Genomic DNA, 56,775 nt, shown 5'->3' with positions numbered 1-56,775 from the left:
CCTGCATGCATCACTTCGCGTACATCGTGCCCGAATCGCACGACATCTTCACCGCGTGCGACCTCGCGGGCATCTACGGCCACGCGCATGAAGTGGAGCGCGGACCGGGCCGCCACGGCCCCGGCGGCATGCTGTTCGTCTATCTGCGCGACCCGGATGGTCACCGCGTCGAACTGTGCGACGGTCATTACCAGACCATCGACATCGAAATCGAGCCGGTCCGCTGGGATGCCGCTTCGCTAAGCACCAGCGTGCGCTGGGGTCTGCCGGCGGAGCACCGCTGGTACTTCGAGGCCTCGCGGTTCGAAGGAGCCGAACTGATCGAAACAGCCAACAAGCCGCGTCCCACGACGCTCGAAACCTACATTCAGAACCGGCTTGCAAAAAGCTGATAGCGCAAGGAATAACCACTATGGCACGCGTCAAATACCTTCAGCGTTCGGACCTCGCAGGCGTCGACGACGCCCTCTTCGACCGGCTCGAACAGGAGCGGAAAGTACCCACGGCGAACATCTTCTGCGCGCTCGCGCACGCACCGCGGATTCTCGATCAGTTCCTTTCCTACGCGAACGCGATCCGCGCGTCGTCGATCAGCCCGAAGTTGCGCGAACTCGCGATTCTGACCGTCGGACACTGCACCGGCTCCCAATACGAAATCGCGCATCACCAGTCGCATGGGCTGAAGGCGGGCATCAGTGCCGGGCAACTGAACGCGATCCCCGACTTCGAAACCTCGCCCCTGTTCACCGAGGAAGAACGTGCGGTGATGGCGGTCGCGAAAGAGTCGACGCTGAAGGTCGACGTCAGCGACAAGACCTGGAACCGGATCGTGCCGTTCCTGAACGATCAGCAACGCGTCGAGCTCGCATTGAACATCGCCTGGTACAACTCCGGCGTGCGCATCATGGGCGCACTCGCGATCGAACTCGAGGAGAGCTATCGCTGATAGAAAGCCCGGCCCGGATCGACAAACAGACCGGCTGCACCGAACCGGCCGCTGTCCAAAGCAATGCGTGGTACTTCCGCACGGAATGGCGGATACCGCGGAAGTCTTCACAGAGAAAGAGGAACGTATGGAACGAACGATGGTTGCAGCGCGGCTGCATGCTCTTCACACTCCGATGACGCTCGATACCATTCCGGTGCCGAAACCGAGACCCACCGATGTTCTCGTGCGAGTCAAGGCATGCGGAATCGTGCCGAACATGGGCAACGTCATCAATAACTGGCCGAGCTGGTTTCCGCATCAGCCGCTGCCGAAGTTTCCCGCTATCTTCGGTCTGGACCCTGCCGGGGTCGTCGAAGAGGTCGGCGAAGCGGTGCTCAACGTCAAGCCGGGCGATCGCGTCTATGTGAGCCCGTTGCGTTCATGCGGATCGTGCAAGGCATGCCGCGCCGGCCGGCGCAGCGAATGCCGGTACTACACGTTGAACGGCTACTTCAGCACGAGCCGCGACGGTCAACGCATTTTCGATCTTTACCCGTATGGCGGCTTCAGCGAATACATGACCGCGCCCGAATATGCGATCGTCAACCTCCCCGATAACATGAGCTTCGAGCAGGCCGGCCGGTTCGGCTATCTGGGCACCTCGTACGGTGCGCTGAAAAACGCCGCCGCGGGTCCGGGCCAGGTCGCCCTCATAGACGGCATCACGGGCACGCTCGGCGTGGCCGCAACGGTGCTGGGCCTCGCCATGGGCTTGTCGCGCATTCTCGGCACGGGCCGTGACGCAGCGCTGCTCGAACGTGTGAAGGCGCTCGCGCCGGAGCGCATCGAGGTGACGCAGCTCGGCGAAGGCTCGACGGGCGAATGGGCCAGGTCGCTGACGGGCGGTGAAGGCGTGGACTTCGTGATCAGTGCGCTCGGCGCCAAGGCGCCCGCGGCCACCATGCTCGATTCCATGAAGGGCGTTCGGCGCGGCGGCAGGGTGGTGAATGTGGGCGGCGTGGCCGACGACCTGCCGATCGACGTGAAGTGGCTGATGGACGAGCAGGTGCAGATCATCGGATCGAACTGGTTCACGACCGCACAGGGTCAGGAAATGGCCGACATGGTGAGCACCGGCGCAATCGACCTGTCGTATCTCGAACATCGTCGGTTCCCGCTCGAACGCGTCAACGAGGCGATCTCCGGTCTGAAGGATCGCGACGGCGGCTTCAGCAACTATGTCGTCCTTCCCTGACTAGCTTCACTGCGTGACCGGAAGTGCGACTGCGCCCGCGGTCGCACACCGGCTCGCGCAAGTTTCGATCCGCTTCCTACCCGGTAAAAACCCATGAAAATCGCGCGATATTCGATTGATGGCAATGAGCATTACGGCATCCTCGGCAGCGACGGAAATATTCAGCGACTGAAGCGCTCGCCGCTCGAAGGACTGCATCCTTCCGGTCATGTCGACACGCTCGAATCGGTTCGCGTGTTGAGCCCGTTTCACCGCCCTCGCGTTTTCGGTCTCGGCTACAACTACCGCGCGCATTCGCAGGAAGTCGGCAAAAGCACGCCCACGGTTCCGGTGCTGTTCATGAAACCCAGCACCACGGTGATCGGCCCGGACGAAGCCATCGTCTATCCGCCCGACGGCGAGAACATTCATTTCGAGGGGGAGCTGACGGTCATCATCGGCAAGGAAGCGCGCCATGTTTCCGAAAGCGAGGCACTGCGTTACGTCTTCGGCTACACATGCGGCAACGACGTCAGCGACCGGGTGTTGCAGCGCCGCGAGAGCGAGTACGGCTGTCTGCTCATGGGTAAAGGCTACGACACGTTCGCGCCCATCGGTCCCGTGGTCGAGACGGATATCGATCCGTCGAACCTTCGTCTGCTCACCCGCGTCAACGGCGAGGTGCGCCAGAACGGCAACACCGCCGATCTCGTGTATGGCGTGCCCGCATTGATCGCCTACCTCAGCAAGTACATGACGCTCCTTCCCGGCGACCACATCATGACGGGAACGCCGGCGGGAGTCGGCCCCATCAAGCCCGGCGACACGATCGAGGTGGAGATCGAGGGCATCGGCGTGCTGCGCAACCGTGTGATCGCCTCGATCAGCGCGGCTTCCTGAACGAAACCAGGCTCCGAAAACGAAAAACCCTCGAAGCATCGCTGCATCGAGGGTTCAAAAAATTCCAGCAATCGGACGGAGTTCTACCTGGTGCCGGGGACCGGACTCGAACCGGCAAGCCGTGAAGCGGCGGATTTTAAGTCCGCTATGTTTACCAATTTCATCACCCCGGCAGGGTGCGATCGCGTGGACGCGAATTCTACCATTGCCGGGCGAGCGCACCAAACCGGCGGAAGTCGACCGCCGTCCGTTTCACTCGCCGCGTGGCGACGATAAAAATCGCAGTCATCCGCGAGTCACAAACCTTTCCGATAATCCGCTCACGAAAACGTTTACATCCGAGTGGATAGCCATGACCCCGACGATCAAAGATGTCGCCGCCCACGCCGGCTTCTCCATCGCCACTGTCTCGCGTGCGATCAATGCGCCGCATACGGTGAACCCCGTCACGCTGGATACCGTGCGCCGATCCATCGACGCCCTCGACTTCCGCCCAAGCGCGTTGGGCCGCCAATTGCGCGGCGAGCGCACGCGCCTGATCGGCGTGATCCTGCCGACGCTCGCCAATCCCGTGTTCGCCGAATGCCTGCAAGGCATCGACGAACTCGCGGCGGCGCAAGGCTACCGGCTCATGCTGATGACGACGCAGTACGACACCGAGCGCGAGCGTCACGCGATCGAAACGTTGCGCGAACACCGCGTGGAAGGCCTGATCCTGACCGTGGCCGACGCCGACACGCACCCGCTGCTCGACGAACTCGACCGCGCCGGCCTGCTCTACGTGCTGATGCATAACGACACGGTGCGGCGTCCGTCCGTCTCGGTCGACAACCGGCTCGCCGCGTACGAGGGCGTGCGCATGCTGATCGCCCACGGTCACCGCCGCATCCTGATGCTCGCCGGCACGCTGGCCGCCTCCGACCGCGCGCGCCAGCGTCACCTCGGCTACGCACAAGCGATGCAGCAGGCCGGCCTCGCGCCCGCGCCGGCGCTCGAAGTCGATTTCAATGCCGACGAACTGTCGCCGTCGGTGCTCGCGCATTTGACCCGCGGCGCGAACCGGCCCACCGCCCTCTTTTGCAGCAACGACCTGCTCGCGATGGTGGTCATGCGCGGCCTGCGCCGCGCGCGTCTGCAAATTCCGCGCGACATGTCGATTCTCGGCTTCGACGGCCTCGCGATGGGTGAACTGCTGTCGCCGCCGCTGGCGAGCGTCTGCGCGCCGAATCGCGAGATCGGCTGCGCCGCGTGGCAGCGCTTGCTGGCCCGCGTCACCGGCGGGTACGAGACATTCGCGGAGACGCCGCTCGCGCTGACGCTGCCGCACAGCTTGCGCGAAGGCGCCACCATCGCGGCGATTTCGAATCGCAACGAAACAACGCCGGCGCGGATTTCCGTGCGCGCATAACGGCGTCTCACCCATTTCAACCCTGAACCACCCGCTCTCGTCCTCTCCAGGAGACTCGCAGTGATCCGCTCTTCCACACGCTCTTCGTTGCTCAAACCGCTCTGGCGTCGCGTCGCGCGCGCCACGACCGCGGCGTTCTCGGCGGGCATGGTCGTCACCGCCGCGCTCGCCACGCTCGCCCCACAAGCGGCCCACGCCGACGAAACCGCGATCTGCTACAACTGCCCGCCCGAATGGGCCGACTGGGCGAGCCAGATCAAGGCGATCCAGCAAAAGACCGGCATTCGCGTGCCGTTCGACAACAAGAACTCCGGCCAGTCGATCGCCCAACTGATGGCCGAACAGAAGAGCCCGGTCGCCGACGTGGTGTACCTCGGCGTCTCGTCGGCATTCCAGGCGAAGGACAAGGGCGTGATCCAGACGTACAAGCCCGCGCACTGGGACGACATTCCCGCCAACATGAAGGACCCGCAAGGCTACTGGTTCACGATCCACTCGGGCACGCTGGGCTTTTTCGTCAACAAGGACGCGCTCGAAGGCAAGCCGGTGCCGCGCTCGTGGGCCGACCTGCTCAAGCCCGAATACAAAGGCATGATCGGCTACCTCGATCCGTCGAGCGCGTTCGTCGGCTATGCGGGTGCGGTCGCGGTGAACCAGGCGCTCGGCGGCACGCTCGACAACTTCGAGCCGGGCCTCGACTGGTTCCGCAAGCTGAAGGCCAACGCGCCGATCGTGCCGAAGCAAACCGCCTACGCACGCGTGATGTCGGGCGAAATTCCGATCCTGCTCGACTACGATTTCGACGCCTATCGCGCGAAGTACAAGGATCACGCGAACGTGGAGTTCGTGATCCCGAAGGAAGGCACGATCTCGGTGCCGTATGTGATGAGCCTCGTGAAGGGCGCGCCGCACGAAGCGAACGGCAGAAAGGTGCTCGATTTCGTGCTCTCCGACGAAGGCCAGAAGCTGTGGGCCGATGCGTATCTGCGCCCGGTGCGCGCGAACGCGATGAGCGCGGAAACCGCCGCGAAATTCCTGCCCGCGAGCGAGTATGCGCGCGCGAAACCGGTCGACTTCGGCAAGATGGCGGAGAAGCAGTCGAGCTTCGGCGAGCGTTATCTACAGGTGATGCATTGAACGACATCACGTTCCCGCTGCGCTGGCGCATTGCGTTGATCGCGCCGGCGCTGGCGGTTTTCATCGCGTTCTGGTTGCTGCCGATGGTCGCGCTCGCGCAGTTGAGCGGCGACGGCCACGCGTTCGCCACCTATCGCGCGATGCTGACGAATCCGCGCTACATGTCGAGCCTGGGCGCGACGGTGCTGCTCTCCGCGGCCGTGACGGCGGCGACGCTGGTGCTCTCGGTGATCGCCGGCTTGCTGCTGGCGCGCCGTGAGTTTCCCTTGAAACGCACGCTGCTCGCGCTGCTGACCTTTCCGCTGGCGTTTCCCGGCGTCGTGGTCGGCTTCATGGTCATCATGCTGGCGGGACGTCAGGGGCTGATCGGCGCGCTCTCGCTGAAACTCACCGGCGACCGCTGGGTGTTCGCGTACTCGATGAGCGGCCTCTTTCTCGGCTATCTGTACTTCTCGATTCCGCGCGTGATCGTCACGGTGATGGCGTCGGCGACCAAGCTCGATGCGTCGCTCGAGGAAGCGGCGCGCTCGCTCGGCGCGTCGCCGTGGCGCATCACACGCGACATCGTGTTGCCCGCGCTGTCGCCGGGATTGATCGCGGCGGGCGCGGTGTGCTTCGCGACCGCGATGGGCGCGTTCGGCACGGCCTTCACGCTCGCCACCGACATCGACGTGCTGCCGATGACCATCTACACCGAGTTCACCCTCAACGCGAACATGGTGACGGCCGCGGGCCTCTCCATCGTGCTCGGCATCGTCACGTGGGCCGTGCTGGCGTTCGCGCGCAGCGTGACCGGCTCGGCGGTCGCGGCCAGCGCATGAGCGGCGTTCTCGAACCCGACGACAAGACTTCGATGAACTCCATCCCCGCTCCTCTGCCACGCGCCGCGAAGCCGCATTCGAGACTCAGGTGGCCAGGCTCGCGCACGTGGCTCGCGGCCGGCCAATGGCTCGTCACGCTGCTGCTGTGCGCCTTCCTGATCGTGCCGGTCGTGATGTCGATCGTGGCCGGCCTGACCGTCAACTACTTCAAGGGCGTATCGAGCGGACTGACGCTGCGCTGGCTCGGCGAAGTGTGGACGCAGTATCACGGCTCGGTTTTTCTCTCGCTCGAAGTGGCGGCGGCGACGCTGCTGATCACGCTGGTCACCGGCGTGCCGGCGGGCTACGTGCTCGCGCGCAGCAAGACGCGGCTCTCGCGCATCATCGAAGAGTTTCTGGTGCTGCCGATCGCGTTGCCGGGGCTTGCGTCCGCCCTCGCCTTGCTGGTGGTCTATGGCGGCTTCACGATGTTCCGCATGAGCGTCGCGTTCATTGTGGTGGGGCATGTGGTGTTCACGCTGCCCTTCATGGTGCGCGCGGTCGCCGCGGTGTGCGCGAGCAGCGATCTGCGCACGCTCGAGGAAGGCGCGGCGAGCCTCGGCGCGAGTTTCTTTCAGCGCTTCACCACGATCGTGCTGCCGAATGCGCGGCCGGGCATCGTCGCCGGCGCGCTCGCGGTGCTGACGCTTTCGATCGGCGAATTCAATCTCACGTGGATGCTGCACACGCCCGACACCAAGACGCTGCCGGTCGGTCTCGCGGATACCTATGCGTCGTTGCGCATCGAGATCGGCAGCGCCTACACGATTCTGTTTTTCATCATGACGATGCCCCTGCTCGTCGCGATGCAATGGCTCGGCGTCGATGCAACCGGCCAGCGCAGCGCGGCGAGGAAACGCGTCGCTGTCTCACCTTCATCTTCAACGACCACGCCATGAAACTCGCTTCCGTTCCCATCGCGCTGACGCAATGCGCGAAAACGTTTCGCGGCACACGCGTGCTCGAACCGCTCGACCTGCGCATCGGCGCGGGCGAAACGCTGGTGTTGCTCGGCCCCTCCGGTTGCGGCAAGACCACGACGCTGCGCATGATCGCGGGTCTGGAGACGCCCGACGCGGGCGGACGCATCGCGTTCGGCGACGACGACGTCACCGCGCTGCCGATCGAAAAGCGCCAGGTCGGCATGGTGTTTCAAAGCTATGCGCTGTTTCCGAACCTGACCGTGCGCGGCAACATCGGCTACGGTCTCAGGATCAAACGCGTACCGGCCGACACCGCGCGGCAACGGGTCGACGAATTGCTCGCGATGATGCGCCTCACCGCGCACGCGGATAAACCGATCGACCAGCTTTCCGGCGGCCAGCGTCAGCGTGTTGCGCTCGCACGCGCGCTTGCCGTGCAACCGCGCGTGCTGCTGCTCGACGAACCGCTGACCGCTCTCGATGCGCGTTTGCGCGACACGTTGCGCGGCGAGATGAACACGCTATTGCGCGAACTGGGCATCACGACGGTCTACGTGACGCACGATCAGGCCGAAGCGATGGAACTGGGCGACCGCATCGTCGTGATGAGCGCCGGGCGTATCGAGCAGATCGGTTCGCCGCGCGACATTTACTATCGTCCGGCGAATCGCACGGTCGCGCAGTTCGTCGGCACCATCAACCGGCTGGCGGGCGAACGGCGCGACGGCATGCTGAGCACGACCGGCGGCGCCGTGCCGCTTCCGTCGGGCGCGACGCATGCCAGCTCGGCGCACGAAATTTTCTTTCGCCCCGAGGATGCGTATCTCGCCGACCCGGCCCATGCGCAGTTGCGCGGCAACGTCGAAAGCACCGCGTTTCTCGGCGAACGCACCCGCCTGACGATCGGCGGCGCCGCGCCGGACGCTTTGCTGATCGACGTCGCGGGCCGCGTCGAGTTGGCGCGCGGCACGCCCGTCGGCATCTCGATCGTGCAGGACGCGCTGATCGCGCTATCGTAATGAAGCCGCGCTGCGCTCGTGGCAGCGCGCATCGATCACAAGGACATCCCCATGCTGCTGGCTCAAATTAGCGATCTGCATATCAAGCGGCCCGGCGCGCTGGCTTATCGCCGTGTCGACACCGGCGCCGCGCTCGCGCGCTGCGTCGCCGCGCTCAACGCGCTCGAACCGCGTCCCGACGCCGTGATCATGACCGGCGATCTCGTCGACCAGGGCGACCCCGAGCAGTACGCGCATCTCAAGCATCTGCTCGCGCCGCTGGAGATTCCCTACTTCCTGCTCGTGGGCAATCACGACGAACGTGCCGCATTGCGCGCGGCGTTTCCTGAGCGCGTGGAGTTGCACAGCGGCGGCGAGTTCGTGCACTACGCGGTCGATGTCGGACCGCTGCGCGTGATCGCGCTCGATTCGTTGGTGCCGGGTCGAAGCGCGGGCACGCTGTGCGACGCGCGGCTCGCCTGGCTCGCGACGCAACTCGATGCGGCCCGAGGCAAGCCGACGGTGGTCGCGCTGCATCATCCGCCGTTTGCTTGCGGCATCGGACACATGGATGCGCTGCGCCTCGACCAGGCCGCGGCCGATCGACTCGCCGCGCTGGTCGCGCGTCATCCGAACGTGGAGCGGGTGATTTGCGGGCATGTGCATCGGCCGATGTTCGTGCGCTTCGGCGGCACGATCGCCTCCGCCGTGCCGGCGCCCGCGCATCAGGTCAGGCTCGATCTGCGCGAGGATGCGCCGTCGGCATTCGTCATGGAAGCGCCCGCGTATGCGCTGCATCGCTACGATCCGGCGACCGGCATCGTCACGCATCACGCGTATGTCGATCAGGCGGATGGCCCGTATCCGTTCTACGAGCCCGAAGGCGCGTTGATCGATTGAACGTAAAACCGGTCACAACCCGTCAGGCGTTGACGAAGGTCTCACGAACGCGCCGGGACAGCCTGAAATACGGTATCCCGAGCGCGGCTGCGATGACGGCCTGAACGAAACCGTCGAGTGGAATCGCGATGGCGATGCCGATCACGTGCGTCATGTAATCGCCGAGCAGATAAGCGCCCGTGCGCATGACGACGATGGCAAGCAGCCACGCCTGCACCTGCACCGCAAAGCGCGCCGATTTGCGCCACACGAGAAGCGTCAGCCAACCGGCGCCCGCGACGATGAACGCGCCGATCATCACGTCGCAGCCGACCATCGTCATCACCGCGCGATACCAGCCGTGCGTTTCGCTGCGCGCGAACACGGCCAGCAGTTCCCATTCGAGCATCAGCTTGAGTGGATCGCGCAGCGCGATCGCGGTGGTCAGCGCCCATGCGGCGAGGCAGAGCAAGGCAATCAGCAGACAGCCGCCGATTCGCCGCGGTTCGGTTTTTGTGCTTGTAGTCATGAAGTCGGGTCACGTGGGGGGATTTATCGCGCGCGCCGATTCTACGAACGACCGCCGAAGCGGCGTCTCATTTTTGTCCGACGGACGTTTTTCAATTGCCTTACTTCGCGCGCGTCACGCGCGAGCCGCAGCCGAACATGAACGGCTCGCACGGCCGCGACCGTCAGCACGATCCATCGTGCTCCGGTATGATCGGCACGCTTGAGGACCGCGCATGGGCCGGTCCGTCGATCGCCCCTCTCATGTCCACTTCCGACGCTTCCACTTCCGCTTCCGACAGGTCGTTGCGCGGCTTGCTGCTACTGCTCGCGACCATCGCGGGCGTGGCGGTCGCGAACATCTATTACAACCAGCCGCTGCTCGACAACTTCCGTGAGTCTTTTCCCACTAGCGCGTCATGGGTCGGCGCGGTGCCGGCCGTCACGCAACTCGGCTACGCGGCCGGCATGCTGTTGCTCGCGCCGCTCGGCGACCGCTTCGACCGGCGCCGCCTGATCCTGTTGCAGATCGTGGGCATGTGCGTCGCGTTGGTGACGGCCGCTACGGCGCCGACGTTGCCCGTGCTGATCGTCGCGAGCCTCGCGATCGGCGTGCTTGCCACCATCGCGCAGCAGGCGGTGCCGTTCGCCGCCGAACTCGCGCCGCCGGCTCAGCGCGGTCATGCGGTGGGCACGGTGATGAGCGGTTTGCTGCTGGGGATTTTGCTGGCGCGGACGGCCGCTGGCGTCATTGCCCAGTATCTCGGCTGGCGCGCGGTGTTCGGCGCGTCGGTCGTCGCGTTGCTGGCATTGGCGGTCGTGATCGTCATGAGACTGCCGAAGAGTCAGCCGACCTCGACGCTGTCCTACGGCAAGCTTCTGATTTCGATGTGGCATCTGGTGGTCGAGCATCGCGCGCTGCGCGAAGCGTCGCTGACCGGTGCGGCGATGTTCGCCGCGTTCAGCATTTTCTGGTCGGTGCTGGCGTTGTTGCTGGCGGGCGCGCCGTTTCATCTGGGACCGCAGGCGGCCGGGCTATTCGGCATCGTCGGCGCGGCAGGGGCGATGGCCGCGCCGCTGGCCGGCAAGTTTTCCGATCGACGCGGGCCGCGCGCGATCATCACCGTGTCGATTGGGCTCGTGGCGCTTTCGTTTGTTGTGTTTGGGTTGTCGGCGGCCAGTATCGCGGGGTTGGTGGTCGGTGTGATCGTTCTCGATGTCGGGGTGCAGGCTGCGCAGATTTCGAATCAGTCACGGATCTATGCGCTCAAGCCTGATGCGCGTAGTCGGGTCAATACCGTTTATATGGTGGCTTATTTTATTGGCGGTGCGGTTGGGTCTGGGGTCGGGGCCGTGGTTTGGGCGGGTTTTGGATGGGGTGGGGTTTGTGTGGCGGGGGTTGGGTTTGCCGGGCTGGCGGCCTGGAATCATTTGAGGCTTTCCGGCAAGGGGTGATTGGTTCTGGTTTTGTTGCCTGCTTGGGCGGTTGTTTGGATGCTGTTTTTTTTGGGGTGTTGGGCTTTCCTTGATTTGTTAGTGGTCTATTGGCGTTGCCCCTGTGCGGGGCGGCACCTACTTTTCTTTGCCGGCCGCAAAGAAAAGTAGGCAAAAGAAAGCGGCTCACACCGCTAGCTTTTAAGCGGGTCCCCTGGCGTGGAGGAGGTAGTGGTGCATCTGGAATCCGTGTTCTCGCACACTCCGCGTTCGTGACACAGCAGTCATTCTTCCGGCGGCGCTGCGCGCGCCGTCGCGGTGCTTCGTCGGGGCGAGCCGTTGGGGGTTCGATTTGGTGGGAGCGAAACATGTTAATCGGAAACTATCCGTGTATTCGCCCCCGGCGCGCCTGGAGCATTGAAGCCATGAATGCCGCCGCCGCGCCCGCACGCTATTCAACGCGACGTCACCCTGCCCCGTTCGCTCACCACCTCGCCGCGCTGCAAGACATACGCGAGACGCTCGCCTTGTCCCGTGAGCACGCCGATATCCTTGAGCGGGTCGCCGTCCACCACCAGCACGTCGGCAATCGCGCCGGCTTTCACGACACCGAGCTGGCCGCTCGGATCGACGATCTCCGCGGCGATCGTGGTGGCCGAGCGCAACGCTTCCAGATTGCCGAGCACCTCCGCGCGAATCCGCAGTTCGTCGCTTTGGAACATATGCATCTCGCCGAGCAGGTCCGAACCGAAACCCATCGGCACGCCGGCCTTCGCATAGATCTGCAAGGAGTCGCGCCCCGCTTGCCGCACGGTTTCGACCTTGGCGATGGAGTCGGCGGGCAAGCCATAGTCGGCGCCATGTTTGGCCAATGCGTCGTAAGTGACCAGCGTGGGCACCACGAACGCGCCGTGCTCGCGCATCAGTCGAGCGGCGGCTTCGTCGACCAGGTTGCCGTGTTCGATCGTGCGCACGCCGCAGCGAATCGCCCGCGAAATCGCGCGGCCGGTGTACGCATGCGCCATCACGTAAGTATTCGCCGCTTGCGCTTCGGCGACGATCGCGCGGATTTCATCCTCGGAATACTGGGTGTTGCCGATCGGATCGGTGGGCGAAGCGACGCCGCCCGATGCCATGATCTTGATCTGCGTCGCGCCCTTCTGAATCTCCTCGCGCACGGCGAGCCGCACCGCATCCACACCGTCGACCACGCGCGCGATCGCCCCGGCGCGAAAGCAACATGAACAGGGTTCGAGCATGTCGCCGCGTGCGCGAAAGTCGCCGTGGCCGCCGGTTTGCGACAGCGCCTTGCCCGACGGAAAAATGCGCGGCCCCGGAATCAGGCCGCTTTCCAGCGCTTGCGTCAAACCCCAATCCGCGCCGCCCGCATCGCGCACGCTCGTAAAGCCGCGGGCGAGCATCGCCTTCAGAATCGGCAGCGCACGAATCGCGGTGAGGATGTTCGGTTGCGTTGCATTCGTGCCGAGATTCGCGCGCGAAGCCAATACATGTACGTGACAATCGATCAATCCTGGCATCACCGTCTTGTCGCGCGCGTCGATCACGCGCGCGTTCGGCAGATCGACAGGGCGATCGGTGACTTCGACGATGTGGCCGCTTTCGATCACCACATGATGATGCTCGAGCCATGCGCCCTGGACCAGATCGAGTACATTGCCGCCGCTGATTACCGTCATGCTCATTGCTATCTTCCTGACTTGATGAGGGAATCCGTCCGGCCTCTTTCCGTCCCGGCCGGACACGCCGCTTCAGGCGCGGCCGTGGCGCTTGTCGTCCATGCCGCGCACGAAGAACGTGCCGGTCAGGCTGATGGCCGCCGCGATCATCACGTAGATCGCGGGCGCCATGTTGCTGCCGGTCGAGGCGATCAGCCACGTGATGAAGAACGGCGCGAAGCCGCCGAAAATCGTCACCGCGAAGTTGTAGGCGACGGAGAGCCCCGTGGACAACACCTTGGTCGGAAACAGTTCGGAGAACGCCGCGAGAATCGGTCCGGTGTAAGCGGCGATCAGCAAGCCGAACACGCCCTGAAACACCAGCAGCGAAGCGAGGCCGGGCGCGCTGTTGATGTACGCGAACATCGGCCATGCGAGCAGCAGGATGGATACGGCGGCGCCCGAGAGAAAAACGCGGCGACCGAAGCGGTCGGCCAGTTTGCCGACAACCGGCGAGAAACACATGATCATCAGGCCGCCGAACATGCCGGCGGAAAAACCGGTGGATTGCGGCAGGTGCAACGTCCGCACCGAATACGTCGGCATGTAGAACAGCAGCACATAGGTGCACACGGTCCACAGAATCACCATCGAAAAGCTCGCGAAGGTTTCGCGCGGAAAGCGGCAAAATACTTCCGCGAGCGGTGAATCGCTTTTGGCTTCTTCGGCGACCGCGCTGAATGCCGGCGTTTCATCCATGCGGCTGCGAATGAAATAGCCGACGGGGCCGATCAGAATGCCGATCAAAAACGGCATTCTCCAGCCCCACGAGTGCAGCGCATCGGCGCTCAGACTGGAGGTCACGAACGTGCCGACCGCGGCGCCCAGCAGCACGGCGAAACCGATGCTCGACTGAATCCAGCTCGAATAGAAAGCACGCTTGTGCGCCGGCGCGTACTCGGTGAGAAAGGCGGTGGCGCTGCCCATTTCGCCGCCCGCCGAGAAGCCCTGCAGCAGCCGCGCGATTACGATGAGGACCGGCGCCCACACGCCGATCTTTTCGTAGGTCGGCGCGATGCCGATGAGCGCGGTGCCGCCCGCCATCAACAGAATGGTGAGCGAGAGCGCGGCCTTTCTTCCGACTTTATCGGCATACACGCCGAGCACGATACCGCCCACCGGCCGCATGAAAAAGCCCACGCCGAAGGTGGCGACGGCAAGCAGCAGCGAGCTCAGTTCATTGCCGGTCGGGAAGAACAGCCTGGCGATGATGACCGCGAAAAAACTGTACACCGTGAAGTCGAACCACTCCAGCCCGTTGCCGAGCACGGTGGCGATAATGGCGCGGCGCCGCTGCCGCGCGAGCGCGTCAACGGGTAATGCGACGTTGGATGAAAGCGTTCCTTGCATGGTCTCTGTCCTCATGTGGCTGCCTGTCGGGCGGTGATGCCGGCAACGCGCCACGGCGTGACCGAGCGGCGCTTTCGCATGCATCACGCCGATCGTAGAGAGACCTGATTTGTTTTCGAAACGAAAGATTCGCATGCATGCATGCGTGTAGCGCATGCGAAGCGGGTTCAGGCCGCGGCCCTGCCCTTCTGCTCCTCGGCCTGCTCGAACAACCAGCGCGTAAACCGGCGCGCCGCCTGGTTCTGCGAGCGGTCGTTCGGCGACACCACGTAGTAGCCGCCGCCGTGGCTCGCCGAAGCATGCGTCGCGCGCACCAATAGTCCTTCATCCAGACAGGCGTCGATCATATGACGCCAGCCGAGCACGACGCCTTGGCCGAGAATCGCCATCTGCACGAGTTGCGGATAGTGGTTGACGACGACCGCCCGCGGTGAAGCGGGCATCTGCACGTCGTTGAGGCGAAACCATTCGGACCACGCCATCCATTGGCGCTGACCGTCCTCCTGCATCAGCAGCGTTTCGCGCGCGAGGTCGGCGGGTTGCAGCGCGCGGCCGGCAAGATAGCCGGGCGAACAGACCGGATACACCTCTTCGTCGAAGATCCGGCGCGCGGTGAAGTGCGGTTCGGCGCGCTGGCGAATGTAGTACAGGCCCACATCGAACTCGGCGGGCGACAGCGACGCGAGCCCGTCGCGCACGATCATTCTGATCTTGACGTTCGGATGAGCGGCGCGAAACGCGCCCAGTCGCGGCGTGAGCCACAACACGGCGACCCCGGATGAACATGCGATCGTCAATTCCTGATCGCCGTAGCGCTTCATGACGTCGAGCGTGGCTTCGGAGCAGGTGGCGAGCAACCACTGCACGTGCTTCGCATAGCCCTCGCCAGCGATCGTCAGACGTAACGAGCGATGCTCGCGCACGAACAGCGAGCGGCCGAGAAAGTCTTCCAGTTGCGCGATCTGCCGGCTGATCGCGCTTTGCGTCAGATGCAGTTCGGCGGCGGCTTTGGTGAAACTGGCATGCCGTACCGCAGATTCGAACGCGACGAGGCATTGGAGCGGAGGTAGAGGGGTAATGCGCATGATGACCACACCCGAGTGACGATCGCACCATCATAGCGGGTCGAAACATGCGTCAAATCATGAGTTCGGGGAAGAGCCTCACTCCCAACATCCGTTCCGCAAGGCTTGTCACTCGCTACGCGGAACCGCCGATTTCTTCAAACGCTGCACGGCTTCATCGACGTCGGAATCGCTGTCGGTGTCGTAATCGATCGTGATCTTGCCTTCGCGCGTTCTCGTCACCCGAGTCCCAATCGCGCGCTCGACGTTGCGTTCGATGACCCCTGGGGTGTCGATCCGCGCCTGCGCCACGCGTGAAAGCCAGAACGGCCCGCGGTGCCGGGTATCGTCGAAGCCGAGGTCTTCCGCGCACGTGCCGCACGGCCGCATCGTGCCGCCAAGCAGTTGGGGATCGACGGCCGCACTGAAATTGTCCTGCACGTGGTGCTTGATCCGGCGCTCCGCGTGCAGATCGACGGTCTCGCCGCGATGGGTGAACTTTCGATCGGACACCTGGAGCCCGCCGTTCGACATCATCTTGTCCAGCACCTCTCCCGGCGTGCCGGGCAGCATGTTCGCGGAACCGATGCGAAGCGCCGCACGCAACTTTTCCACATGCCGCCGCTCCCTGCCGGCAAGCGGCGTATCGCTTCGGGCCAACGCTTCGGCCATTTCGCTCACATTGCCGCGCCCGAGTTGGTTCGCCAATTCTGTGTTCATCACGTTCAGGTTGGAGGAGACCACGAGTGTTTTTGCCGGCGCGTGGTAGTAGGACTGAATCTCTTTCGAGTCCGGAAATCTGGCCTTCAGAAGCGTCGATTGCCAGCGCAGCATTTGCCTTGCTCTGTCCGCTTCGTAGGAGCGCGGCTCGCTAATCTGCTCGGGATTATTCGCAAAGACCTTTTCGAGCCGGTTCGCTCGCCTCGCCTCCGAGTCCTCGCTCGTGGACCGGACGATCAAGACCTTGGCCGGCATCTTTCCCCGGGGCGGCAATGTCATCGTCTTCATGGCGGACTCCGCCACGGCGCTTACCGGCTCGCCGAGCGAAGCCGCGTGTAAGCGGTCGAGCTGTTTCTCGATGCCCGCCCTCAGGTATCCCTCGAAGTGCGTCAGCAACGCATGGACCGCCGCGCGTTCGCGCACGATTCCGCCTTCGCCGATCACCGCCGTGAACGTTTCGGGATGCAGGTTCGACTCGATCGCCGCGTCCCGGGGCGACATGGTCGGGTTGCCTCGCAGCGCGTTCATTGCCGCAACGATGCGGTCCAGATCGTCGCGCAAGACTGCCAGGAACTGCTCGGCGTCGACGAGCGGCAGCGGCAGCGCGGCGGCCTGCGTATGCAAACCGCGCGCGGCGAGCGCGGCGGCGAGCGCTTCGCGGTTCTGCCCATAGCCGGGCAAGCGCTGAACCGCGCCGACATCGCGAAGGCTGCCGTCGGCGGGCACGATATGCAGCGCCAGGCACGACGCGCCGACGCCGACGGCAGGGCCGATCTTCCATAGCTGCACCTTGCCCTCCGCGGGAATGGCGCGCAGCGCATCGGCGAGCAGCGCCGCCGTCATTTGCTGTATGGCGCCCTCGCCGGAGACAGGCAGGCTGTCCGCCGTCTGCACGTCGCCCAGATCCCTGAAGAGCTGTTGCAAGTCGTTCTGCACGTCGGCATAGTCGGCAAGGCGCGCCACCGCGGCAGCCGGCTTTTTCAACGCGCCGTCCACCACCGACAGCCAGCCCGCGATCGTGCTTTCCTTATGGCCGGTTCTCCGCGCGACGGTGCCGAGCGCGCCGGCGTTCTGGCCGCGCGTCGCGCCTCGCCTCACCCCGAGATCGACCAGCGTCTGGAGCATCGCTTTCAGCGCGTGCGCGTCCATTGCCCGCCGCCCGGCGCACGGCTGCGGCAGATCCTTCGTCGTGAAGCCGAGCGAGCGCGCGAGGACGTTGAGCCTGTCGCGAAACAACGGATAGTCCGGCATCTTGGCGAGGCGGTCCGGCAAGTTCCGGTACTGCCAAAAATTCGGATTCCGCCAGGACGTGACCGTTCCTTTCGGAAATGAATGCGCGTCGAGCGTGTCCTTGAGCGCGGCGCCTCTAGCCCGGTCCGACAGAATCGTGTAGACCATTGCCGCGGTCGCGCTTTGCCGCGATCGGCCAGCGGGTGCGGCGACCGCAGCGGCGTCCTGATGGTTTGCCGCCGGCATCGCACTCGCTAGCGCGACGTCCAGGGACGATGCAGCGGCTTGTTCACTTGTTCCACGAGGCAACGGCGTGGCCGGCAGATCCGCCCAACGCCAGTTCGCACCCCCGCGGCCCGCCTCGGCGCCCTCACCCGTTCGCGTTCGTTTGCCCGTGCGTTGCCACCCCGGCGACGGTTCATTCAACGCAGCGGACGACGGCGACGAATCGGGCGGCCTGCTCGCCGCGGCACGGCCACCGGTTTGCGACGACGACCCCTGCGCGAGCGATCGAGCGCGCCGCGCAGGCAGTGGGGCGAGCAATGGCGTACGCGCCGGCTCGGCACGCCGCGCCCTGCTGGACGAAGCGATCTTCTCCGGCCGCTCGTCGCTGGTCGTTGCGGCGGCTTTATTTGCGGGGGTGTTTCCGATACGCATGCCGAGACTCCGGAAAAACGGCCTCGGATGATGATTCATGAGCCGTGCCGGTCTATCTTCCGGGCCGCTGATCGGGCGGGTTTGCGCGGCGGCGAATTCTCAGCGCCGCCGGCGAACCACGGCGTGCCTGCTTGCGATCCTGATGGCGACGCGCGCGCCGCCCATCACACGGAGTTCACGGCACGAGCAGCCCAAGCACGACACGCGCGCCCATGCCCACGGCAACCACGACCGGCGGCCGGAACGTGTCGACGCCGCCCTGGTCGACGAGACGCGGCTGCGTGATATTGGCGGGCGTTGTCGTGGCGCCCCGAAGCGGCGCGTTGAGCCACGGAATCAGCCGATTCTGGCGGACCGTCGCGCCCAGCCCCCGGTTGGCGCGAAACAGATCGATATAGCTCTGGCGGTAACCGCTCGCGAACAGCAGATCGGCCACCGCTTTCGACAGGTCCGCCGCGCCGGCCGCGTAATGGCCGGAGGCGAACGCATGCGGAACGGCGGCAAGGTCGGCCAGCATGAACGGGCCCGCGCCGATCACCGCCGCCGCCCTCATGGCCTGCTCCTGCACGCGCATCACCGGCGAAGGCTTGCGAATCCGGCTGCCGTCGGGCAGCGTCGATGGATAAATCACCGCCTCACGATCGCCGAGGCCCTGCAACCACTGCACGAGCGCGGAACGGTCCGCGTTGCCGCGATAGAAGCCGCGCATGCGCGCGCCCTCCGCCTGGACTTCGTGATCGCGATCGAACCGCGCGCCGCGCGCGCCGAGCAGGTGCGCGGCCAGCGCGCTGCCGTTGTTGCCCCAGTGCACGGGAATGAAAGCCGCGGTCGCGAGATTCGAAAACGTCCGGCTCGCGTTCGACACGTTCAGAAGGCCGGCTTGCGGATCGAGCCAGATATTGGCGAAGACGCGCGGCCCAGCGGCATCGTTGATGCCGTAACTGGCGAGTCGCAGCACTTCGAGCGCGCGGCCGAGCGGACTCGTCAGCGCGAGCATCTGGTCCGACGCGCTTTCCAGTCGCCGGAACGCCTCGCCGTCCTCGGGATTGACGCGCAGCAGCTCGCTCGCAAAAGCGAGTTCGTCGCGCGCGCTTCGCGTCAGGCCGCGGCTGACGCCGCGCCACCCGCTGACCTGCCGCTGCACGACGTCGAGCGCCGCTCCGGTGGGCTCCTCGCTCGCGCGTTGCACGCGCACGGCGAGGCGGCTTTGCGCGATATCCGTCGCGCCGCCGACGGCTGCCCGATAGCCGAACATCGCGAGCGCCGCCTTGATCAGCACCGCCTGGCTCGCGAGGTAGCCGCCGTCCATGACGCCCCAGCGCAGGCTCGCGTACGTGCCGGTCGCGCCCGCGACGATCACGCCCGCGCTCTTGTACGCCGCGCGCCGGAGCTCTTTGCCGCTCATGCCGGTCAGCGTCGGATTGCCGTGGATTTCGCCGGGCTGCACGTCATAGCGCGCGTCGCGATTGACGGCGGTCTCATGAAACAGGCCGCCCTGAGGATTGATCACGGGGACGCCGCCCGACAGCATCTCCGTTGGAATGTGGCCGTTGCCGATGGCGGCGCGAAGCATGCGGGCAGGCGCGACGATGCGATATAGCACGGGCAGGCCGGGCGCGTTCCCGTCATCGGCGCGTTGAGCGAATTCTTCGTTGAAAAGCCGGGTGGCTTCGCCGCGCGCGCCCGTGATATCCGCCCAGATGCGCGTGTTGCCGGCAAGGCTCAAGCCCGCGCCGTGCGGGCCCAGGCTTTGCTGAAGCGGCACATCCGACGAAGCGAACGCGACCACGTCACGCCGCGGTCCGCTCCAGAAGCCGCCGTCGTCACTGCGCACAAGGCGTATGCGCTCACGCAGCGGCGTGCGCGGCGGCATGTAGCGCGGGCCGGCCTGGGTCAGGAAAAACCATTGCGCCTCCTCCACTTCGGTAATCCGATGCGGGCGCCTGCCGGTGCCGCCGCGCGCGAGCCGCAGCGCGCGATCCATCAGATCCTCCAGTTCCTCGGCCGTTGCCGGCCCGCTCGGCTCGGGCCGCGTCAGGTCCGCCGCCGCAGGGACGGTTTCGACGAGCCCGCGCTCGCCGCCCGCCACGGCGATCTCGGTGACCGGTGCGGACTCCGCGCCGGCGTTCGCACTGCGCGCGGCATCGGCGGCCGCCTGAGCGGCGGGCTGCGAGCGCACGAACAGTTCACGCAGACTCGCGTCCTGCGCCGCGGACAGCCCCTCGGGAAGACGCAGCAACTCGCGGCTGCGCGCGTTGCCAAAGAACCCGTCGTGGCCGGGAGGCTGGCTCGCGTAATGCGTTTGCAGCGCGGCGCGGCGCAGGGCGAACTCATCGGCGATTTCATCGGTTTCGAGCGGCACCTGGATCGTGTTCGCCGGATCGAGCGGGACCATGTCTCTGAGCGCGTACCACCCTTCCTCCACGGCTTCGACGACGGGTGGCGCGTTGCCGCCATGCGTCGCGGCGAATGCGCGCGCGGCCTCGTGAGCGATCCGGCTGGCCTTGTCGTGCGCGGGATGGATGCGTGGATCCGTCGAGGTCGTCAGGATCGCCGCATATTCGTGGTTCGCCAGTTTCTCCTCGAGCAGCTCGTTGATTTTCCGGCGATCCCACGAGGCCTTGATTCCGTAATCGACCGTGTTGCGTGCGACGCGAAACGGATTGAAATCAGGGTTGTCCATCACCGTCACGGTCAGGTTGGTGCTATTGCCGCCTAGTTCTTTCCAGAAACCCACCGTCTCTTTCACGCGGATGCGTCCATAGGCTTGCGGATCGGTTTCCTCCTTCCCGGTCGCGTCGTATTTCGGCTCGGGAATGCCCTTGCTCGACAGGCTGAACATGGTGCCGCCGTTGCCCTTCGTCAGATACACGACGTCGACGTGAATGCCCTGCGCCAGCAGCCGTCTGAGCGAGCCGGAAAACAGCGACTCGTCATCGGGATGCGCGAGGACGACCAGCACCCGCTTCGGGTCCGGGCGTTCTTCCGGCGACGGCAGGCGCGCACTCTCCGCGGTTGCGGCAGGGTGGTCACTCGCCGCTTGAGCGCCGGCTTGCGCGCGATGAGGCAATACATTCGGGAGAGCCGCCGGTCGCGATGCGCGGGGCGGCGGCGCATCGCTGTCGTTGTCGTTGTTGCTGTTTTGCCGGAAGCGCACGGTCGCGGAACGTTGCGCGTGCGCGTCGGAAAAATACGGCGCGAGAAACTCGTGCGCGGCGCGGGTCGGGCGTGGAATGGGCACCGCGGGCGGATCGAAAGAAGAAGAAGAAGAAGAAGAAGAAGGTTCCGTGCCGGCGGGAACGGACGGTTGAGCGTCGGGGCCGCGAACAGTCGACATATCGGTCCTCGCAAGGTTCGCGGACGACGCCTGTCGAAGCCGCGCGGCAGGCTCGCACGGCGTGGATGTCGCCCGCCGCATGAACGGGATTCAGCGTGTTGCCCTGGTTCCGTCTCCACCATTGCGCTCGGGGCTGTCGTGGCTGCCCTGAATTCGCGCGGTCCGCGCAACACTCTATGCTCCGAGCGTATCGAGTGGATGGCGCGATACCGCGTTGCGACCGAAGGCATCGATGTGCATGCGAACGTCGCCAGAATTCAGAGCAACGCCCAATCCGCCGTGTCAGCTCGATCCGCGTTTTAGCCGGCTCAATCGCTCTCGTAACGTCGGAACAGGCGTGATCGCGGATGGACGCGGCGCATGCGCTGAAGAGGGGGCAGCCTTAGCCGGCTTGACGTCGGGTTTTGCGCCTGAATTCGCCGAATCGTTATCGGGCAGTGCGTCGAGTTGCGGCGATGCGCTTCGCGCGGTAGGCGTCACCTGCCCGCCTGCGGTGCCGGAATCCCCGTCTCTTTTCTTCGCGTCTTTCGCGACTGCGTCAACGTATTGCATCGCGGGCAGCATGCTCGTCAGTTTGTGCGGTATCCAACTCATCTCGTGACCTCTCCTGTTTTCGTATCGGGACGCCTATGGAACCCGAAAACGGGAACCGCGGCTGACGCTGAACGAAGACGTCGTCGATCGAACGAAGAACAGGCGAGGCCCGACGTCGCAATGGGAGACACCGCGCTCGCAAGAGCACTGGGGACGATTCATGGGCTGTGCCGGCCTATCTTCCCGCCCGCTGATCGGGCGGGTTTGCGCGGCGGCGAATTCTCAGCGCCGCCAGCGAACCACGGCATGCTTGCAATGCGTTCTCTTACACCAACGCCTTGCTGGATTCCGCGTCAGCCGCCGAGTTCTTTCGCTGAAAAAAAGCGGGGATTTTATGACCCAATGCGATGCACGGCTTCTCAAGCAAAAACCACGATAGAACCGCAAGAAGAAGCGCGCATACAAACGTCATCGCCTGATTGCCATGTATTCCCGACTTCGGAAATAGATTGGCGAAAGTATTCTGGATCGGCCATCCGAATACGTAGACGCCGTATGAGAAATCACCAGGCAGCCGAATCGCTTTCACGACGCGAAGCGACATGACCCATAGGGCTGTCATGAGAAAGGCGAGGCAGAACGCGTATTCGAACGCGGGACCATGTCTCACCGCGAACGCGATGAGCGCGACGCCGATGCAAAGCCGCCCGTCTATCCGCACGCGATCCTTGTAGAGTGCGAGCAGCGCGCCAAATGCAAAAAATGCCGGGAGGCGTCCACCCGCATTGACGTTGGACAAACCTATCGCGGTGATGCTTTCCGGCCGGATCAGGCAGACGGCGATCACCGTCACAAGCACTGCGGCGGCTATCGGCTTATAGCGAAACAGGCCGCACATGCCGGCGCCGAGCAGTAGCGCGTACAGCATCAGTTCGTATTTGATGGTCCAGATCGAACCGTTTGCATGCGGATATAACGCGTGATCGAACACGCCCGGCAACAGGTATTCGTTGTAGGGATGCAAGAGCACATGGACGAGTTCGGCCCGGTGATGGAAGTAATCCGACGTCGACAGCGACGTGAGCGCCGGCCCCATCACGACGATCGTCGCCACGGACGCGGCGATCAACAGCGGGAAAATACGGAAAATGCGGGCCGAGGCGAAACGAATTGCACTCGGCTTTGAAAGCCAGCTATTGGTAACGAGGATGCCGCTCAGAAAGAAAAAGAACTTGACCGCGAGCGAGCCGGAATAATCGAAGCCCAGCAGATTTTGAATGGGATCGTCGACGCCCGGAACGGGAACCAGCCTGTATCCGTGGCCCCAGATGACGGCGGCCGCGGCGATCAATCGAAGCAGGTCGGCGTTGTTATTGCCACGGCGAAGCAATTGGTCAAGCGTCATGATCCGTATCTTCCCGGTGCCGACCGCACGTTAGCGCGTTGAAAAGAAAAACGGGCCAGGAGGCCCGTTTTCATTGATGTGATGTCCTGGCGGAGAGACGGGGATTCGAACCCCGGATAGGCTATTAACCTATACACGCTTTCCAGGCGTGCGACTTAAACCGCTCATCCATCTCTCCGGCGGGGAGCCGAATTATAGCAAACTTCACGCCCCGCGCCACGCCTCTCCGGAAAGCCGGTCAAGGATGCCGGATGTAATCCACCAGCGCCCGCGTATACGCATCCGGTTTCCGATCCACCAGACTCACGCCGATCGCCACCAGGAAGCCAGCCGGCACGCCGAACACGCCCGAACTGATCGGCTCGATGCCGAACCATCGCGCGCCCGCGAAACCCGTCAACTGCGTGAAGAACGGGTACGTCGAGACGATGTAATAGATGCACACCACCAGCCCCGCCACCATGCCCGCCACCGCGCCAAGCCGCGTGGTGCGCTTCCAGAAGACCCCCAGCACCAGCACCGGAAAGAGGCTCGAGGCCGCCAGCGAAAACGCCGCGCCCACCAGAAACAGAATGTTCCCCGTATTGAGCGACGCCACATACGACGCGAACAGCGCCACCCCCAACAGCAGAATCTTTGAAATCGTCACGCGCCGCTGACTCGATGCGCCAGGATCGACCATGTGGTAATACACGTCGTGCGATAGCGCATTGGCGATCGTCAGCAGCAAGCCGTCCGCGGTCGAGAGCGCCGCGGCCAGCGCGCCCGCGGCGATCAGCCCGGACATCACATACGGCAGCCCCGCGATTTCAGGCGCGGCGAGCACGACCATATCCGGCTGCATCTGAATCTCGCTCCAGCGCACGATGCCGTCGCCGTTCGTATCGGCGAGACTGATCAGGCTCGGCTCGACCTTGCGCCATTGCGTGACCCACTGCGGCAGATCGGCAAAGTGATGGCCGACCAGGTTGGTCAATATCTCGTACTTGATCAGCACGGCCAGCACGGGCACGGTCAGGTAAAACAGCGCGACGAAGAACAGCGTCCAGCCGACCGAGCGTCGCGCGGACGCCACCGAGGTCGTCGTGTTGTAGCGCGTGAGGATATGCGGGAGGCTCGCCGTGCCGAGCGACAGGCACAGCAGCAGCGAAAGAAAATTGCGCTCGTGCGTGCGCCGCTCGTCGGCGCTCGCGCTGGGAAACGGTTCATGCATCGGCACCGGCGCGGCCGCGCGCATCAGCATTTCGTCGCGGCGCTGACTCCACACGACCTGCGCGGCGGCGGCATCGCGGGGAAAACGTTCGAGCGCCCTTTCGCGCTCCTTGATCTCGCGCAGCGGACCGTTGCGGCGGCGCAAGTCCGCGACTTCCTGCACGAGACGCTGCTTCTCGTCGACGAACGATTGCGGCAAGGTATCGAGCCGCACCTGCATCAGCGCGGCGCGCCGCCGGTAATCGTCGCGTACGGTCTGTTCGAGCGGCGCGTCGCGCACCTGTTTCTCGAGACCTTCCACGCGCTGCATCAAGTGTCCGTAGTTGAATTGCGGGAACCAGCCGAGGCCCTCCTTGTGCGCGATCATCGACACGGGAATCAGGATCGCCGCGATCAGGATGATGTATTGTGCGACCTGGGTCCACGTCACCGCCCGCATGCCGCCGAGAAACGAGCACACCAGAATGCCGGCGAGTCCACAGAAAATGCCGACTGTGAAATCCACGCCGATAAAGCGCGTCGCGATCAATCCGACGCCCTGGAGCTGCGCGACCAGATAGACGAACGAGCACAGGATCGCCGCCAACGCGGCGAGGCCGCGCACCGCGTTGCTCGAAAAGCGCGTGCCGAGGAAATCGGGAATCGTGTAGCGCGCGAGCTTGCGCACGTACGGCGCGAGCAGGAACGCGACGAGGCAATAGCCGCCGGTCCAGCCCATCACATACGCGAGACCGTCGTAGCCGGTCGCATAGATCGAACCGGCGAGACCGATGAACGAGGCGGCCGAGAGCCAGTCGGCGGCCGTCGCCATGCCGTTGAAGGCGGACGGCACGCGCCGCCCCGCGACGTAGTATTCGACGAGGTCGGACGTGCGCGACAGCAAGCCGATCACCGCGTACACCGCGATCGGCACGAACAGGAACACATAGCCGATCCACACGCCGGGGCCGGTGCTGCGCTCGATGCGCCACATCACATAGATGAATAGCAGGAAGCCGAGCGTATAGAACGCGTAGGAGCGGATCAGCCGGTTCGCGAGCTTCATCGGCTCGGTATCCGGGCGTCGGCGCCGGGACGAACGTCGGCATCGGCGCTGGCACGAACATCCGCGTCGAATGCGCGTTGCAGACGGCGGTCGGCACGCTGCATCAGCACGATATACACGCCGATGAGCGCCAGGTAGATCAGAATCGCCCCTTGCGCGCCGAAGTAAAAAGGCAGCCTGAAGCCATCGACGCGCAGATGCGCCAACGCCGGCGCAACCAGCGGCAACACGAACGACACCGTGAAGCCCAGCGTCATCAATGTCGCAATCAACGCGAGATTGAAGCGCCAATAGCTTTGATGCGCGCGCGCCATCACCGCCGAGACCGTGGGCGGTTCGGGCGCGGGATTCAGCGGAACATGAGAGGAGTGGTGCGGCGCGGCCATGCGCCTATGTATCAAAAAGCCACCGGGCAGGCAATCGGGATTGTCCGCGCGGTGGCTTTAACGGCCTGATTCAAGCGGTCGGCGCCTGGGGCAAGAGCAAGGGCGCTTAGTCCTGTACGCCCTCGCCCGAAGCCCCGGCAAACCCAAGCTCAGAGCGACTCGCCGAGCTGATCGAGAATCGCCGGGTTCTCCAGCGTGGACACATCCTGGGTGATGGCCTCGCCTTTCGCAAGCGAGCGCAGCAGGCGGCGCATGATCTTGCCCGAACGCGTCTTCGGCAGATTCTCGCCGAAGCGGATGTCCTTGGGCTTGGCGATCGGACCGATCTCCTTGCCGACCCAGTTGCGCAGTTCGTTGGCGAGCTTCACCGCTTCCTCGCCTTCCGGACGTGCGCGCTTGAGCACGACGAATGCGCACACGGCTTCGCCGGTCGTCGCATCGGGACGGCCCACCACGGCCGCTTCAGCCACCAGCGGATTGGACACCAGCGCCGATTCGATCTCCATCGTGCCGAGACGGTGGCCCGACACGTTGAGCACGTCGTCGATGCGGCCCATGATCGTGAAGTAGCCGGTTTCCTTGTCGCGCACCGCGCCGTCGCCGGCGAGATACAGCGTGCCGCCCAGTTCCTCGGGGAAGTAGCTCTTCTTGTAGCGGTCCGGATCGCCCCACACGTTGCGCAGCATCGACGGCCACGGACGCTTCACCACCAGAATGCCGCCCTGCCCGTTCGGCACGTCCTGGCCGGTCTCGTCGACGACCGCCGCCATGATGCCCGGCAGCGGCAGCGTGCACGAACCCGGCACGAGCGGCGTGGCGCCCGGCAGCGGCGTGATCATGTGGCCGCCGGTTTCGGTCTGCCACCACGTATCGACGATCGGGCAGCGCCCGCCGCCGACGTTCTCGTGATACCACACCCACGCCTCGGGATTGATCGGCTCGCCGACCGTGCCGATGATGCGCAGCGACGACAGGTCATAGCTCTTCGGATGCACTTTCTCGTCGGCTTCGGCGGCCTTGATCAGCGAGCGGATCGCGGTGGGCGCGGTATAGAACAGCGAGACCTTGTGCCTGGCGATCATGTCCCAGAAGCGGCCGGCGTTCGGATAAGTGGGCACGCCTTCGAACACGACCTGGGTGCCGCCGAGCGTCAACGGACCATACGTGATGTAGCTATGGCCGGTGATCCAGCCGATGTCGGCGGTGCACCAGAACACGTCCGTGGACTTCCAGTCGAAGGTCCACTTCATGGTCTGCGCGGCCCACAGCAGATAGCCGCCGGTGCTGTGCTGCACGCCCTTGGGTTTGCCCGTCGAGCCGGAGGTGTAGAGAATGAAGAGCGGATGCTCGGCGCCGACCCACTCGGGCGGGCATTGATCGGATTCGGCTTGCGCGATCTCGTGCATCCACAAATCGCGGCCTTCGTTCCATGCGATCTTGCCGCCGGTGCGCTTGTACACGATCACGCTCTTGACCGCTTCGCAGCCGCCCATCGCGAGGGCTTCGTCGGCGATGTTCTTGAGCGGCAAGGCTTTGCCGCCGCGCATCTGTTCATCGGACGTGATGAGCGCGACGGCGCCCACGTCGACCAGCCGCTCGTTCAGCGACTTCGACGAGAAGCCGCCGAACACGACCGAGTGCGTGGCGCCGATGCGCGCGCAAGCCTGCATCGCGACGATGCCTTCGATCGACATGGGGATGTAGATCACGACACGGTCACCCTTCTTCACGCCGCGCTTTTTCAACGCGTTCGCAAAGCGCGATACGCGTTGCAGCAGTTCCTGATAGGTGATGTTGGTGACGGTGCCGTCGTCGGCTTCGAAAATGATCGCGACGCGCTCACCATTGCCGGCTTCGACGTGACGGTCGAGGCTGTTATACGACGCATTCAGCTGGCCGTCTTCGAACCATGTATAGAACGGCGCGTTCGACTCGTCGAGCACCTTGGTGAAAGGCGTGTTCCAGCTTAGCGTCTCGCGAGCGAGGCGCCCCCAGAAACCTTCGTAATCGCGTTCCGCTTCGGCGGCGAGCGCCCGGTACGCGTCCATGCCGGAGACGGCCGCACCAGCCGCGGCTTCAGCGGAGGGCGGGAAAACACGGCGTTCCTGAAGAACCGATTCAATCGCAGACATCGACAACCCCTTGGTGAAGATGAAACGTAAAACCTGTGCCGGCGCGCCGTTGGCACGCCCTGTCATGTCGACGCCGCGCTCAGGGACCGATGCGCGGCGCGCTGTCTCCAACCCTCGCGCGCCGATCGACGATCGCCGCGCCGCGGTCCGTTGCCGGCATCGTCATTCATGTGGCAACACCACATGAATGCGTGCGACGCGCGTCCCGCTCTCGTGCTCAAACATAAACGCTGCAACTTACCGGCCACTTACGCGAGGCGCGCCGGCTTGCCCGCGAAAACCCTTAGACGGTTCGCACGGCGCATTCAATGCAGCCCAACGGATGCGCAACGCATGCTACGCGTCAGGCCGCATTCATGCGCTCGAACCCGCAAGGACGAGCACGCCATCACGCTCGCCCGCGCGGCCTCTCACAATCCTAACTGAACTAACCGCTCCGACTCCAGCTTGAATCGCGATTCCTGGCTTCGCATGACCTCGGCGGCAATTCGGAATCGGCAAATAGCGCGTCGAGTTTGTCCGCGTCGCTTTGTTCGCGCCGCCGCGCTTCATGATAGCGATGGCCGTAGTGTGCTGTAGTGTGGCCGCTGTCGCGCATGGCAAAGCTGCGCCAGGTCAAGCGCGATGAATGGCTCGATCTGTTTCCGCAGGCGCGGGCCACTATCCTCGGGTTTACGCTAGCGATGCTGAGCGGCGTGCGGCACGCTAGTAGCGCCGCGAATGCCCGCGGCGATCCGCGGCATCGTTTTCCCCGGCAAGCAGCCCGCGCTCGCGCATGACATCCCGCTCGTCTGCGGTATCGCCGGCATCGGCCTGGCGAGCCTGAATGGCAAGCGGCGCCCCGCCCTCCGCAATGCAGCAAATTCAGCCGACGCTGTACAATAGCGCGCCTGACGCGAGCTTCATCGGCCCGCCGGGGCCGCGCCGCGCCGTCTATCCCTGGTTTGCCTGCCTGATTCGGGCGCGTGGTTCGCGCGACGGGTCGGCGCCCTGGTCCGTGTTCCGTCACCTGCGTTTCATCCGACTCTTGCCTATGTCCGCTTCGCGACCCGACTCCGCCTTTCAGCGCCGCCGCATGGCGCCGCTCCCCGCCGTCATCTTCATGAGCCGCTGGCTGCAGGTGCCGCTCTATCTGGGCCTGATCGTGGCCCAGGGCGTCTACGTCGTGCTCTTTCTGAAGGAAGTCTGGCATCTCGTCTCGGCGTCGTTGACGCTCGACGAAACCAACATCATGCTGGTCGTGCTCGGCCTCATCGACGTGGTGATGATCTCGAACCTGCTGATCATGGTGATCGTCGGCGGGTATGAAACCTTCGTGTCGCGCCTGGGCGTCGAGGGTCATCCCGACGAGCCGGAATGGCTCGATCACGTGAACGCCGGCGTGCTGAAGGTGAAGCTGTCGATGGCGCTGATCAGCATCTCGTCGATCCATCTGTTGAAGACCTTCATCAGCCCCGACCAGAATACGACGCACGCGATCATGTGGCAGGTGATCATTCACGTCGCGTTCCTCGTCTCGGCGCTCGTCATGGCATTCGTCGACCGCCTGACCACGCATACGCATCCCAAGCATTTTCAGGAACCCGTGGCGCTGCACGCCGTGGGTTCGACCGGTTCCACTCCCATGAAAGCGCACGACTGACCGCACTGCCCTGCGAACAGAAAAAAGCGCACCGTCCCCCACTGAGCTAGCCATGACCGTCATCAAACAGGAAGATCTGATTCAGAGCATTGCCGATTCGCTTCAGTACATCAGCTACTACCATCCGCTCGACTACATCCAGGCCTTGGGCCGCGCGTACGAACTCGAGCAGAGCCCGGCCGCGAAAGACGCGATCGCGCAGATTCTCACCAACAGCCGCATGTGCGCGGAAGGCAAGCGCCCGATCTGCCAGGACACCGGCATCGTCACGGTATTCGTGAAGGTCGGCATGGACGTGCGTTGGGACGGCGCGACGATGGGCGTCACCGACATGATCAACGAAGGCGTGCGCCGCGGTTATCTGAACCCGGACAACGTGCTGCGCGCGTCGATCGTCAGTCCGCCGGAAGGCGCGCGTAAGAACACGAAAGACAACACGCCGGCCGTGATCCACTACGAGATCGTGCCGGGCGATAAAGTCGACGTGCAGGTCGCGGCCAAGGGCGGCGGCTCCGAGAACAAGTCGAAGTTCGCGATGCTGAATCCGTCGGACTCGATCGTCGACTGGATCCTCAAGACCGTGCCGACGATGGGCGCGGGCTGGTGCCCGCCGGGCATGCTCGGCATCGGCATCGGCGGCACCGCCGAAAAGGCGATGGTGATGGCGAAGGAATCGCTGACGGATCCGATCGACATTCAGGACGTGATCGCACGCGGCCCGAAAGACTGGATCGAGGAACTGCGCGTGGAACTGCACGAGAAGGTCAACGCGCTCGGCATCGGCGCGCAAGGTCTCGGCGGTCTCGCCACTGTGCTCGACGTGAAGATCATGGCCGCGCCGACGCACGCCGCGTCCAAGCCGATCGCGATCATCCCGAACTGCGCGGCCACGCGTCACGCGCACTTCACGCTCGACGGCTCGGGCGTCGCGAAGCTCGAAGCGCCGTCGCTCGACGCATGGCCGAAAGTGCAGTGGGAACCGAATACGGAAACCAGCAAGCGGGTCGACCTGAACACGCTGACGCCGGAAGAAGTCGCGGGCTGGAAGCCTGGCCAGACGCTGCTGTTGTCGGGCAAGATGCTGACGGGCCGCGACGCGGCGCACAAGCGCATCGCCGACATGCTGGCCAAGGGCGAAAAGCTGCCGGTCGACTTCACCAACCGCGTGATCTACTACGTCGGCCCGGTCGATCCGGTGCGCGACGAAGCAGTCGGCCCGGCGGGTCCGACCACCGCCACGCGCATGGACAAGTTCACCGAGACGATGTTGTCGCAAACCGGCCTGATTTCGATGATCGGCAAGGCGGAGCGCGGCCCGGTCGCCATCGAGGCGATCAAGAAGCACAAGGCCGCGTATCTGATGGCCGTGGGCGGCGCCGCGTATCTCGTGTCGAAGGCGATTCGCAGCGCCAAGGTCCTCGCATTCGAAGACCTCGGCATGGAAGCGATCTACGAATTCGACGTGCAGGACATGCCGGTGACGGTCGCCGTCGATTCGAACGGCACCTCCGTGCACCAGACCGGCCCGAAGGAATGGCAGGCGAAGATCGGCAAGATTCCGGTCGCGACGGTTTGATTCGCCTGTAGCGCCTGTCATGTTTTTGAAAAAGCCGGGGCTCGCAGTCCCGGCTTTTTCATTGCCGCGCGAGGCGGGACGCGTGATGCCGGGGACAATGTCAAAAGATGCTTCTGTTCCCTTGGCTTTTTCAGGCGTGGCGTTTATTGTTGTTGGAAATTCAAAGTCCCCATAAGGAATCACCATGCAAGGCGACAAGAAAGTCATCGAGTATCTGAATGCTCAACTGAAAAACGAGCTCACCGCCATCAATCAGTACTTCCTGCATGCGCGGATGTACAAGCACTGGGGCCTCGATAAGCTCGGCAAGCATGAATACGACGAATCCATCGGTGAAATGAAACACGCCGACTGGCTCATCGAACGTATTTTCATGCTCGACGGCCTGCCGAATCTGCAAGACCTGCACAAGCTGCTGATCGGCGAGGAGACCAAGGAAATCCTCGAATGCGATTTGAAGCTCGAGCAGATTTCACAGTCCACGTGTAAGGAAGCGATCGCCTATTGCGAATCGGTTCGCGATTTCATCTCGCGCGAAATCTTCACCAAGATTCTCGACGACACGGAAGAACATATCGACTGGCTAGAAACGCAACTGGATCTGATCGACAAGGTCGGCATTCAAAACTATCAGCAAACCGGCATGGGTTCGATCGAGTCCTGATCGAACCAAGCTGAACCAGCGCGCGCGTCGGCTCGTGAGACCGTTCATGCGAGTGAACCTGCGCCGCGCGGGCGATATACTTGCGCACTTCCCCGTTCTCTCGAGTCTCACTTGACCGCCGTGCCACGCGTGTCCTCTTCGCCTATGTCCGCGGAATCAACGTCTCCGAATGCTTCGGCTAGCGTTTCCAATGCCGGCTCACACGCGCCGGTCGGCATTTTCGATTCGGGTCTGGGTGGTTTGTCTGTGTTGCGGGCGGTTCGCGCCCAACTGCCCGACGAGGCGATTCTGTATGCCGCCGACTCGCTCTACGCACCCTACGGCGAGCGCGACGACGATTTCATCGCCGACCGTACCCTCGCGATCGGCGAATGGCTCGTCAAGCAAGGCGCGAAAGCCTTGGTGGTTGCCTGTAATACGGCGACCGCGCAGTCGATCGCGCTGGTGCGCGAAAAGCTGCCGATTCCCCTGGTGGGCGTCGAACCGGGCGTCAAGCCGGCCGCGCTGCAGTCCAAAACCCGCGTCGCCGGCGTGCTCGCCACGCAAGTGACATTGCGTAGCGCGCGCTTCCAGGCGCTGCTCGAACGCTACGCTTCCGATTGCCGTTTTCTCTGCCAGCCGGGCCACGGGCTCGTGCAGGCGGTGGAGCGCTGCGATGTCGGGTCCGACGAATTGCGCGCGCTCTTGCGCGGCTACCTGCAGCCCATGCTCGACGCCGGCGCCGATACGCTGGTGCTCGGCTGCACCCACTATCCGTTTCTCGATGCGGCGATCCGCGACATCGTCGGTGACCGGCTGATGCTGATCGACACGAGCGTCGCTATCGCGCGCCAATTGGAACGCGTGCTGGAACAGCATGGCCTGCGCGCTCCGCCGCAAGGCGCTGGATCGGTTCCGCCCCGTTTTTATTCGACCGGCGACGGTACCCATCAACAACAACTCGCCGCCACGCTGCTGCATATCGACACAACGGTCGAACAGGTGTCGATCCCCTCGCCCCGTACGGCAGCGCCAGATTCCCAAGCCGCCTGAACGTCGCTAGTGCGCCGAGGCGCGCCACGCGGCTCACCTCGGCATTTTGAGCGGATTCGGACGTTTTTCCGTCCTTGGACCATTCACGCCGCATAGCGCCCTCCGACGCGAAACCCTTCTAACAATCTGGTTTTGTTACAAAAAAACGCGCAGGGTGCTTGCCAAATGGGCCGAACAAAATGATAATAATTCGCATTAACGTTAGCTATGACGCCCACCATGATTGTCTGTGTCTGCAAGTCTGTTTCTGACCGAACGATCCGTGCTTCGATCGCGGAAGGCGTCGATTCATTCGACGAACTGCAGTTCGAGTTAGGCGTCGCTTCGTGCTGTGGCAAATGCGCCGATTCCGTCCGTGACGTCATGATGCAAAGCGGCGTGTGCGCAAGCCGCTGCGGCGTGGAGCACCATTCGCAGGCGGTCCCGCTGACGTTTTACGAACGCAAGGCGGCCTGAGTCGAGATTGCGAGGCGCGGCCCGAGCCGCGCCTTGCTGCTTCGCCCGTTTCGTTGGTGCTTTTCCCCTTAACCCACTGCCGTCAGCAAGCCAGTATCCGTACCAGCCAGCTACCCCGCTCACCATCAAATGGAGTTCGAGATGGAATTGCTGATTGGTTTCGTGACTACCTTGTTCATTTCGCTGCTGATCTTCCGAACATGACGATGTCTTGTCTGAGGCGCTGTACCGACAGCGCGCCGCCACGCTAACATGCAGGCCTCGCATACCGTTTCAGCCGGCGCCTCGCCGGCATCACCCAACCGAATGAATTCCCGCGTCCTGACCGCGACCGCCATGGTTGCGGCGATTCACGTCGCTCTGCTTGCCGTCGTGCTGACGCTGCGCCATGACCCCGTCGTGCAGCCGCAACTCGAATCGCGCGTCATGACCGCGCAATTGCTGCCACCGGCACCGGTCGCCGCGCCCGTCGCGGTTCAATCGGTGGCCCCGCCGCCGCCCACGCCCACGCCGCCCGTGCGCACGAAGCCGAAGGTCCAGCCGAAACCGACGCCAACGCCCAAGCCGGCGCCTACACCGTTGCCGCAGGCCGCCACGCCATCGCCCACGCCTGTCGCGGCTGCCGATCCGACGCCGCCCGCGCCCCCGGCACCCGCCGCGCCGCCCGCTCAGGCCGCGCCGGCAATCTCGCGCCAGACGATGGAAATCACCGCGCCGAAGAACGTCTCGCACCTCGACTGCAACATCGCCAAGCCCGACTATCCATCGCTCTCGAAGCGCCGCGGCGAAACGGGCACCGCGTATGTGAAGTTCGTGGTCGGCCTGACCGGCAAGCTCGAAAACATCGAACTGAAAAAGAGCAGCGGCTTCAGCCGTCTCGACGACGCCGCGCTCGCCGCCGTGCACGCGAGCGCCTGCAAGCCTTATCTCGAGAACGGCCAGCCAATTCGCGCTGCGTACACTCAGCCTTACGACTTCAATCTGAACGATTGAAGCAGATTTCAAAAAAGGAATGGCAATGCAAAACTACGGATTGGCGCACGTGTGGGCGCAAGGGGATTTCGTGACGCGCGGCATCGCGCTCGCGCTGTTGATCATGTCGGTGCTGTCGTGGAGCGTGATCGTCATCAAGGGCTGGAACGTGATGCGTCTGAACCGTCTCACGAAGAACGCCGAGCAGGCGTTCTGGCACTCGGACGATCTCGCCGACGGCGTGAAGAAGCTCGGCGCCGGTTCGTCGACGCCGCAGGACAATCCGTTCCTCGCGCTGGCGCTGTCGGGCCAGGAGGCAGCCGACCACCATCATCAAACGCAGCCGCATCTGCACGATCGCATGGACGTGTCGGACTGGGTCACGCGCTGCCTGAAAGACACGATGGATGAAAGCGTCGCGCGCATGCAAAGCGGTCTCGCGATTCTCGCTTCCATCGGCAGCACGGCGCCGTTCGTCGGCCTGTTCGGCACGGTGTGGGGTATCTATCACGCGCTGCTGGCGATCGGCGCGAGCGGCCAGTCGTCGATCGATCAGGTGGCGGGGCCGGTCGGCGAAGCGCTCATCATGACCGCATTCGGTCTGTTCGTCGCGATTCCGGCGGTGCTCGGCTACAACGCCTTGACGCGTGCCAACAAGGCGATCGTCGCCAAGCTGAGCCGCTTCGCACACGGCCTGCACGCATTCTTCGTGACGGGCGCGCGCCTGTCGTCGTCGCGACGTGGCGACGGTCTGCGCCTCGCCACGCGCGCCAACTGATCGACGAGGCATTCCGATGGCAATGAGCCCTTTCGCCGGCGACGATGACGACGGCTTGATGAATGAAATCAACATGACGCCGCTCGTCGACGTGATGCTGGTTCTCCTGATCGTGTTCATGGTGACGATTCCGGTGATCCGTCACGCGGTCAAAATCGATCTGCCGCATGCCAGCAGTCAGAAGGAAGACACCAAGCCCGCACAGGTAACGGTCGCCGTCGACGCGGACGGCAATGTGTTGTGGAACGACAGGAAGGTCGACGACGCGGCGTTGCGCGTGAAAATTGCAGAGGCCGCGCAAGCGAACCCGCAACCTGAACTCCATCTGGATGCGGATCGTAAAGTGCCGTATGAGAAAGTGGCCGAAGTGATGTCGGCGGCGCAAGCCGGCGGCCTCACCAAGATTGGTTTCGTTACGCAGCCGAAAGGAAAGTAAGCGAGGAAGTAGCGCTCACCTTGCAGAAAATCCCTTAAAACAGGGGCTAAAAGTAAAAGGCCTTCATCGTCAGATGAAGGCCTTTTTTTGTGCGCACTCGGCGCCTTCGGGCGGCGGGATCATTTGCCATTAGTCGAGGACCGATAGCTCGAATCATCGCATGCGACAGCCGTGTTCAACACGGACAGCGCGGTCAGCCCTATCAGGCCCGCTATGATAGCGGCCATGAGTTTCCGCATAAGAGACTCCTTAGCGAAGGGATTTCACTATAGGCCTGTGACCGCAAGCGTTCAAGCAAAGCGCCATTGAAAGTACTCATGACAAGCCGCGCTTAAATGCTAAAAGCGATGCTCGAAGGCTTAGCGGGCTATGAGGTAACCGCGAGCGCCGGCTGTGCCGCGGCGTTTTTCTCCTCTCTTACCGGACACTCACCCGTGACGTGCTTGCCGTCGTCCGGATCGAGCATCTCGACCAGATAATCGACAAAAGCACGCACGGCCGGCACCATCCCCTGCCGCGAGACGAATACCGCGTACAACTGCGGCGTCGGGAAAGTCCAGCCCGGCATCACGGGCGACAATTGCCCCGCACGCAACGATGCGCCGTACATCATCTCCGGCAGCGCGGCGATGCCGACGCCGGCCAGCACCGCCTCACGTATCGTCATCAGATCGGCGGTCACGAGACGCGGCTCGTGTTCATGCGCATGACGTGTGCCGTCCGGCGCGATCAGGTTGTAGACGTGGCGTCCGTCGCCGGTCGGCACGTCGAGGGTTTCAAAACGATTGAGATCGGCCGGCAACAGCGGCGGCGCATTCTGCTGCAACAGGCTCGGGGCGCCCACCAGCATCTGCTGCGTACGCCACAACGGCCGCACCACGATGTTCGCGCTTTCCGGCGGATCGGAACGCACGCGCAGCGCGACATCGATCGAATCCTCGAACAGGTCGATCACGCGGTTCGTCACTCGCATCACCACGCGTACTTCCGGAAAGCGGTGCATGAATTCGGGCAGGATTTGCGACAGGATGGTCTGCGAAACCGTGACCGGCACGCTCACCCGCACCGTGCCGCGCGGCGACGAGCGCAATTGCTGCACGACGTTGACGGCTGCTTGCGCCTCGCTCAGCATCGCCTGACAGTGCTGATAGAAGAGCTGGCCGGCTTCGGTCAGCGCCAGCTTGCGTGTGGAACGCTGTAACAGACGCACGCCCAACGACGCCTCAAGTTCGGTCAGCCGGCGCGATAGGCGTGACTTGGAGATCCCCAGCACGCGCTCGGCGGCGGAAAAACCACCGTGTTCGACGACCTGGGAGAAGTACATCAGGTCATTCAGGTTGTGTGAATCGATCTTCATCTCATCGTTCCATTAATAGAACAATCAATTGCATGACGGCGGCTGGCACCCCTAAAAACGGTCCCTATAATAGCTCCATGTTTCAAAAATAGCGCTATTCCCATTTTTCGAGGTGACATTTGATGAGCACGACACGCACGATCGAACGGACGTATCCGGCCGTTCGCACGACCGAGGGCGGGGGCTTCATCGTCCACCGTCCGTTCCCGACCCGCATGCTGATGGATTTCGATCCGTTCCTGCTGCTCGACGAAATGGGGCCGATCGATTACGCGCCGGGCGAAGCCAAGGGGGCGCCGGACCATCCGCACCGCGGCTTCGAGACGGTCACTTATGTGCTGGAGGGCCAGTTCGGCCATAAGGATTCGGCGGGCCATTCGGGCACGCTCCATGCCGGCGATGTGCAATGGATGACCGCGGGCGCGGGCGTCGTGCACAGCGAGATGCCGGACCCGTCGTTCGTGCGCACCGGCGGGCGCGTGCACGGCTTGCAACTCTGGGTGAACCTGCCGCGTCGCGACAAGATGATCGCGCCGCGCTACCAGGACATGCCGTCGTCGAGCATTCCGGTTGCGACTTCGGCGGACGGCAAGGTGCGAGTCAAAGTGATCGCCGGCGAAGCGCTCGGCGTGAAAGCCGCGATCGAAACGCGCACGCCGATCCTGTATCAGCATTTCTCGCTGCAGCCCGGCGCAACGATCCGGCAGCCGGTGCCGGCCGACTATCGCGTGTTCGCCTACAGCTTGTCCGGCAAGGGCCTCTACGGCGAAGGCGAAGCACGCCAGGAAATCGGCGCGCGGCAAATGGTCGTGTTTCAGAACGACGGCGAGACCGTCACGCTCACGGCCGGCGCCGAGCCGCTCGAAGTGCTGCTCCTGGGGGGCGTGCCACTGAAGGAACCGGTTGTGCGCTACGGCCCGTTCGTGATGAACACGGAAGACGAGATCCGCCAGGCCGTCGTCGACTACCAGGCGGGGCGCATGGGCGCGATCACGCATTGATGAGAGGCTGACAGCTCGGCGCCAACCTGCCACCCGCCCGTGAGCCACGGCGCGAACGCCGGTAAATTCGTTCACAATAGCAATTCATGCCGCGCGCCGCGCCGTTTAATCACAACGTGCCGTATCGCGCGGCGATTTCCGTCCCTATTCAGGAGCGCGCATGGCCGAACCCAACGTCACCGCCCACATCGGTTCGACGAATTTCCAGGTACTTTTCGACGACGGCAAACACACGTGGCTTGCCGATGAACCCGAATCGCTCGGCGGTGGTGATCGCGGGCCGACGCCTGTTTCGCTGCTGCTCTCGAGCCTCGGCGCCTGCACGTCGATCACGCTGAAGATGTACGCTCAACGCAAGGGCTGGCCGCTCGCCGACGTGCGCGTGACGCTCGCCATCGAAACCGGCGAAGCGGGCACGTCCATCGATCGTCAGATCGTGCTCGAGGGTGACCTGTCCGACGAGCAGCGGGAACGGCTTTTGCAAATTGCCAATGCGTGCCCGGTTCACAAGATCCTCACGCATTCGATCACGATCCGCTCGGGCCTCGCTGTCGCGTGACACCGCACTAGCCATATGTATTGCAACGCTTTGATAGGAAGCCGTCTTTGAATTTCGAACACCTCATCCAGATCAACGACCCGTTGAATCCCTTCGTCGACTCGATGACCCGCGAGCAGCTGTGGGAGGGGCTCGTGTTGCGCGCCGAGCAGCCGCAACTATTCGTGATCGGACTCGACAGCTGCACGATTCTTTCGCGCGACGGCAACGTACTTGAACGTGAACTGCACTACGGCCAGGCCACCGTGCGTGACCGCGTCACGCTGCAGGACAGCCAGAGCGTGCGCTACGACATCCTGCCGACCGCAGACCACGTGGGCGGGTCGCTGACGATGACCATTGAGCAGCCGGACGAACTGCAACTCTTCCTGCGGTTCGAGTACGCCACCACACTTCCCGTGTCCGACGATCAGGACGCGGTGCAGACGCAGGAAATCGTGAAGTCGGCGTATCGCGAGAACGACATCGATACAGTACGGTTGATTCGCCAGTACATGCAGACGAAGCAGGAGCCCGGCCCCCTTCATTGAGTCGCGCTCGGCGGTCGCCGCATGCTAGTGCCTGCTGTGCATCGACGCGCCACGATCGCGATGGCCGATATCCTCTTCTCGCTCATTCTGTTTGTCTAACTATCGAAAGTCGAATCCGATGAATTTCTCTTCCTTGTAAATAGGAATAGTTATCATTTAGAATTCATCCATCGAATCGACGAACAGCCAAAAACGAATGACCGATCTCAACCGTTCTTCCACGCTCAGTCTGCGCCGCCCGGCGGCCGCGCTAACCAGCCGTCCGAAAGCACCAGCGGCGACGGTAACCGCAGCGAAGCCCGCTGCCGAACGCGCAAACGGTTCAGGCGAGAAGTCGGAACGAGCCGTGCGCAGCGACGCTTTGCTGCAAGGACATAGTCACGTCAGCATCGTGCATAACGGCGAAACCTATCAGCTGCGCGCCACGCGCCTCGGCAAGCTGATCCTGACGAAGTAACGAAAGAATAGAGTAAGTACCGGGTATTGTGGGGACCACCTCTTCGAGAGGTGTTAGGCAGTAGCCAGCCACGACGGCTTGCACGTGAGAACTAGACCCCTTCGTGCAGACACCAAGCCAGCCGTCGCAGCCAGCCAGGCCGCTTTTTCGGTTCTCAACCAATGCGGATACGCGAAAACGCCGCGTATCGCACATGTAGAAAAGAAAAGCCGTGGGATGTTGTCATCTCCACGGCTTTTTGTTTGCTAAGGCGCAGGTAATGCCGAGACCCAAGGCATGCGCGTTGAAACGTTCAGACTTATTTCGACGCCCAGCCCCAGAACATCAGCCACCAGGCGCTGTCGACAACAGCCAGCGCCGCGACGAACCACGCCATCGCGAGGCTACGCGGAAAGAACTGTTCGCTATAGCGACGCGTGACGCGCCAGACAAGCCATGCGCTCCAGACGTTGGCAATCGCCAGAATTGCGATACGCATATCCGACGCCCACCACAACGACACATGTTCCGCGCGCAGCAGCGACAGCGTGGTTGCCGAGAGCCCAAGAAAGACGCCGGCGCCCGCGATCGGAATCAGCCCTTGCGTCAGATGATGCAGGCGCACGGTATTGAAGCGCCCAAGCATGCGCGTCGCGCCCATTAGCAACAACAGCAGCGCGGTGCCATACACCAGTGCAGTGGCGAGGATGTAGCCGATCACCATCGTGCCGTCGAGCCAGGAGAATACGTCGTTCTGCTCGGGGTAATGCGTGAAAAGGAACCAAGGCGCGTTGGTCTGCAGCGGCCAGGTGATGTCGTGATCGACCAGCCAGGTCGCAAAGAACATCTTCAGATCGATGAACCAGCGCGAGGCGGTCCAATGAAACGCGCCGATCGCAATGCCGAGCAGGCCGTACAGGATCAGCACGGTATCCCACACGTTCGCCTGTTTGTCGCCGAGTTGCACGACTTCCGATGACGGCGCGCGCCACGTCAGCGCAATCGCATCGCGGTGCCCGCTGCAGCGACCGCACATATGGCAGTCCGACGCACCCTTCATATTGCGCAACGGCACCAACGGCGCGCAATTGATCGGAATTACGCGATGTCCATGCTCGCCGTTCTTGTACGAACGGCGCCACGCGTCTTCATCGACTTTGTAATGGAACGGCGCCAGGCGCGCCAGAAGCGAAAAAACCCCGTTGACGGGGCAGAGATATTTGCACCAGACCCGCTTCTCGCGTCCGTAGAGCAACCCGATGATGATCGCCGCGAACGTCGAGCCGCCGAGCACCAGCAGCACGGCCTTCGGATACTGGTAGACGCTCACCATCTGGCCATAGATGGTGGTGGTGCCGAACGCGACGAAAGGCCAGCCGCCCCAGCGCATCCAGCGTGGAATCGCCCAGCCGCGCCCATATTTGCTGGCGAATTCCGCGAGCGCACCTTCCGGACACAGCACGCCGCACCAGACGCGGCCGAGCATCACCATCGAGAGCAGCACGAACGGCCACCAAATGCCCCAGAACACGAACTGCGCGGCGAGCGTCAGATTGTTCCAGAGATGCGAGGTGTCGTCCGGCAGCGGCATGACCGCGGGCACCAGGATCAGAAATGCGTACACCGCCACCACGACCCACTGAATACCGCGGATCACAGCGCCGTGGCGCTGCATCCACTGCCCGGCCGCTGCGAGGCGGCCCGGACGGGTCATGACCGTGCTCATGCCGTGCGCCCTGCGGCCTGTCGCGCCGGCTTGCGATTTGCACGACGCAACAGCAGATAGACAACTGCCCAGTACACCGCGTAGGCAATCAGATTCATTAGCGCCGGGTGAGCGCGATAGCCGGTGAGCGTCGAGACCAGCGAGCCGAACGTGTTCGAATCATCGAGGATCGCAGACGAATTCCACAACTGGTCGACGATCGTCGGCAGAAATTCCTTGTCGATCAGCTTGTCTACACCGGTCTGGAAAAGACCAGCGCCGAGGAACAGCAGCATGATTTCCGTGACGCGGAAAAAGAGCCGCCACGAGAAGAGCTTGCCGCCCAATTGCAGCACATAGAAAGTGAGGAAGGCGAGACCGAGGCCGATCACGACCGCGAGCATCTGGCCGCCGTCCACGTGACCGGATTGGCCGAAGCCGAGGCCGTACAGGAAGATCACCGTCTCGCTGCCTTCGCGCGCGATCGCGAGGGCGACCAGCAACGCGACGCCCCACCAGTTCGAATCGCGCTGGCTTTTTTGCAGCGACTGTTCCATGTCGCGCTTCAGCGACCGGCCGTGCTGCTTCATCCACAGCACCATCTGCACGATCAGCACGCACGCGACCAGTACCATCGCGGTCTGGAAATAATCCTGCGCGTCTCCGGAGAGCACTTCCGTGAAACCAACCAGCGCGGCGCCCAGCGCGACAGCAGCGATCAAGCCGGCCGCGACGCCACCCCACAGGTACGGCAAACCGCGGCGCGCGTCGTCGTCGCCATTTTTCAGCCATGCGTACAGGATGCCGACCACCAGCAACGCCTCGACGCTTTCCCGCCACACGATGAATAGAATCTGACCCATCAAGCCCTCCCGTCTACCCTTTACCGCTACTGCTGTCGCGAACGCGTAACCGAGGAAGGCCCGCGCTCGCGTCCTGGCCGTTATCCGTTACTTCGCGACGATCACGCCCTGCGCCTGCTGGTGGAAATCGTCGAAAAACTTGTATTCGCCCGGCTCGAGCGGCGCGATCACGACGAACGACTCCGCGCCCGGCGCCAGCACCTTTTCCTTACGCAACTGGACGCTTTCGAATTCGGCTGCGCCCTTGCCGGTGTTGCGCACTTCGATCTTGATACGCTGCCCCGCCGGCACCTCGATGCGCGCCGGCGTCAGCTTGCCGTCGTTCATTTCCAGCTTGAAGGTCGGCAGATCCGCTGCGTGGACCGCACCCGCCAGCAAAGCCGTGGTGGCGAGGATCGCGATCTTTCGGTTCATTCTCATTAGCCTTTCCGGGAAACGCGGCGCGCGAGGACTCAACGTTCGCCCGCCGCCTGCTGCATTCATTCACTCACGCCCCGCCATGCGACGACGCTTGACGAGGCGCGATGACCCGCTGCGATCAGTAACCGCCCTTCTTGCCGATGCCGGCGAAGGTGAAATCGTATTCGAGCGTGATCGGCTTGAACCACGGACCCACGCCGGTTTCCTTGTCGACGTGACGGCCGAAGGCCATGTGGCCGGTTTGCATCGGCGCTTCGACGATCATCTTCAGGTGGTACTTCCCCGGGCCTTGCAGCTTGACGTTGTCGCCGTAGTGCGGACCGTCGTTGGCGACCATCGCCATCAGGTCGCCCTTCTGCGTCTGGTTGGAACCGGCTTTCGTCAATTCATAGCGCACTTGCAGATACGGCATCCAGTCGCCTTCGGCAAAACCGGTCGGATTGTGCTTGACCGCGTGAATGTCGGCTTCCAGGTGGATGTCCGAATCCGACGCCTTGCGCATCATGCCTTCCGGTTCCATCGTGATCGGCTGCAGGTAGACAGCGGCGATTTCAATGCCGTCGCGAATCTGCTGCTTGCCGATCGGGTATTCCGCCGCCGTTGCCGAGAGAGCCGCTACCGCAGCCACCGCTGCGGCGCCGCCGCGCACAAATGAAGAAATCCGCATTGAAACTCCTTGTTTTTATCTGACTGGAACCGAACCCATTGGAATGTGCGTTACGCATGCACTGATGCACCGGCCACGTCCTTAAAGGAAGCGATGGTCCGTACGCAAATGGCATATACGAACGTTAATGCGAACCATTCTCAATATTGGGCGAGTTTATCATTGATCGCCAGGGGAAACAAATACGAACGCACGCAGAGCCTTATGGCAGCAGGGTCTTAAGGCCGTCTTAAGGAAGCGCGTGTGAAGGAGATGGCGGGATGCGGGGCGGACGAGACGGGACGCGGCACGTTGCCGCGCCCCAGACGGGAAGAGGCTTATTCGACACCGGACACGTGATCGCCCACGTTGGCTCCAAACACACGTTGGCGCAGCAAGGCCAGTTGATCCCGGGTCTGCGCGGCCTTTTCGAACTCGAGATTCCTGGCGTGCTCCATCATCTGCTTTTCGAGACGCTTGAGTTCCTTGGCGAGCTGCTTCTCGGACATGTCTTCGAATTTCGCGCGGGTTTGCTGTTCCTTCAGTTCGGCGCGGGCGTCATCGACGTTGTATACGCCGTCGATAATGTCGCGGATGCGCTTCACCACCCCGCGCGGCGTGATGCCTTTTTCGAGGTTGAACGCGATCTGCTTCGCGCGCCGCCGTTCGGTTTCGTCGATGGCGCGGCGCATCGAGTCGGTGACTTTGTCCGCGTAGAGAATCGCCTTGCCGTTCACGTTGCGCGCTGCCCGGCCGATGGTCTGGATCAGGGAGCGCTCGGCGCGCAGGAAGCCCTCTTTGTCCGCGTCGAGAATCGCGACCAGCGAGACTTCCGGAATATCCAGCCCTTCACGCAGCAGGTTGATCCCCACCAGCACGTCGAAGGTGCCCAGGCGCAAATCGCGGATGATCTCGACCCGCTCCACCGTATCGATGTCGCTGTGCAGATAGCGCACCTTGACGCCGTGGTCGGCCAGAAACTCCGTGAGCTGCTCGGCCATCCGCTTGGTCAGCACCGTGACCAGCACGCGGTCGCCCGCCTTGACGCGCTCGTTGATCTCGGCGAGCACGTCGTCGACCTGGGAACGCGCCGGCCGCACCTCGATTTCCGGGTCGACGAGCCCGGTAGGACGCACCAACTGCTCGGCGACCTGTCCCGCCGTTTTCTTTTCGTAGTCCGCCGGCGTGGCCGACACGAACACCACCTGGCGCATCTTGCGCTCGAACTCGTTGAACTTGAGCGGCCGGTTATCGAGCGCGGACGGCAGGCGGAAGCCGTAGTCCACCAGGTTCTCCTTGCGCGCGCGGTCGCCGTTGTACATGCCGTTCAACTGGCCGATCAGCACGTGCGATTCGTCGAGCAGCATGATCGCGTCCGGCGGCAGGTAGTCGACCAGCGTGGGCGGCGGCTCGCCGGGCGCCGCGCCCGAGAAGTGCCGCGAGTAATTCTCAATGCCCTTGCAGAAACCGAGTTCCTGCAGCATTTCCAGATCGAAGCGGGTGCGCTGCTCGAGCCGCTGCGCTTCGACCAGCTTGCCTTGGCTATAGAAGAATTCGAGCCGTTCGCGAAGTTCGTTCTTGATCGTTTCGACGGCGCGGATCACGGTGTCGCGCGGCGTCACATAGTGCGACGACGGATAGACGGTAAAGCGCGGAATCTTCTGGCGCACGCGGCCGGTGAGCGGGTCGAATAGCTGCAGCGTTTCGACTTCGTCGTCGAACAATTCGACGCGGACCGCCATTTCCGCGTGTTCGGCCGGGAAAATATCGATCGTGTCGCCGCGCACCCGGAACGAGCCGCGCTGGAAGTCCGCTTCGTTGCGGTTGTACTGCATGGCGATCAGCCGCGCGATGATGTCGCGCTGGCCGAGCCTGTCGCCGGTGCGCAGCGTCAGGATCATCTTGTGATATTCGGACGGATTGCCGATACCGTAGATGGCCGACACCGTGCCGACGATCACCACGTCGCGCCGCTCCATCAGGCTCTTGGTGGCCGACAGCCGCATCTGCTCGATGTGCTCGTTGATCGACGAATCCTTCTCGATGAACAGGTCGCGCTGCGGCACGTACGCTTCCGGCTGGTAGTAGTCATAGTACGAGACGAAGTACTCGACCGCGTTGCGCGGAAAGAACTCGCGGAACTCCGAATAGAGCTGCGCGGCCAGCGTCTTGTTCGGCGCGAACACCATCGCCGGGCGGCCGAGCCGCGCGATGGTGTTCGCCATCGTGAAAGTCTTGCCTGAGCCGGTCACGCCGAGCAGCGTCTGGAATGCAAGGCCGTCCTCGACGCCCTCGACGAGCGTCTCGATCGCGGTCGGCTGGTCGCCGGCGGGCGGATAGGGTTGATACAAATGGAACGGCGAGCCGTCGAACGTGACGAATTTCGATTCGTCGAGCGTATCCCCGGCTTCGGTCAGATGTTGTTCGGACATGTGGGGCGGTACCGTGCCTTAGGCAAAGGACTATTCTAACGGGTTGCGGGATCGTGAGCTGAACGGGTCGGCGTAGGTTTCGAGGCGCTTTGAGGGGCGGATTCGCGCCTCGAGTTGGCGGCTGATTTCTTGCACCCTGTCGTGTGTGATCGAGCGCGACGCGCGTCTGCGGCGCGCCGGTCGGCGGGCATCTCCCGCGCGAATTCTTGTAACCAGATGACGCCGGAATGCCTGTTTTTCAAGCAAATAATCCGCTCTGATCGCGTTCTCGGCCCAAAAAACGTTCGCGGATTCGTTACAATGCGAAGCTGCGCTCGCTCGTTGCCGTCCCCTATCTGTCCCGGACCGCCCGCGCTCGAAGCCGCCCTCTTTTCACTACTGCTGCCCACCCACCATGTCTCTGTTCTCCGCCGTCGAACTTGCTCCCCGCGACCCGATTCTGGGCCTGAACGAAGCCTTCAACGCCGATGCGCGCGCCACCAAGGTCAATCTTGGCGTCGGCGTGTACTTCAACGAAGAAGGCAAGATTCCGCTGCTGCGCGCCGTGCGTGAAGCCGAAAAGGCTCGCGTCGAAGCCGCGCTGCCGCGCGGGTATTTGCCGATCGAAGGCATCGCGGCCTACGACGCGGCCGTGCAAAAGCTGCTGCTCGGCAACGACTCGCCGCTGATCGCCGCGGGCCGCGTCGTGACGGCGCAAGCACTGGGCGGCACGGGCGCGCTGAAAATCGGCGCAGACTTCCTGAAGCGCCTGAACCCGAACGGCAAGGTCGCCATCAGCGATCCGAGCTGGGAAAACCATCGCGCGCTGTTCGAAAGCGCCGGCTTCGAGGTCGTGTCCTACCCGTACTACGACGCGCGCACCCACGGCGTGAACTTCGAAGGCATGCTTAGCGCATTGAATAGCTACGCCGCCGGCACCGTCGTCGTGCTGCACGCGTGCTGCCACAATCCGACGGGCGTGGACCTGACGGTGGATCAATGGAAGCAGGTCGTGGAAGTCGTCAAGGCGCGCAATCTCGTGCCGTTCCTCGACATCGCGTACCAAGGCTTCGGCGACAACATCGAAGCAGACGCCGCGGCGGTACGCCTGTTCGCGGCATCGGAACTGAACGTGTTCGTGTCGTCGTCGTTCTCGAAGTCGTTCTCGCTGTACGGCGAGCGCGTCGGCGCACTGTCGATCATCACGGCCAGCAAGGAAGAAGCTGTCCGCGTGCTGTCGCAACTGAAGCGCGTGATCCGCACGAACTATTCGAACCCGCCTACGCACGGCGGCTCGGTGGTCGCGGCGGTGCTGGCCTCGCCCGAACTGCGTGCAACGTGGGAAACGGAACTGGGCGAAATGCGCGACCGTATCCGCGCCATGCGCAACGGTCTGGTCGAACGCCTGAAGGCAAGCGGCGTGGATCGCGACTTCAGCTTCGTGAACGCGCAACGCGGCATGTTCTCGTATTCGGGCCTGACCGCGCCGCAAGTGGACCGTCTGCGCGAAGAGTTCGGCATCTATGCCGTGAGCACGGGCCGCATCTGCGTGGCTGCGCTGAACACGCGCAATCTCGACGTGGTGGCTAACGCGATTGCTCACGTATTAAAGTAAGGCGCTTCAAAGCAGAACGCGAGGGACCATTGCTCGCGTTTTTGCCGGAACTGTCTCGGAACCAAACGGCGCCTTTTTCGAAGGCGCCGTTTTTTATTGGCGGCGAGTTACTTGCTCGCCAGTTGCTGCTTGCTTGATTAACCTGCCGTTCGTTCAGCGCGAATCCCGATGAATATCGTGCGTGACAAAGCCCGCATCGTTATCCGGCATATCGAGCCAATCGGGCTGTGAAAGGGAATGACGAATGTCTTCCAGACCGCTTTGCCAGTGTTCGCGCATGGTCGACAGACCGAACTGGAAGTCCTTGTAGTGCCCTTCGTACTCCTTGTGCCGGTAGATGAGATGCAGCACGTTGTAGCGCTTCGAACACGACAGATCTTCGGCCAGCTTGCACCATGGGTCGTCACGCTGCTCGGACGGCACCCGATCGAGCACCTCGCGCAACACATGCCGGAAGCGCTGCGAACGTTGCAGCATATCGGTCACGAGACGCGTGCGACTCGAATACTGGATGTCCTTCATGCGCCCCTGAACGTCGGTGATGCTATCCGGCACCGGACCTATCGCGCTCCACAGATCGACCTGGAACGCGAGCGTGTCGCGGCGCGGCGTGGACTGGATCACCTCGTAGAGCGGCGTATTCGACATCAGGCCGCCGTCCCAGTAGTACTGGCCGTCGATTTCCACCGCCGCGAAGCCCGGTGGCAACGCGCCCGACGCCATGAAATGTTCCGGTTTCAGCGTGGTGTGCGTGTTGTCGAAATACGCGAAATTGCCGGTACCGCAATTGACCGCCCCCACCGACACCCGCATTTCACGCGAATTGATCCGGTCGAAATCGCAGAGCGCCTCGAGCGTCGCTTTTAGCGGCGCGGTGTCGTAGTAGCTCGCGAGTTGCGGCGGTCCGGAGACCGTCGGCAACGGCGGCGGAAAACGCGGAACAAAAAAACCCTTCTGCCCTTCGACGATCGCGCCGATTGCCTGTGTTGCCGTGAAAGCCTTGCGTATGGCGTCGCTCGAATTAAAGAACGCGTGCTCGACAAAGGCGGGCAACGGCAGTCCGAAAGCCGGTTGGCAGATCGTCTCCCAGAATTGCAGCAGGCGTTCAACCCGTTTTTCCGGCGGATTGCCGGCAATGATCGCGGTATTCAATGCGCCGATCGAAATGCCGGCAAGCCAGTTCGGCTCGATGCCGGCTTCGAAAAGCCCCTGATAGACGCCGGCCTGATACGCGCCCAATGCACCGCCGCCTTGCAGCACCAACGCGACGGTTTGGTAGTTGGGCAATTGACGCGGCTGCGCAGGCTGGGCGGCGGGCGCCGAGCCTGCTCCTTCGCCATTCCCGTCGCCGGACGCGCTAACGCGCGCCCGTTTGAGATTGCGTTGCGCCACGGGCGCCTCCTTATTGCATGTACCAGCCGTGGCTCACAATAAAGGACTGGCCGGTCAGTGCGGCCGTTGGGAAGGTGGACAGAAATAACACCGTCTGCGCGACGTCTTCCACCGTGGTGAAGATGCCGTCGACCGTACCACCGAGCATCACGCGCTTGACCACTTCTTCCTCGCTGATGCCAAGTTCCTTGGACTGCTCGGGAATCTGTTTATCGACGAGCGGCGTGCGCACGAAACCCGGACACACCACGTGCGAGCGCACGTTATGCTTCGCGCCTTCCTTGGCCAGGACACGCGAGAGTCCCAGCAGCGCATGCTTGGCCGTCACGTAAGCGGACTTCAGCGGCGACGCTTCGTGCGAATGGACCGAACCCATGTAGATCACGATGCCGCCGCGATCGTCCTTGTACATGTGCTTGAGCGCCGCCTTGGTGGTGAGGAACGCGCCGTCCACGTGGATCGCCTGCATCTTCTTCCAGTCGGAGAAAGAGTAGTTCTCGATGGGATTGACGATCTGGATGCCGGCGTTGGAAATCAGAATGTCGACCGAGCCGAGTTCGGCGGCAACCTTGTCGATGCCCTGGTTGACGGCGTCTTCGTTCGTGACGTCCATTGCCACGCCGATTGCCTTGCCGCCGCCCTTCCTGATTTCCTCAGCGACGGCGTTCGCCCCGTCCTGGTTCAGGTCGGCGATCGCGACCGCCGCACCCGCGGCGGAAAGTGTCAGCGCGATCTGCTTGCCGATGCCGCTTGCCGCGCCGGTAACCACCGCGACCTTGCCATTCAGATTCGTGTTCGGTGAGGACATGCAGAACCTCCATGCAGTTGATGAGCAATGAGACCACGGGCCGCGAGCGTCGTGAAGTCAGCCAACCGGCATAGGCCGTTCGGCTGACTGCCGCACCGCGGCCAACGCTGCTATTGTGCATGAAGCGTGTGAAGTCCAGCGGTAAAAAGCACATTCAAACTTTTCTCTTTAGACTGGCTGCTTTCCGCGGGATTCCAGTAGCTTCACCATCAAGGAGACATGCATGAAGTATCGACGTCTGGGCCGCTCCGGCCTGCAAGTCAGCGAACTGTCCATCGGCTCGTGGGTCACCTACGGCAACCAGGTCGATCATCGCGCGGCGCGTGAGTCGCTCGCTGCGGCGCGTGACGCGGGAGTCAATTTCTTTGACAACGCCGAGGTGTACGCTGGCGGGAAATCCGAGGAAATCATGGGCCAGGCGCTGAAGGAACTGGCGTGGCCGCGCGTGAGCTATGTGGTGTCGACGAAATTCTTCTGGGGCCTCGCCGAAGCGCCGAACCAGTACCACACGCTGAACCGCAAATATCTGCTGAACGCGATCGACTCGTCGCTCAAACGTCTGCAACTCGACTATGTCGATCTGGTGTTCTGTCATCGTCCCGACCCGAATACGCCGATCGAGGAAACCGTTTGGGCGATGAGCGACATGATCACGCGCGGCAAGGCGCTGTACTGGGGTACGTCGGAATGGAGCGCCGATGAAATCCGCGCCGCTTATGAAATTGCGGAGCGGCACCATTTGCACAAGCCTGTCATGGAGCAGCCGCAGTACAACCTGTTCCATCGCAAGCGCGTCGAGCAGGAATACAAGCGGCTTTACGAAGATATCGGGCTTGGGCTCACCACATGGAGCCCGCTTGCGTCCGGCCTGCTCACTGGCAAATACCGCGACGGCGTGCCCGCCGACAGCCGCGCGCAATTGCAAGGCTACGACTGGCTGCGCAAGCAGGTCACCGACGCGGGCAAGAACAACGTGGTCGGCAAGCTCGGCGAAGTGGCCGACGACCTGGGCTGCACGGTCGGCCAGTTGGCAATCGCATGGATTCTGAAGAATCCGCATGTCAGCACGGTGATCACGGGCGCGTCGCGGGTCGAACAGATCGGCGAGAACATGAAATCCGCCGACGTGGCCGAGCAAATCACACCGGAGATCAAGCAGCGTATCGAGGAGATCATCGGCGACGCCTACGACTGAGCTGACTCGCGCCGAACCGCGTGACACGCGGGAGCTCGGGCACCATCGCGGCCATGCCGCGCGAACTCGCCGCAAGTCGCGATGCGGCGTCGCGTACAATATGCGGTCGCGCGGCACATCAGCCGTGCTGCCGCACTGCACCCGCATCGCCGGATCGCTTCAGACCGGCCGCCCTCTTTCAGCGTCTCCTCAAAATGCTCAGCTATCGCCACGCCTTTCATGCAGGCAATCACGCCGATGTTCTGAAACACGCCGTCGTCTTGCAGCTATTGCGCTACCTTGGCCAGAAGGACAAAGCCTATTGGTATATCGACACGCACGCGGGCGCCGGCGTCTATTCGCTGAAGGAAGGCTACGCGACCAAAACCGGCGAGTTCCAGACGGGCATCGCCAAGCTTTGGGGGCGTAATGATCTGCCGCCGCTATTCGCCGATTACATCGACGAAGTGAGCGCGCTCAATCCGGACGGCCAGTTGCGCTTCTATCCGGGCTCGCCGTATATTGCCTGGCGGCAGCTACGCGAGCAGGACCGCATGCGTCTCTTCGAGCTGCACACCACCGAAATCGACGTGCTGCGCCATAACTTCCGCGACGCGGGTCGCCGCGCAATGCTTTATGCGGGCGATGGCTTCGACGGCATCCTCGCGTTGCTGCCGCCAGCGCCGCGCCGCGCGCTGGTGCTGCTCGATCCGTCGTACGAGGACAAACGCGATTACACCCGCACGCTTCGCTGCGTTGAAGAGAGTCTCAAGCGCTTCCCGACCGGCACGTATGCGGTCTGGTATCCGCAGGTGAGGCGCCAGGAGTCGCAGCGCTTTCCCGATCAGTTGAAAAAGCTGCAGGAACGCAACTGGCTGCATGTGAGCCTCACCGTCAGCAATCCGCCGACAGACGGCTTTGGATTGTTCGGTAGCGGCATGTTCATCCTGAATCCACCGTATACGCTCGCGAAAACGCTCAAAGACCAGATGCCCTGGCTGGTGAAAGCGCTCGGCGAAGACAACGCAGCGCAGTTCAAGGTGGAATATCGCGGCGATTGAGCTTGCTGCGGATCAGTTGCCAAGCGCGGGGAATGGACCGCGTGGTTCGAGCGGGTGACGGCCGTGATCGCATTCGCTCGGCGACAAAGCCTAGCCGCGGACACCGCCATGTGACGCTCGCGCGTACGTGCACGCAATCCCAGCGCATTTCGCGCGTGGCCGCCCGCTCACCATGCCATCGCTCGGCTTTACTTGAGTTGCGCCGCTGCCTTACGAGCGAAGTCGTTGGTATACGTCGTATTCAGATCGATCTTTTTCGGATCGAGCCGATTATCGAACGACGCCAACGCACGCAATGAAGTCGCCGGACCGTCGGCCGGCATCAGGCCGTCCGGCGAATAGGCGTCGCGCACGTTGTGGAAGGCTTCCACATACAGCGCCGAGTCGTTGAGCAGATACGCCGGGGGCACCATCTTCAGCAGATCCGCGTCGCTCGCGGTCTGCAGCCAGTGGTCCGCGCGCACGATCGCATTTGCGAGCGCCTGCGTCGTCTTCGGATACTTCTGGATGAAATTCTCCGAGGCATAGAGCGTCGCGGCGGGCATAGTTCCGCCGAACACCTCCTGCGTGCCCTTCACCGTGCGCGTATCGACCAGAACCTTGACGGCGCCGCTGCGCGTGAGCTTGGTCATCATCGGATCGACGTTGGAAAGCGCGTCGATCTGGCCGCCGCTCACCGCGGCCAGTACTGTTGCGCCGCTGCCGACGCCAATCGCGGAGATCTCGTTGCGTTGGACGCCTGCCTTGCGCAGCGCCACGGTGAGCACGAGATCGGTGGATGAACCCGGCGCGCTCACCCCGACTTTCGCTCCTTTGAAGTCCGCCAGCGTCTTGATCTGATCGGCCCTTGACTTCAGCACGGCGACGACGATCTGCGGCGCACGGCCCATCAGGACGAACGCCCGGTAGCGCTGTCCCTTTGCCTGCATGAACAGCGTGTGCTCGAATGCGCCGGCGCCCACGTCGGCGCTGCCGCCCACCACCGCTTCCAGCGCCTTCGATCCGCCGGCGAAATCCTCGAGGGTAACGTCAAGGCCCTCGTCCTTGAAGTAGCCCAATTGTTGCGCGGCAAGCACCGGTAAATAGTAGAGACCCGGCAAACCGCCGACCGCCATCGTCAGCGTGGGCTTTTCCGGGGTGTCCCGGGCGAGCGAAACGCCGGGTAGCGCCGCAAGCGCAATCAGCGTGGCGAAAGCGCCGATGGTCTGCCACATCCGGTGAGTAGGCATTTGATGTCTCCTTGTTCTGTTTTTCATTCACGCCGTCTGATATGCATGGCCGATGCCCCGGCGCTGGACCGTGCAACGATTGTCGTCGGACGGTTTCGCCCACGCCATGCGCCCAAACCCCAATGGCGCGCGCCGTATGCCAGGCGCACGAGCGGAAGAAGGCAAGCGCTACTCAGCCGGCTGGAGCGAGCCGAGCCGCTCGAAACATCAATGGGATGGAAGCGAACGGCCGAGGTCGCGCGCCAAAGGCGCTTATTGCGAACGAGGCGCCGGGCGGAGTTGCAACTGCGGTGCCACGCCACCACCGACAGGCAATTGGATGTACGGCGCGATAACGAACGGCATCGCCGAATTGGGCGTCAACTCGGTAGGCGTCGCGATAGGCTGCGCCTCGACAATCGGTTGTCGCGAGAGCGGCGCGGTCTGCAGTATGGTTCCGCTCTGACCGTCGCTAATGCCGTTTTGCGAGTCGAGGATCACCGGCTTACGTACGCTGCTCGACGCGGCCAAAGCGCTCGACATGGCGAGAGCCGTTGCCAGCGCGGCGGCCACGGCGACAACCAGAAGGGATTTCAGCGAGCGGACAGGATGCATGGGCGGGCCGGTGCGGATTTGAGTTGCCGGATTATGCGGAAAACGCTTTACCTTACCGCGGCGTTGGTTATCAGGCTAGAGGATATTCGCCGCGAGTAGCCATACGGCGCCGCCGCCACGAAACGTTGGATTCAGATGTGACAAAGCCCCGTCTGTACGGGGCTCGACACTGTCCTACGATGGCTGCGCAACATGCGCTGCCGGGCCAAACTTGACGCAGTGAAAACTTACAGCGAGTAGCCGTTGGTTTCCAGCGAGCGGATGCGATGCTCGAGCTGAACGATATCCGACGATGACGCCAGGTAGGCTTCACGACGGCTACGTTCCGCAGTTTCAAACCACGTGCTCAGCTTTTCAACAAGGTATGCAAACATGATGTTCTCCAAGGATCAGATCGAATCCCCGGTGATTTGGCATCAGGGATTTCCCGCTAACGGGTTAACCCGAATTATAGCCTTATGGTGCACCCTGCCTAGTGAAATGCTCGCATGATGTGCATTCCTTTTTGGAATGGTGCACGCCGGTGGTGCAGCTAACTCCTTGATTCTCCATGGATCCAGATCACTCTCGGCGAGCGATCGGCGCAACCGCCAAATTTTGCGCACTATTTATGTGCAAACCCTTCGGGTGGCACTGCGTTCGGTTCAAATTGCGTTCGATATGCGTGGAATTGCATTAACTGAGATGACAACCTTCTACCGTGGCCACAGTCGCATCGGCAAGTCGCTCGATAATTGGGCAATCGGGGCGTTCGTCGCCGTGGCAATGATCGGCGAGATGTGCCAATGTGTCGCGCATATCGGTCAGTTCGGCGATACGGCGATCAAGCTCCGAGACATGTTCCAGCGCAATAGCCTTCACTTCGGCACTCGCGCGCGAGCGGTCGTGCCACAGCGCCAGTAGCCTTCGAATGTCCTCGACCAGAAAGCCGAGCCGGCGCGCCTGGCGGATGAAACGCAGCGAATGGACCTCTTGCGGACCGTAAACGCGATAGCCGGCGCTGGTTCTCGCTTTCGCCGCCAGCAGCCCGACACTTTCGTAGTAGCGAATCATTTTCGCCGTGACGCCTGACGCGCGAGCCGCTTCACCGATGTTCATGACTTGTTACCCCTGTGATTGCGTCGATCGTACACCTTCCCATGATGGGAAGGCCCGCTACCCAGATACGGGTCGGCAGGCATAATTCAACTATTCAACGTCCCCCATTTTTCCGAGGCGGTTTTCCATGACGATCGAATTTAAGGTAGAAGGCATGAGCTGCCAGCATTGCGTAGTCGCAGTCACGAATGCGATCCGCGCACAGCTCCCGAGCGCGCAGGTAGAGGTCGATCTGGTATCCGGGCGTGTGACGGTCGAATCGGCGCAACCGGTTGACGTTAGCCTGTTGAAGACCGTGGTCGACGAGGTCGGCTATACGGTTACGGGCGTGCCCAGCGTCGCGCCCCACTAAGCGAGTTCGCCCATGTTCAAAATTGCCGTCATTGGCGCTTCCGGGTTGCTAGGCCGCGCTCTCATCGAAGAACTGGCGTCGCAGGCCGGCTGGCACGTCATTGCCACCGCGTTCAGCCGCCCAGGCCCGAACACGGTCGCGCTCGACATTCGCAACGCGCGGGCAGTCGCGGACTTCGTCGAGCGCGAAGCGCCGGACGCGCTCGTGATTGCGGCAGCGGAACGCCGGCCGGATGTGTGCGAGCACGATCCGGCGCTTGCCCGTGCATTGAATGTCGATGCGGTGCGCACCCTGGCTGCGGCAGCGGACCGGCGAGGTGCATGGACCCTGTCGATTTCTACCGATTACGTCTTCGACGGCACTCATCCGCCCTACCAGCATGATTCCACGCCAGCGCCGCTCAATGCGTACGGGCGGAGCAAGCTCGAAGGCGAGCGCGCGCTGGCCGAAACCACCGGTCTCGGCTGTGTGCTGCGTTTACCGCTGCTGTATGGACCGATCGTCAGTTGGGCGGAATCCGCGGTGACGAGTCTCGTGCCGGCGATTGCCGCGTCGACCTTGCCGAACGGCAAGGTCGCCGTCATGGATGCATGGGCGATCCGTTACCCCACGTTCACGCCAGACGTCGCGTTCGTGATCCGGCAGATGCTCGAGCGGCACGCCCGTGGCGAAGCGATCCGCGGCGTCGTGCAGTGGTCGGGCGACGAGCCGATGACCAAGTATGAGATCGCCGTGCGCCTTGCTCAAACACTGCAACTCGATGCGCATCTCACGGCGCAACGCACGCCCGCTGACGCGACGCCGCGTCCGCACAACTGCCACCTCGCCTCGAACCGCCTCGACGCGCTCGGGATAGGCCGCCGCACACCGTTCGATATAGCGATCCGGCAAGTGCTGGCCAGGTTTCCATGGCGAGATGGAACGGTGCAAGCTTAAAGGCAGCGAGAATTACGTGACTGCTTTCGACCGGCTGGACCGAAAATGCCGGTGATATGGGCGCCTGCGCCGTCAGTCCCGGACGCCGGACTTGGTCGGCGTGCATTATTTGGTAGCCATTCGCGGCTCACGGCTGTCTGAAGACCCCGTCGTGAAGACTCCGGCACCAGCGAGGCATCCCGTATGTCCTTAACCGACAGGAGGTGTTGCGCGTTAGTGCAACGATGGTTGGCTGAAGATGGACGGCGTGCCCGTCTTTTGCGGGTCCTCCATTGCGACGCGATTACTTGTTTTGCGGGAGCCGACTCGACGGAGAGCGTGCCGCTGCAAGTTACATTACAGCCTCCTATGCACCGCCCAAGTCAATGCGATCGCCCCGAAGCGTATTTGCGCTTCGTCCTCACCTACATTGCCGACCACCCGATCAACCGGCTCGATGCACTGCTGCAGTGACGCATCGCGGATTAGCTCGCCGAGCACGGTTAAACACTGCTCGCGTCAAGCCGGTGCCGACGACCTTGCAATTACCCACTTCGGTTCAAGGCGAGTTCATATCCCAGCTGAATATCGGTAAGGCGTTGCATGCCGCGCCACATAACAGTATTGCGCGGAGGCGGGTCGCTGGCGCGAGCGAGATAACCGTAAGCGCGCAGTAGACGGCGCCCCTTGCGCATTGGCATGCGCCATGCGTCAGGTCACGTTTGGATTCAGTCGCCAAGGCAGCAAAGCGTCGTAGTCGTCGGCGGTGTGCGCGTGCGGCAGACCTTTGAACACCGCGATGAGGTAATGGTACGGCTCAATGCTGTTCGCTTTGCAGGTTTGCATGAGCGAATACAGGTTGGCGGCGGCGTTTGCGCCGACGACGGTGTCACTGAAGAGCCAGTTCCGGCGTCCAACAGTGAACGGTCTTATCGCGTTCTCACACGGGTTATGCCGACTCCCCGATTATGCCGCGTCATGAATCCACGGACACAACGGTTGGCGGATCTCTATTCCCGGTCGCTCCGGTTGTCGGC

At 63.1% G+C, this 56,775-nt stretch carries 51 protein-coding genes, 2 tRNA genes and 1 pseudogene (1 of these 54 only partly in view); 29 read left to right on the top strand and 25 right to left on the bottom strand.

Annotation, left to right across the window (positions count from 1 at the left end):
• From BUE39_RS25340 to BUE39_RS25325, 4 genes are all read left to right on the top strand, one after another.
• A protein-coding gene (locus BUE39_RS25340) for a VOC family protein (RefSeq protein ID WP_073431452.1) crosses the window boundary here: on the top strand, positions 1-392 show its end. It extends 616 nt beyond the left edge of the window; only the last 392 of its 1,008 coding nucleotides appear in the window; its start codon lies beyond the left edge, outside the window; its stop codon occupies positions 390-392.
• Positions 393-412: 20 nt separating this feature from the next.
• Positions 413-946 (top strand): carboxymuconolactone decarboxylase family protein, encoded by a 534-nt coding sequence (locus BUE39_RS25335; protein WP_073431451.1) that lies wholly within the window; start codon positions 413-415, stop codon positions 944-946.
• A 127-nt stretch (positions 947-1,073) separates the two neighbouring features.
• Positions 1,074-2,183 carry an alcohol dehydrogenase catalytic domain-containing protein gene (locus BUE39_RS25330; protein WP_073431468.1) on the top strand — a complete coding sequence of 370 codons (1,110 nt, stop codon included), beginning with the start codon at positions 1,074-1,076 and terminating at the stop codon, positions 2,181-2,183.
• A gap of 93 nt (positions 2,184-2,276) precedes the next feature.
• On the top strand, positions 2,277-3,062 hold the full coding sequence (locus tag BUE39_RS25325) for a fumarylacetoacetate hydrolase family protein (RefSeq protein ID WP_073431450.1): 786 nt from the start codon (positions 2,277-2,279) through the stop codon (positions 3,060-3,062).
• 88 nt (positions 3,063-3,150) lie between these two features.
• Here the strand turns inward: BUE39_RS25325 and BUE39_RS25320 are convergent.
• A tRNA-Leu gene (locus BUE39_RS25320) sits at positions 3,151-3,235 on the bottom strand.
• Positions 3,236-3,414: 179 nt separating this feature from the next.
• Between BUE39_RS25320 and BUE39_RS25315 the strand changes: the two genes are divergently transcribed.
• Genes BUE39_RS25315 through BUE39_RS25290 form a run of 6 tightly spaced genes read left to right on the top strand, consistent with a single transcriptional unit; the run spans position 3,415 to position 9,288 of the window.
• On the top strand, positions 3,415-4,470 hold the full coding sequence (locus BUE39_RS25315; protein ID WP_073431449.1) for a substrate-binding domain-containing protein: 1,056 nt from the start codon (positions 3,415-3,417) through the stop codon (positions 4,468-4,470).
• A 60-nt stretch (positions 4,471-4,530) separates the two neighbouring features.
• Entirely contained in the window at positions 4,531-5,607 is a 1,077-nt protein-coding gene (locus tag BUE39_RS25310; protein ID WP_073431448.1) for an ABC transporter substrate-binding protein, read from the top strand.
• Positions 5,604-6,428, top strand: a complete 825-nt coding sequence (locus BUE39_RS25305) for an ABC transporter permease (protein WP_073431447.1) — start codon at positions 5,604-5,606, stop codon at positions 6,426-6,428. The genes BUE39_RS25310 and BUE39_RS25305 overlap by 4 nt, the downstream gene beginning before the upstream one ends.
• A 32-nt stretch (positions 6,429-6,460) precedes the next feature.
• On the top strand, positions 6,461-7,366 hold the full coding sequence (locus BUE39_RS25300) for an ABC transporter permease (protein WP_073431467.1): 906 nt from the start codon (positions 6,461-6,463) through the stop codon (positions 7,364-7,366).
• Positions 7,363-8,409: an ABC transporter ATP-binding protein gene (locus tag BUE39_RS25295; protein ID WP_073431446.1), complete on the top strand. Its 1,047-nt coding sequence runs from the start codon at positions 7,363-7,365 to the stop codon at positions 8,407-8,409. Before BUE39_RS25300 ends, BUE39_RS25295 begins: the two co-directional genes overlap by 4 nt.
• Positions 8,410-8,460: 51 nt before the next feature.
• Positions 8,461-9,288, top strand: coding sequence for a phosphodiesterase (locus BUE39_RS25290; protein WP_073431466.1), 828 nt, complete (start codon positions 8,461-8,463; stop codon positions 9,286-9,288).
• 22 nt (positions 9,289-9,310) lie between these two features.
• On the opposite strand, the gene BUE39_RS25285 is transcribed toward BUE39_RS25290, so the two are convergent.
• Positions 9,311-9,796 (bottom strand): DUF2569 domain-containing protein, encoded by a 486-nt coding sequence (locus tag BUE39_RS25285; protein ID WP_073431445.1) that lies wholly within the window; start codon positions 9,794-9,796, stop codon positions 9,311-9,313.
• A 242-nt stretch (positions 9,797-10,038) separates the two neighbouring features.
• On the opposite strand from BUE39_RS25285, the gene BUE39_RS25280 reads away from it, so the two are divergent.
• Positions 10,039-11,229 (top strand): MFS transporter, encoded by a 1,191-nt coding sequence (locus tag BUE39_RS25280; protein WP_073431465.1) that lies wholly within the window; start codon positions 10,039-10,041, stop codon positions 11,227-11,229.
• Positions 11,230-11,663: 434 nt separating this feature from the next.
• Here BUE39_RS25280 and BUE39_RS25275 read toward each other — a convergent pair whose 3' ends face one another.
• The 10 genes from BUE39_RS25275 to acs all read right to left on the bottom strand — a co-directional run bounded on the left by BUE39_RS25275 (position 11,664) and on the right by acs (position 28,016).
• Positions 11,664-12,911, bottom strand: a complete 1,248-nt coding sequence (locus tag BUE39_RS25275) for a metal-dependent hydrolase family protein (RefSeq protein WP_073431444.1) — start codon at positions 12,909-12,911, stop codon at positions 11,664-11,666.
• Positions 12,912-12,977: 66 nt separating this feature from the next.
• Positions 12,978-14,294, bottom strand: a complete 1,317-nt coding sequence (locus BUE39_RS25270) for an MFS transporter (protein WP_073431464.1) — start codon at positions 14,292-14,294, stop codon at positions 12,978-12,980.
• 167 nt (positions 14,295-14,461) lie between these two features.
• Positions 14,462-15,379 (bottom strand): LysR substrate-binding domain-containing protein, encoded by a 918-nt coding sequence (locus BUE39_RS25265; protein WP_073431463.1) that lies wholly within the window; start codon positions 15,377-15,379, stop codon positions 14,462-14,464.
• A gap of 108 nt (positions 15,380-15,487) precedes the next feature.
• Complete coding sequence (locus BUE39_RS25260) at positions 15,488-17,476, bottom strand: hypothetical protein (RefSeq protein WP_143031990.1); 1,989 nt, start codon at positions 17,474-17,476, stop codon at positions 15,488-15,490.
• Between the two features lie 664 nt (positions 17,477-18,140).
• Positions 18,141-21,302 (bottom strand): PIG-L family deacetylase, encoded by a 3,162-nt coding sequence (locus tag BUE39_RS25250; RefSeq protein ID WP_159442596.1) that lies wholly within the window; start codon positions 21,300-21,302, stop codon positions 18,141-18,143.
• Between the two features lie 859 nt (positions 21,303-22,161).
• Positions 22,162-23,241 carry an acyltransferase family protein gene (locus BUE39_RS25245; RefSeq protein ID WP_073431440.1) on the bottom strand — a complete coding sequence of 360 codons (1,080 nt, stop codon included), beginning with the start codon at positions 23,239-23,241 and terminating at the stop codon, positions 22,162-22,164.
• A gap of 87 nt (positions 23,242-23,328) precedes the next feature.
• Positions 23,329-23,419 (bottom strand) — tRNA-Ser (locus tag BUE39_RS25240).
• 60 nt (positions 23,420-23,479) lie between these two features.
• On the bottom strand, positions 23,480-25,498 hold the full coding sequence (locus tag BUE39_RS25235) for a sodium:solute symporter family protein (protein ID WP_073431439.1): 2,019 nt from the start codon (positions 25,496-25,498) through the stop codon (positions 23,480-23,482).
• Positions 25,495-25,884: a DUF4212 domain-containing protein gene (locus BUE39_RS25230; RefSeq protein ID WP_073431438.1), complete on the bottom strand. Its 390-nt coding sequence runs from the start codon at positions 25,882-25,884 to the stop codon at positions 25,495-25,497. Before BUE39_RS25230 ends, BUE39_RS25235 begins: the two co-directional genes overlap by 4 nt.
• Positions 25,885-26,033: 149 nt before the next feature.
• The gene (acs, locus tag BUE39_RS25225; RefSeq protein ID WP_073431462.1) at positions 26,034-28,016 is read right to left on the bottom strand and encodes an acetate--CoA ligase; all 1,983 of its coding nucleotides are present in this window, start codon (positions 28,014-28,016) and stop codon (positions 26,034-26,036) included.
• 720 nt (positions 28,017-28,736) lie between these two features.
• On the opposite strand from acs, the gene BUE39_RS34955 reads away from it, so the two are divergent.
• The 9 genes from BUE39_RS34955 (at position 28,737) to BUE39_RS25185 (ending at position 35,572) form a co-directional block, all read left to right on the top strand.
• The gene (locus BUE39_RS34955; protein WP_159442595.1) at positions 28,737-28,901 is read left to right on the top strand and encodes a hypothetical protein; all 165 of its coding nucleotides are present in this window, start codon (positions 28,737-28,739) and stop codon (positions 28,899-28,901) included.
• Positions 28,902-29,049: 148 nt separating this feature from the next.
• Positions 29,050-29,658 carry a TIGR00645 family protein gene (locus tag BUE39_RS25220; protein ID WP_073431461.1) on the top strand — a complete coding sequence of 203 codons (609 nt, stop codon included), beginning with the start codon at positions 29,050-29,052 and terminating at the stop codon, positions 29,656-29,658.
• A gap of 52 nt (positions 29,659-29,710) precedes the next feature.
• Positions 29,711-31,234, top strand: a complete 1,524-nt coding sequence (locus BUE39_RS25215) for a fumarate hydratase (RefSeq protein ID WP_073431437.1) — start codon at positions 29,711-29,713, stop codon at positions 31,232-31,234.
• 184 nt (positions 31,235-31,418) lie between these two features.
• Positions 31,419-31,898 carry a bacterioferritin gene (bfr, locus tag BUE39_RS25210; protein WP_073431436.1) on the top strand — a complete coding sequence of 160 codons (480 nt, stop codon included), beginning with the start codon at positions 31,419-31,421 and terminating at the stop codon, positions 31,896-31,898.
• A gap of 144 nt (positions 31,899-32,042) precedes the next feature.
• Positions 32,043-32,930, top strand: a complete 888-nt coding sequence (gene murI / locus BUE39_RS25205) for a glutamate racemase (protein WP_073431435.1) — start codon at positions 32,043-32,045, stop codon at positions 32,928-32,930.
• 219 nt (positions 32,931-33,149) lie between these two features.
• Complete coding sequence (locus tag BUE39_RS25200) at positions 33,150-33,386, top strand: (2Fe-2S)-binding protein (protein WP_073431460.1); 237 nt, start codon at positions 33,150-33,152, stop codon at positions 33,384-33,386.
• Between the two features lie 252 nt (positions 33,387-33,638).
• Positions 33,639-34,379, top strand: coding sequence for an energy transducer TonB (locus BUE39_RS25195; RefSeq protein WP_073431434.1), 741 nt, complete (start codon positions 33,639-33,641; stop codon positions 34,377-34,379).
• Positions 34,380-34,404: 25 nt separating this feature from the next.
• Positions 34,405-35,136, top strand: a complete 732-nt coding sequence (locus BUE39_RS25190; RefSeq protein WP_073431433.1) for a MotA/TolQ/ExbB proton channel family protein — start codon at positions 34,405-34,407, stop codon at positions 35,134-35,136.
• A gap of 16 nt (positions 35,137-35,152) precedes the next feature.
• Positions 35,153-35,572: an ExbD/TolR family protein gene (locus tag BUE39_RS25185; RefSeq protein WP_073431432.1), complete on the top strand. Its 420-nt coding sequence runs from the start codon at positions 35,153-35,155 to the stop codon at positions 35,570-35,572.
• A gap of 367 nt (positions 35,573-35,939) precedes the next feature.
• Here BUE39_RS25185 and BUE39_RS25180 read toward each other — a convergent pair whose 3' ends face one another.
• Positions 35,940-36,929: a LysR family transcriptional regulator gene (locus BUE39_RS25180; protein ID WP_073431431.1), complete on the bottom strand. Its 990-nt coding sequence runs from the start codon at positions 36,927-36,929 to the stop codon at positions 35,940-35,942.
• A gap of 122 nt (positions 36,930-37,051) precedes the next feature.
• Here BUE39_RS25180 and BUE39_RS25175 point away from each other — a divergent pair, with 122 nt between their 5' ends.
• From BUE39_RS25175 to hemP, 4 genes are all read left to right on the top strand, one after another.
• Positions 37,052-37,930: a pirin family protein gene (locus BUE39_RS25175; RefSeq protein ID WP_073431430.1), complete on the top strand. Its 879-nt coding sequence runs from the start codon at positions 37,052-37,054 to the stop codon at positions 37,928-37,930.
• Positions 37,931-38,090: 160 nt separating this feature from the next.
• Complete coding sequence (locus tag BUE39_RS25170) at positions 38,091-38,489, top strand: OsmC family protein (RefSeq protein WP_073431429.1); 399 nt, start codon at positions 38,091-38,093, stop codon at positions 38,487-38,489.
• A gap of 47 nt (positions 38,490-38,536) precedes the next feature.
• Positions 38,537-39,019, top strand: coding sequence for an SRPBCC family protein (locus BUE39_RS25165; protein ID WP_073431428.1), 483 nt, complete (start codon positions 38,537-38,539; stop codon positions 39,017-39,019).
• Between the two features lie 196 nt (positions 39,020-39,215).
• Complete coding sequence (gene hemP, locus BUE39_RS25160) at positions 39,216-39,476, top strand: hemin uptake protein HemP (protein WP_073431427.1); 261 nt, start codon at positions 39,216-39,218, stop codon at positions 39,474-39,476.
• A 298-nt stretch (positions 39,477-39,774) separates the two neighbouring features.
• Here the strand turns inward: hemP and BUE39_RS25155 are convergent, their stop codons facing one another.
• The 5 genes from BUE39_RS25155 to uvrB form a co-directional block, all read right to left on the bottom strand.
• Positions 39,775-41,181: a 4Fe-4S binding protein gene (locus BUE39_RS25155; protein ID WP_073431426.1), complete on the bottom strand. Its 1,407-nt coding sequence runs from the start codon at positions 41,179-41,181 to the stop codon at positions 39,775-39,777.
• Positions 41,178-42,023 (bottom strand): FTR1 family iron permease, encoded by an 846-nt coding sequence (locus tag BUE39_RS25150; RefSeq protein ID WP_073431425.1) that lies wholly within the window; start codon positions 42,021-42,023, stop codon positions 41,178-41,180. Before BUE39_RS25150 ends, BUE39_RS25155 begins: the two co-directional genes overlap by 4 nt.
• An 87-nt stretch (positions 42,024-42,110) precedes the next feature.
• Positions 42,111-42,443, bottom strand: coding sequence for a cupredoxin domain-containing protein (locus BUE39_RS25145; RefSeq protein ID WP_073431424.1), 333 nt, complete (start codon positions 42,441-42,443; stop codon positions 42,111-42,113).
• Positions 42,444-42,561: 118 nt separating this feature from the next.
• The gene (locus tag BUE39_RS25140) at positions 42,562-43,110 is read right to left on the bottom strand and encodes an iron transporter (protein WP_073431423.1); all 549 of its coding nucleotides are present in this window, start codon (positions 43,108-43,110) and stop codon (positions 42,562-42,564) included.
• Positions 43,111-43,427: 317 nt separating this feature from the next.
• On the bottom strand, positions 43,428-45,521 hold the full coding sequence (gene uvrB, locus BUE39_RS25135; protein ID WP_073431422.1) for an excinuclease ABC subunit UvrB: 2,094 nt from the start codon (positions 45,519-45,521) through the stop codon (positions 43,428-43,430).
• 394 nt (positions 45,522-45,915) lie between these two features.
• Here uvrB and BUE39_RS25130 point away from each other — a divergent pair, with 394 nt between their 5' ends.
• Positions 45,916-47,115: an amino acid aminotransferase gene (locus BUE39_RS25130; RefSeq protein ID WP_073431421.1), complete on the top strand. Its 1,200-nt coding sequence runs from the start codon at positions 45,916-45,918 to the stop codon at positions 47,113-47,115.
• A 153-nt stretch (positions 47,116-47,268) separates the two neighbouring features.
• Here the strand turns inward: BUE39_RS25130 and BUE39_RS25125 are convergent, their stop codons facing one another.
• Positions 47,269-48,507: a DUF3734 domain-containing protein gene (locus BUE39_RS25125; RefSeq protein ID WP_073431420.1), complete on the bottom strand. Its 1,239-nt coding sequence runs from the start codon at positions 48,505-48,507 to the stop codon at positions 47,269-47,271.
• Between the two features lie 10 nt (positions 48,508-48,517).
• Positions 48,518-49,315 (bottom strand): 3-hydroxybutyrate dehydrogenase, encoded by a 798-nt coding sequence (locus BUE39_RS25120; protein WP_073431419.1) that lies wholly within the window; start codon positions 49,313-49,315, stop codon positions 48,518-48,520.
• A gap of 223 nt (positions 49,316-49,538) precedes the next feature.
• Here BUE39_RS25120 and BUE39_RS25115 point away from each other — a divergent pair, with 223 nt between their 5' ends.
• Both BUE39_RS25115 and BUE39_RS25110 read left to right on the top strand, forming a co-directional pair.
• Positions 49,539-50,510 (top strand): potassium channel beta subunit family protein, encoded by a 972-nt coding sequence (locus BUE39_RS25115; RefSeq protein WP_073431418.1) that lies wholly within the window; start codon positions 49,539-49,541, stop codon positions 50,508-50,510.
• Positions 50,511-50,704: 194 nt separating this feature from the next.
• Positions 50,705-51,550, top strand: a complete 846-nt coding sequence (locus tag BUE39_RS25110) for a 23S rRNA (adenine(2030)-N(6))-methyltransferase RlmJ (RefSeq protein ID WP_073431459.1) — start codon at positions 50,705-50,707, stop codon at positions 51,548-51,550.
• 188 nt (positions 51,551-51,738) lie between these two features.
• Here BUE39_RS25110 and BUE39_RS25105 read toward each other — a convergent pair whose 3' ends face one another.
• The 4 genes from BUE39_RS25105 to cueR all read right to left on the bottom strand — a co-directional run bounded on the left by BUE39_RS25105 (position 51,739) and on the right by cueR (position 54,471).
• A complete protein-coding gene (locus BUE39_RS25105) occupies positions 51,739-52,779 on the bottom strand; it encodes an ABC transporter substrate-binding protein (protein WP_073431417.1) in 1,041 nt (346 codons plus the stop codon).
• 252 nt (positions 52,780-53,031) lie between these two features.
• The gene (locus tag BUE39_RS34950; RefSeq protein ID WP_084561481.1) at positions 53,032-53,373 is read right to left on the bottom strand and encodes a hypothetical protein; all 342 of its coding nucleotides are present in this window, start codon (positions 53,371-53,373) and stop codon (positions 53,032-53,034) included.
• A gap of 227 nt (positions 53,374-53,600) precedes the next feature.
• Positions 53,601-53,747, bottom strand: coding sequence for a DUF3563 family protein (locus BUE39_RS25095; protein ID WP_073431416.1), 147 nt, complete (start codon positions 53,745-53,747; stop codon positions 53,601-53,603).
• A gap of 301 nt (positions 53,748-54,048) precedes the next feature.
• On the bottom strand, positions 54,049-54,471 hold the full coding sequence (cueR, locus tag BUE39_RS25090) for a Cu(I)-responsive transcriptional regulator (RefSeq protein ID WP_073431415.1): 423 nt from the start codon (positions 54,469-54,471) through the stop codon (positions 54,049-54,051).
• Positions 54,472-54,598: 127 nt separating this feature from the next.
• Between cueR and BUE39_RS25085 the strand changes: the two genes are divergently transcribed.
• Both BUE39_RS25085 and BUE39_RS25080 read left to right on the top strand, forming a co-directional pair.
• Positions 54,599-54,823 carry a heavy-metal-associated domain-containing protein gene (locus tag BUE39_RS25085; RefSeq protein ID WP_073431414.1) on the top strand — a complete coding sequence of 75 codons (225 nt, stop codon included), beginning with the start codon at positions 54,599-54,601 and terminating at the stop codon, positions 54,821-54,823.
• A 12-nt stretch (positions 54,824-54,835) separates the two neighbouring features.
• Positions 54,836-55,759 carry a dTDP-4-dehydrorhamnose reductase family protein gene (locus BUE39_RS25080; protein WP_073431413.1) on the top strand — a complete coding sequence of 308 codons (924 nt, stop codon included), beginning with the start codon at positions 54,836-54,838 and terminating at the stop codon, positions 55,757-55,759.
• A 690-nt stretch (positions 55,760-56,449) separates the two neighbouring features.
• Here BUE39_RS25080 and BUE39_RS25075 read toward each other — a convergent pair.
• Positions 56,450-56,692: pseudogene (locus BUE39_RS25075) on the bottom strand (transposase domain-containing protein); the annotation flags it as partial.
• Positions 56,693-56,775 lie beyond the last annotated feature (83 nt).

The sequence above is a fragment of the Paraburkholderia terricola genome, assembly GCF_900142195.1.
GTDB lineage: Bacteria > Pseudomonadota > Gammaproteobacteria > Burkholderiales > Burkholderiaceae > Paraburkholderia > Paraburkholderia terricola.
The sequence above is the reverse complement of the archived record's forward strand: the minus strand, read 5'-3'. Positions and strand labels throughout refer to the sequence as shown.

Excerpts from the sequence above, each read along its gene's own strand:
- BUE39_RS25335 (WP_073431451.1), top strand. The coding sequence starts at position 413 with ATGGCACGCGTCAAATACCTTCAGCGTTCGGACCTCGCAGGCGTCGAC.
- BUE39_RS25330 (WP_073431468.1), top strand. The coding sequence starts at position 1,074 with ATGGAACGAACGATGGTTGCAGCGCGGCTGCATGCTCTTCACACTCCG.
- BUE39_RS25325 (WP_073431450.1), top strand. The coding sequence starts at position 2,277 with ATGAAAATCGCGCGATATTCGATTGATGGCAATGAGCATTACGGCATC.
- BUE39_RS25315 (WP_073431449.1), top strand. The coding sequence starts at position 3,415 with ATGACCCCGACGATCAAAGATGTCGCCGCCCACGCCGGCTTCTCCATC.
- BUE39_RS25300 (WP_073431467.1), top strand. The coding sequence starts at position 6,461 with ATGAACTCCATCCCCGCTCCTCTGCCACGCGCCGCGAAGCCGCATTCG.
- BUE39_RS25295 (WP_073431446.1), top strand. The coding sequence starts at position 7,363 with ATGAAACTCGCTTCCGTTCCCATCGCGCTGACGCAATGCGCGAAAACG.
- BUE39_RS25290 (WP_073431466.1), top strand. The coding sequence starts at position 8,461 with ATGCTGCTGGCTCAAATTAGCGATCTGCATATCAAGCGGCCCGGCGCG.
- BUE39_RS25285 (WP_073431445.1), bottom strand. The coding sequence starts at position 9,796 with ATGACTACAAGCACAAAAACCGAACCGCGGCGAATCGGCGGCTGTCTG.
- BUE39_RS25280 (WP_073431465.1), top strand. The coding sequence starts at position 10,039 with ATGTCCACTTCCGACGCTTCCACTTCCGCTTCCGACAGGTCGTTGCGC.
- BUE39_RS25275 (WP_073431444.1), bottom strand. The coding sequence starts at position 12,911 with ATGAGCATGACGGTAATCAGCGGCGGCAATGTACTCGATCTGGTCCAG.
- BUE39_RS25270 (WP_073431464.1), bottom strand. The coding sequence starts at position 14,294 with ATGCAAGGAACGCTTTCATCCAACGTCGCATTACCCGTTGACGCGCTC.
- BUE39_RS25265 (WP_073431463.1), bottom strand. The coding sequence starts at position 15,379 with ATGCGCATTACCCCTCTACCTCCGCTCCAATGCCTCGTCGCGTTCGAA.
- BUE39_RS25260 (WP_143031990.1), bottom strand. The coding sequence starts at position 17,476 with ATGGTCTACACGATTCTGTCGGACCGGGCTAGAGGCGCCGCGCTCAAG.
- BUE39_RS25250 (WP_159442596.1), bottom strand. The coding sequence starts at position 21,302 with ATGTCGACTGTTCGCGGCCCCGACGCTCAACCGTCCGTTCCCGCCGGC.
- BUE39_RS25245 (WP_073431440.1), bottom strand. The coding sequence starts at position 23,241 with ATGACGCTTGACCAATTGCTTCGCCGTGGCAATAACAACGCCGACCTG.
- BUE39_RS25235 (WP_073431439.1), bottom strand. The coding sequence starts at position 25,498 with ATGAAGCTCGCGAACCGGCTGATCCGCTCCTACGCGTTCTATACGCTC.
- BUE39_RS25230 (WP_073431438.1), bottom strand. The coding sequence starts at position 25,884 with ATGGCCGCGCCGCACCACTCCTCTCATGTTCCGCTGAATCCCGCGCCC.
- acs (WP_073431462.1), bottom strand. The coding sequence starts at position 28,016 with ATGTCTGCGATTGAATCGGTTCTTCAGGAACGCCGTGTTTTCCCGCCC.
- BUE39_RS34955 (WP_159442595.1), top strand. The coding sequence starts at position 28,737 with ATGCCCGCGGCGATCCGCGGCATCGTTTTCCCCGGCAAGCAGCCCGCG.
- BUE39_RS25220 (WP_073431461.1), top strand. The coding sequence starts at position 29,050 with ATGTCCGCTTCGCGACCCGACTCCGCCTTTCAGCGCCGCCGCATGGCG.
- BUE39_RS25215 (WP_073431437.1), top strand. The coding sequence starts at position 29,711 with ATGACCGTCATCAAACAGGAAGATCTGATTCAGAGCATTGCCGATTCG.
- bfr (WP_073431436.1), top strand. The coding sequence starts at position 31,419 with ATGCAAGGCGACAAGAAAGTCATCGAGTATCTGAATGCTCAACTGAAA.
- murI (WP_073431435.1), top strand. The coding sequence starts at position 32,043 with ATGTCCGCGGAATCAACGTCTCCGAATGCTTCGGCTAGCGTTTCCAAT.
- BUE39_RS25200 (WP_073431460.1), top strand. The coding sequence starts at position 33,150 with ATGATTGTCTGTGTCTGCAAGTCTGTTTCTGACCGAACGATCCGTGCT.
- BUE39_RS25195 (WP_073431434.1), top strand. The coding sequence starts at position 33,639 with ATGCAGGCCTCGCATACCGTTTCAGCCGGCGCCTCGCCGGCATCACCC.
- BUE39_RS25190 (WP_073431433.1), top strand. The coding sequence starts at position 34,405 with ATGCAAAACTACGGATTGGCGCACGTGTGGGCGCAAGGGGATTTCGTG.
- BUE39_RS25185 (WP_073431432.1), top strand. The coding sequence starts at position 35,153 with ATGGCAATGAGCCCTTTCGCCGGCGACGATGACGACGGCTTGATGAAT.
- BUE39_RS25180 (WP_073431431.1), bottom strand. The coding sequence starts at position 36,929 with ATGAAGATCGATTCACACAACCTGAATGACCTGATGTACTTCTCCCAG.
- BUE39_RS25175 (WP_073431430.1), top strand. The coding sequence starts at position 37,052 with ATGAGCACGACACGCACGATCGAACGGACGTATCCGGCCGTTCGCACG.
- BUE39_RS25170 (WP_073431429.1), top strand. The coding sequence starts at position 38,091 with ATGGCCGAACCCAACGTCACCGCCCACATCGGTTCGACGAATTTCCAG.
- hemP (WP_073431427.1), top strand. The coding sequence starts at position 39,216 with ATGACCGATCTCAACCGTTCTTCCACGCTCAGTCTGCGCCGCCCGGCG.
- BUE39_RS25155 (WP_073431426.1), bottom strand. The coding sequence starts at position 41,181 with ATGAGCACGGTCATGACCCGTCCGGGCCGCCTCGCAGCGGCCGGGCAG.
- BUE39_RS25150 (WP_073431425.1), bottom strand. The coding sequence starts at position 42,023 with ATGGGTCAGATTCTATTCATCGTGTGGCGGGAAAGCGTCGAGGCGTTG.
- BUE39_RS25145 (WP_073431424.1), bottom strand. The coding sequence starts at position 42,443 with ATGAGAATGAACCGAAAGATCGCGATCCTCGCCACCACGGCTTTGCTG.
- BUE39_RS25140 (WP_073431423.1), bottom strand. The coding sequence starts at position 43,110 with ATGCGGATTTCTTCATTTGTGCGCGGCGGCGCCGCAGCGGTGGCTGCG.
- uvrB (WP_073431422.1), bottom strand. The coding sequence starts at position 45,521 with ATGTCCGAACAACATCTGACCGAAGCCGGGGATACGCTCGACGAATCG.
- BUE39_RS25130 (WP_073431421.1), top strand. The coding sequence starts at position 45,916 with ATGTCTCTGTTCTCCGCCGTCGAACTTGCTCCCCGCGACCCGATTCTG.
- BUE39_RS25120 (WP_073431419.1), bottom strand. The coding sequence starts at position 49,315 with ATGTCCTCACCGAACACGAATCTGAATGGCAAGGTCGCGGTGGTTACC.
- BUE39_RS25115 (WP_073431418.1), top strand. The coding sequence starts at position 49,539 with ATGAAGTATCGACGTCTGGGCCGCTCCGGCCTGCAAGTCAGCGAACTG.
- BUE39_RS25110 (WP_073431459.1), top strand. The coding sequence starts at position 50,705 with ATGCTCAGCTATCGCCACGCCTTTCATGCAGGCAATCACGCCGATGTT.
- BUE39_RS25105 (WP_073431417.1), bottom strand. The coding sequence starts at position 52,779 with ATGCCTACTCACCGGATGTGGCAGACCATCGGCGCTTTCGCCACGCTG.
- BUE39_RS34950 (WP_084561481.1), bottom strand. The coding sequence starts at position 53,373 with ATGCATCCTGTCCGCTCGCTGAAATCCCTTCTGGTTGTCGCCGTGGCC.
- BUE39_RS25095 (WP_073431416.1), bottom strand. The coding sequence starts at position 53,747 with ATGTTTGCATACCTTGTTGAAAAGCTGAGCACGTGGTTTGAAACTGCG.
- cueR (WP_073431415.1), bottom strand. The coding sequence starts at position 54,471 with ATGAACATCGGTGAAGCGGCTCGCGCGTCAGGCGTCACGGCGAAAATG.
- BUE39_RS25085 (WP_073431414.1), top strand. The coding sequence starts at position 54,599 with ATGACGATCGAATTTAAGGTAGAAGGCATGAGCTGCCAGCATTGCGTA.
- BUE39_RS25080 (WP_073431413.1), top strand. The coding sequence starts at position 54,836 with ATGTTCAAAATTGCCGTCATTGGCGCTTCCGGGTTGCTAGGCCGCGCT.